General features: G+C 71.5%; 46 protein-coding genes, 1 pseudogene and 1 riboswitch (1 of these 48 cut by a window edge). Of the genes and pseudogenes, 17 read left to right on the top strand and 30 right to left on the bottom strand.

Annotation, left to right across the window (positions count from 1 at the left end; translation table 11 throughout):
- Positions 1-962, bottom strand: a pseudogene (locus tag IO33_RS44275) (non-reducing end alpha-L-arabinofuranosidase family hydrolase); the annotation flags it as partial.
- A gap of 883 nt (positions 963-1,845) precedes the next feature.
- Here IO33_RS44275 and IO33_RS0117670 point away from each other — a divergent pair.
- Positions 1,846-3,279: an endo-1,4-beta-xylanase gene (locus IO33_RS0117670; RefSeq protein WP_031165839.1), complete on the top strand. Its 1,434-nt coding sequence runs from the start codon at positions 1,846-1,848 to the stop codon at positions 3,277-3,279.
- A 713-nt stretch (positions 3,280-3,992) separates the two neighbouring features.
- Here the strand turns inward: IO33_RS0117670 and IO33_RS0117665 are convergent.
- A complete protein-coding gene (locus tag IO33_RS0117665) occupies positions 3,993-5,132 on the bottom strand; it encodes a PucR family transcriptional regulator (RefSeq protein ID WP_031165837.1) in 1,140 nt (379 codons plus the stop codon).
- A gap of 132 nt (positions 5,133-5,264) precedes the next feature.
- On the opposite strand from IO33_RS0117665, the gene IO33_RS0117660 reads away from it, so the two are divergent.
- Entirely contained in the window at positions 5,265-6,275 is a 1,011-nt protein-coding gene (locus tag IO33_RS0117660) for a ferredoxin reductase (protein WP_037685616.1), read from the top strand.
- A 7-nt stretch (positions 6,276-6,282) separates the two neighbouring features.
- On the top strand, positions 6,283-7,401 hold the full coding sequence (locus IO33_RS0117655) for a fatty acid desaturase family protein (RefSeq protein WP_031165833.1): 1,119 nt from the start codon (positions 6,283-6,285) through the stop codon (positions 7,399-7,401).
- 314 nt (positions 7,402-7,715) lie between these two features.
- Here IO33_RS0117655 and IO33_RS0117650 read toward each other — a convergent pair whose 3' ends face one another.
- Both IO33_RS0117650 and IO33_RS0117645 read right to left on the bottom strand, forming a co-directional pair.
- Complete coding sequence (locus tag IO33_RS0117650; protein WP_031165832.1) at positions 7,716-9,044, bottom strand: class I SAM-dependent RNA methyltransferase; 1,329 nt, start codon at positions 9,042-9,044, stop codon at positions 7,716-7,718.
- 100 nt (positions 9,045-9,144) lie between these two features.
- Positions 9,145-11,196 (bottom strand): APC family permease, encoded by a 2,052-nt coding sequence (locus tag IO33_RS0117645; RefSeq protein WP_031165830.1) that lies wholly within the window; start codon positions 11,194-11,196, stop codon positions 9,145-9,147.
- A 161-nt stretch (positions 11,197-11,357) separates the two neighbouring features.
- Here IO33_RS0117645 and IO33_RS50455 point away from each other — a divergent pair, with 161 nt between their 5' ends.
- The 3 genes from IO33_RS50455 (at position 11,358) to IO33_RS0117630 (ending at position 13,027) form a co-directional block, all read left to right on the top strand.
- Positions 11,358-11,522, top strand: a complete 165-nt coding sequence (locus IO33_RS50455; RefSeq protein WP_157857871.1) for a hypothetical protein — start codon at positions 11,358-11,360, stop codon at positions 11,520-11,522.
- A 162-nt stretch (positions 11,523-11,684) separates the two neighbouring features.
- The gene (locus IO33_RS0117635) at positions 11,685-12,356 is read left to right on the top strand and encodes a potassium channel family protein (protein ID WP_031165829.1); all 672 of its coding nucleotides are present in this window, start codon (positions 11,685-11,687) and stop codon (positions 12,354-12,356) included.
- Positions 12,356-13,027, top strand: coding sequence for a potassium channel family protein (locus IO33_RS0117630; protein ID WP_031165828.1), 672 nt, complete (start codon positions 12,356-12,358; stop codon positions 13,025-13,027). The genes IO33_RS0117635 and IO33_RS0117630 overlap by 1 nt, the downstream gene beginning before the upstream one ends.
- 60 nt (positions 13,028-13,087) lie before the next feature.
- Here the strand turns inward: IO33_RS0117630 and IO33_RS0117625 are convergent, their stop codons facing one another.
- The 7 genes from IO33_RS0117625 to IO33_RS0117595 form a co-directional block, all read right to left on the bottom strand.
- Entirely contained in the window at positions 13,088-13,864 is a 777-nt protein-coding gene (locus IO33_RS0117625) for a DUF3159 domain-containing protein (protein ID WP_031165827.1), read from the bottom strand.
- 3 nt (positions 13,865-13,867) lie between these two features.
- The gene (locus IO33_RS0117620; protein WP_076095565.1) at positions 13,868-14,266 is read right to left on the bottom strand and encodes an OB-fold nucleic acid binding domain-containing protein; all 399 of its coding nucleotides are present in this window, start codon (positions 14,264-14,266) and stop codon (positions 13,868-13,870) included.
- 60 nt (positions 14,267-14,326) lie between these two features.
- Positions 14,327-15,016 carry a response regulator gene (locus IO33_RS0117615; RefSeq protein WP_031165825.1) on the bottom strand — a complete coding sequence of 230 codons (690 nt, stop codon included), beginning with the start codon at positions 15,014-15,016 and terminating at the stop codon, positions 14,327-14,329.
- On the bottom strand, positions 15,013-17,568 hold the full coding sequence (locus tag IO33_RS0117610) for a sensor histidine kinase (protein ID WP_031165822.1): 2,556 nt from the start codon (positions 17,566-17,568) through the stop codon (positions 15,013-15,015). The genes IO33_RS0117615 and IO33_RS0117610 overlap by 4 nt, the downstream gene beginning before the upstream one ends.
- Before the next feature lie 278 nt (positions 17,569-17,846).
- Positions 17,847-18,611: a DUF3710 domain-containing protein gene (locus IO33_RS0117605; RefSeq protein ID WP_031165821.1), complete on the bottom strand. Its 765-nt coding sequence runs from the start codon at positions 18,609-18,611 to the stop codon at positions 17,847-17,849.
- Position 18,612: 1 nt separating this feature from the next.
- Entirely contained in the window at positions 18,613-19,164 is a 552-nt protein-coding gene (gene dut / locus IO33_RS0117600; protein WP_031165820.1) for a dUTP diphosphatase, read from the bottom strand.
- Entirely contained in the window at positions 19,161-19,745 is a 585-nt protein-coding gene (locus tag IO33_RS0117595; RefSeq protein ID WP_031165818.1) for a PaaI family thioesterase, read from the bottom strand. Before IO33_RS0117595 ends, dut begins: the two co-directional genes overlap by 4 nt.
- A gap of 111 nt (positions 19,746-19,856) precedes the next feature.
- Between IO33_RS0117595 and IO33_RS0117590 the strand changes: the two genes are divergently transcribed.
- Positions 19,857-20,321, top strand: a complete 465-nt coding sequence (locus tag IO33_RS0117590) for a DUF3093 domain-containing protein (RefSeq protein ID WP_031165816.1) — start codon at positions 19,857-19,859, stop codon at positions 20,319-20,321.
- Here the strand turns inward: IO33_RS0117590 and IO33_RS0117585 are convergent.
- From IO33_RS0117585 to IO33_RS0117570, 4 genes are all read right to left on the bottom strand, one after another.
- Positions 20,318-21,232 (bottom strand): hypothetical protein, encoded by a 915-nt coding sequence (locus IO33_RS0117585; protein WP_031165809.1) that lies wholly within the window; start codon positions 21,230-21,232, stop codon positions 20,318-20,320. The genes IO33_RS0117590 and IO33_RS0117585 overlap by 4 nt on opposite strands.
- 13 nt (positions 21,233-21,245) lie before the next feature.
- Complete coding sequence (locus IO33_RS0117580; RefSeq protein WP_005481602.1) at positions 21,246-21,542, bottom strand: DUF4193 domain-containing protein; 297 nt, start codon at positions 21,540-21,542, stop codon at positions 21,246-21,248.
- Positions 21,543-21,934: 392 nt separating this feature from the next.
- On the bottom strand, positions 21,935-23,191 hold the full coding sequence (locus IO33_RS0117575; RefSeq protein WP_031165804.1) for a sensor histidine kinase: 1,257 nt from the start codon (positions 23,189-23,191) through the stop codon (positions 21,935-21,937).
- A 6-nt stretch (positions 23,192-23,197) separates the two neighbouring features.
- Positions 23,198-23,851, bottom strand: a complete 654-nt coding sequence (locus tag IO33_RS0117570) for a response regulator transcription factor (protein ID WP_031165802.1) — start codon at positions 23,849-23,851, stop codon at positions 23,198-23,200.
- Positions 23,852-24,267: 416 nt separating this feature from the next.
- Here IO33_RS0117570 and IO33_RS51220 point away from each other — a divergent pair, with 416 nt between their 5' ends.
- Entirely contained in the window at positions 24,268-24,441 is a 174-nt protein-coding gene (locus IO33_RS51220) for a hypothetical protein (protein ID WP_023546087.1), read from the top strand.
- 86 nt (positions 24,442-24,527) lie between these two features.
- On the opposite strand, the gene IO33_RS0117560 is transcribed toward IO33_RS51220, so the two are convergent.
- Both IO33_RS0117560 and IO33_RS0117555 read right to left on the bottom strand, forming a co-directional pair.
- The gene (locus IO33_RS0117560) at positions 24,528-25,343 is read right to left on the bottom strand and encodes an inositol monophosphatase family protein (protein ID WP_031165800.1); all 816 of its coding nucleotides are present in this window, start codon (positions 25,341-25,343) and stop codon (positions 24,528-24,530) included.
- An 8-nt stretch (positions 25,344-25,351) separates the two neighbouring features.
- On the bottom strand, positions 25,352-26,479 hold the full coding sequence (locus tag IO33_RS0117555; RefSeq protein ID WP_031165797.1) for a ferrochelatase: 1,128 nt from the start codon (positions 26,477-26,479) through the stop codon (positions 25,352-25,354).
- Between the two features lie 172 nt (positions 26,480-26,651).
- Here IO33_RS0117555 and IO33_RS0117550 point away from each other — a divergent pair, with 172 nt between their 5' ends.
- Both IO33_RS0117550 and IO33_RS0117545 read left to right on the top strand, forming a co-directional pair.
- Positions 26,652-27,890: an MFS transporter gene (locus tag IO33_RS0117550; RefSeq protein WP_031165795.1), complete on the top strand. Its 1,239-nt coding sequence runs from the start codon at positions 26,652-26,654 to the stop codon at positions 27,888-27,890.
- Entirely contained in the window at positions 27,850-29,169 is a 1,320-nt protein-coding gene (locus tag IO33_RS0117545; RefSeq protein ID WP_031165793.1) for a D-arabinono-1,4-lactone oxidase, read from the top strand. The genes IO33_RS0117550 and IO33_RS0117545 overlap by 41 nt, the downstream gene beginning before the upstream one ends.
- Here the strand turns inward: IO33_RS0117545 and IO33_RS49400 are convergent.
- Positions 29,093-29,836, bottom strand: coding sequence for a hypothetical protein (locus IO33_RS49400; protein WP_107069332.1), 744 nt, complete (start codon positions 29,834-29,836; stop codon positions 29,093-29,095). The two genes, IO33_RS0117545 and IO33_RS49400, sit on opposite strands and share 77 nt — an antisense overlap.
- Positions 29,837-30,328: 492 nt before the next feature.
- Here IO33_RS49400 and sepH point away from each other — a divergent pair, with 492 nt between their 5' ends.
- Complete coding sequence (sepH, locus tag IO33_RS0117535) at positions 30,329-31,369, top strand: septation protein SepH (protein ID WP_031165789.1); 1,041 nt, start codon at positions 30,329-30,331, stop codon at positions 31,367-31,369.
- A 58-nt stretch (positions 31,370-31,427) separates the two neighbouring features.
- Here the strand turns inward: sepH and IO33_RS0117530 are convergent, their stop codons facing one another.
- Positions 31,428-32,279, bottom strand: coding sequence for a sulfurtransferase (locus IO33_RS0117530; RefSeq protein ID WP_031165787.1), 852 nt, complete (start codon positions 32,277-32,279; stop codon positions 31,428-31,430).
- A gap of 321 nt (positions 32,280-32,600) precedes the next feature.
- On the opposite strand from IO33_RS0117530, the gene IO33_RS0117525 reads away from it, so the two are divergent.
- The gene (locus IO33_RS0117525; RefSeq protein ID WP_031165785.1) at positions 32,601-33,392 is read left to right on the top strand and encodes a VOC family protein; all 792 of its coding nucleotides are present in this window, start codon (positions 32,601-32,603) and stop codon (positions 33,390-33,392) included.
- A 594-nt stretch (positions 33,393-33,986) separates the two neighbouring features.
- Here the strand turns inward: IO33_RS0117525 and IO33_RS0117520 are convergent.
- From IO33_RS0117520 to IO33_RS0117500, 5 genes are all read right to left on the bottom strand, one after another.
- Positions 33,987-34,637, bottom strand: a complete 651-nt coding sequence (locus tag IO33_RS0117520; RefSeq protein ID WP_031165783.1) for a thymidine kinase — start codon at positions 34,635-34,637, stop codon at positions 33,987-33,989.
- Between the two features lie 43 nt (positions 34,638-34,680).
- Positions 34,681-35,871, bottom strand: a complete 1,191-nt coding sequence (locus IO33_RS0117515; protein WP_031165782.1) for an alkaline phosphatase family protein — start codon at positions 35,869-35,871, stop codon at positions 34,681-34,683.
- On the bottom strand, positions 35,871-36,467 hold the full coding sequence (locus tag IO33_RS0117510; RefSeq protein ID WP_031165779.1) for a DUF5998 family protein: 597 nt from the start codon (positions 36,465-36,467) through the stop codon (positions 35,871-35,873). Before IO33_RS0117510 ends, IO33_RS0117515 begins: the two co-directional genes overlap by 1 nt.
- 183 nt (positions 36,468-36,650) lie before the next feature.
- Positions 36,651-36,884 carry a hypothetical protein gene (locus IO33_RS52540; protein ID WP_245235830.1) on the bottom strand — a complete coding sequence of 78 codons (234 nt, stop codon included), beginning with the start codon at positions 36,882-36,884 and terminating at the stop codon, positions 36,651-36,653.
- Positions 36,885-36,908: 24 nt separating this feature from the next.
- Positions 36,909-39,776, bottom strand: a complete 2,868-nt coding sequence (locus tag IO33_RS0117500) for a bifunctional acetate--CoA ligase family protein/GNAT family N-acetyltransferase (protein ID WP_031165777.1) — start codon at positions 39,774-39,776, stop codon at positions 36,909-36,911.
- 177 nt (positions 39,777-39,953) lie between these two features.
- On the opposite strand from IO33_RS0117500, the gene IO33_RS0117495 reads away from it, so the two are divergent.
- Entirely contained in the window at positions 39,954-40,235 is a 282-nt protein-coding gene (locus IO33_RS0117495) for an HPr family phosphocarrier protein (protein ID WP_003993478.1), read from the top strand.
- 139 nt (positions 40,236-40,374) lie between these two features.
- Here IO33_RS0117495 and IO33_RS0117490 read toward each other — a convergent pair whose 3' ends face one another.
- From IO33_RS0117490 to IO33_RS0117475, 4 genes are all read right to left on the bottom strand, one after another.
- Positions 40,375-41,061, bottom strand: a complete 687-nt coding sequence (locus IO33_RS0117490) for a GntR family transcriptional regulator (protein WP_031165775.1) — start codon at positions 41,059-41,061, stop codon at positions 40,375-40,377.
- A 195-nt stretch (positions 41,062-41,256) separates the two neighbouring features.
- Entirely contained in the window at positions 41,257-42,000 is a 744-nt protein-coding gene (locus tag IO33_RS0117485; protein ID WP_031165774.1) for a M23 family metallopeptidase, read from the bottom strand.
- A 12-nt stretch (positions 42,001-42,012) separates the two neighbouring features.
- Positions 42,013-42,176: riboswitch (cyclic di-AMP (ydaO/yuaA leader) on the bottom strand.
- Between the two features lie 245 nt (positions 42,177-42,421).
- Complete coding sequence (locus IO33_RS0117480; RefSeq protein ID WP_031165773.1) at positions 42,422-43,810, bottom strand: M16 family metallopeptidase; 1,389 nt, start codon at positions 43,808-43,810, stop codon at positions 42,422-42,424.
- Positions 43,807-45,201, bottom strand: a complete 1,395-nt coding sequence (locus IO33_RS0117475) for a M16 family metallopeptidase (RefSeq protein WP_031165768.1) — start codon at positions 45,199-45,201, stop codon at positions 43,807-43,809. Before IO33_RS0117475 ends, IO33_RS0117480 begins: the two co-directional genes overlap by 4 nt.
- Positions 45,202-45,462: 261 nt before the next feature.
- Here IO33_RS0117475 and IO33_RS0117470 point away from each other — a divergent pair, with 261 nt between their 5' ends.
- Positions 45,463-47,922, top strand: coding sequence for a DNA gyrase/topoisomerase IV subunit A (locus tag IO33_RS0117470; RefSeq protein WP_031165766.1), 2,460 nt, complete (start codon positions 45,463-45,465; stop codon positions 47,920-47,922).
- A gap of 48 nt (positions 47,923-47,970) precedes the next feature.
- Here the strand turns inward: IO33_RS0117470 and IO33_RS0117465 are convergent, their stop codons facing one another.
- Both IO33_RS0117465 and IO33_RS0117460 read right to left on the bottom strand, forming a co-directional pair.
- Positions 47,971-49,035 carry a CobW family GTP-binding protein gene (locus tag IO33_RS0117465; RefSeq protein ID WP_031165764.1) on the bottom strand — a complete coding sequence of 355 codons (1,065 nt, stop codon included), beginning with the start codon at positions 49,033-49,035 and terminating at the stop codon, positions 47,971-47,973.
- 610 nt (positions 49,036-49,645) lie between these two features.
- Positions 49,646-50,812 carry a citrate synthase/methylcitrate synthase gene (locus IO33_RS0117460; protein WP_031165762.1) on the bottom strand — a complete coding sequence of 389 codons (1,167 nt, stop codon included), beginning with the start codon at positions 50,810-50,812 and terminating at the stop codon, positions 49,646-49,648.
- Positions 50,813-50,925: 113 nt separating this feature from the next.
- On the opposite strand from IO33_RS0117460, the gene IO33_RS0117455 reads away from it, so the two are divergent.
- The 3 genes from IO33_RS0117455 to IO33_RS0117445 form a co-directional block, all read left to right on the top strand.
- Positions 50,926-52,185 carry a citrate synthase gene (locus IO33_RS0117455; RefSeq protein WP_031165760.1) on the top strand — a complete coding sequence of 420 codons (1,260 nt, stop codon included), beginning with the start codon at positions 50,926-50,928 and terminating at the stop codon, positions 52,183-52,185.
- Positions 52,186-52,283: 98 nt separating this feature from the next.
- Complete coding sequence (locus IO33_RS0117450; RefSeq protein WP_031165757.1) at positions 52,284-53,225, top strand: ferredoxin family protein; 942 nt, start codon at positions 52,284-52,286, stop codon at positions 53,223-53,225.
- Positions 53,226-53,320: 95 nt separating this feature from the next.
- Positions 53,321-53,379 carry the beginning of an ATP-binding protein gene (locus IO33_RS0117445; RefSeq protein WP_031165755.1) on the top strand. The gene runs 1,618 nt beyond the window's last position, so 59 of the gene's 1,677 nt are visible here — the first part of the coding sequence; the start codon lies at positions 53,321-53,323; its stop codon lies beyond the right edge, outside the window.

Genomic DNA, 53,379 nt, shown 5'->3' with positions numbered 1-53,379 from the left:
TTCCCGATCGGCATGCTCGCCCGGTAGATCTTGCCGTTGTCACCGGCGAAGAACAGGTAGATGTTCTGGTCGTCGGCGATCAGGGTCTGGTCGATCGGGGCGGCGCCCGGGATGCTGCCGGTGAACAGCGGCTAGACGAAGGGCGACGCGCCCCACTGGGACGCCAGCACCCAGATCTTCTTGGGCGCGAAGTAGAACAGCGTGGGCGCCACCGCGGACTGGCTCATCCCGGTCTGGCCGGCCGACGCCATGTCCGACCAGTTCGTGAAGGGCTTGAACATCATCGAGCCGTACGACGACCCCGACACGTTCGACGCGTAGACCAGGTGCTTGCCGTTGTACGTCACGGTGGTGGAGTCCTTCAGCGAGACCCACCCGTTCGCCGGCTTCGCCAGCGCACCTGTCGACGTCCACCGGTACGTCGACGGCAGAGAACACGTGCCGTCCCCCGGCGGGGTCGTCCCGGACAGGCCGGTCCACTTCTGGTTGCTGCCCCCGTTGCACGTCCAGATCTGCGCCGCTGTGCCGTTGGCCGTACCGGAGCCCGTAACCTCCAGGCACAGCCCGGACTCCACGCCGACGACAGTGCCGTCGGGGTTCACCCGCCACTGCTGGTTCGCACCGCCGGAGCAGGTCCAGATCTGCACCCGGGTACCGGCCGTGGTGGCGTGGCCCGGAACATCCAGGCACTTGTTGCCGTACACGGTGAGCTGGTTGCTGTCCGTCAACGTCCACTGCTGGTTGGTCCCGCCCCAGCAGTCATAGATCTGCAGATATGTGCCGTCGGTCTGGCTGGCGCCCGGCACATCGAGACACCGGCCGGAACCGACACCGCGCAAGGCGCCGCTGGAAGCCGCCTGAGCCGGGGCGGCGACGAGCATCGCCGCCAACGCGGCCAGGGCAGCAACCACGGCGGCGAGCACCACTGACGGATGCCTGCGGCTGAAACTTCCTCGGTGCATGGATACTTCCTCAACCTTGGGTAGGCGGTTCCGGTTGGCCTCGTCAGAGGCTGGCCGGACTGTCGGTGTGGTGCGGTGCGCAGTCCGCGGGCACCACGGCGGACCGCAATATTTGGCGGGGTCATGACATACGCACCCCTGACATACGCATGCGGCATGGCCCTTGCGATTCCGACTTCAGACGGTGCTGGCCGACATGGCCCTACTGCGCGATGGAGCGGCCCGGGATGTTCGCCATATCGAACAAAGGTCGAAGCATCGAGCAACCCGATGATAGAGAACCGGTGAACGCCGTCAATACCTCTCGCATGCATCGGCTCAAACGCCGAAACATTCGCACCACCACGCGCCGACCAGCGCACGCCACACCGTCAAATGGCTGGCTCGCAAGCGACTTGACCCCGGAACGGAGCGAGGTGCGGACGGTGCAGACACTCGGTCGCCCCTGCCTCCAACGTCCGTGACACACCGAAATTTCCGCACGCCGCCGACGGGCAGCACCGGGGCCGCCGTCCGCTTAGCCGGTGACCGAAAGTTTCGTACGCCAATCGGAAATTTCTTCGGCGGAGAGTATTGACGATCTACGGTCACGCCTCAATCATCTCTGTCTGAGAAACCGGCCCTGGTTCGAGATTCCGGGCTGTCTCGGCCTGGACAATCCATGCTCCACGGCAGATCAGCGACCAGCTGCACGGCAGACCCGCGCACCACATCACCTGCGCCACCCCGACCGGTCCCAATGACTGCGCGGGGTCCGGTGATTCCGTCCCGCCCGGGCTCCGGCCTGCCCTGTCCGTCTGCCGGACGGGGCCGGACGACGCAATCCCCTGCGCTTCAGTCGATCAGCGATTTCTACCGCGATTTCTACCTCGGAGGCACAGTCATGGGCTCGTACGCCCTTCCCAGATCCGTTATCCGCCGGAAGATCCGCGGCCTGCTGCTGGCGCTGGTCGTCGGCGTCCTGGGTGCGGTCACCGCACTGGCCGCACCGCCGACCGCACACGCCGCCGAGAACACGCTCGGCGCCGCGGCGGCACAGAGCGGCCGCTACTTCGGCACCGCCATCGCCTCCGGCAGGCTGGGCGACTCGGCGTACACGACGATCGCAAGCCGTGAGTTCAACATGGTGACGGCCGAGAACGAGATGAAGATCGACGCCACCGAACCACAGCGGGGCCAGTTCAACTTCAGCGCCGGCGACCGCGTCTACAACTGGGCGGTGCAGAACGGCAAGCGGGTGCGTGGCCACACACTGGCCTGGTACGCCCAGCAGCCCGGCTGGATGCAGAGCCTCAGCGGCAGCTCACTGCGCCAGGCGATGATCGACCACATCAACGGCGTCATGGGCCACTACAAGGGCAAGATCGCCCAGTGGGACGTCGTGAACGAGGCCTTCGCCGACGGCAATTCGGGAGGTCGGCGGGACTCCAACCTGCAACGCACGGGCAACGACTGGATCGAGGTCGCCTTCCGCACCGCGCGCGCCGCCGACCCGGCGGCCAAGCTCTGCTACAACGACTACAACATCGAGAACTGGACCTGGGCCAAGACCCAGGCCGTGTACGCCATGGTCCGGGACTTCAAGCAGCGCGGCGTGCCGATCGACTGCGTCGGGTTCCAGTCGCACTTCAACAGCGGCAGCCCCTACACCAGCAACTTCCGCACCACCCTGCAGAATTTCGCCGCCCTCGGCGTCGATGTGGCCATCACCGAACTCGACATACAGGGCGCCTCGGCCTCGACCTACGCCAACGTGACCAACGACTGCCTGGCCGTCCCGCGCTGCCTCGGCATCACCGTCTGGGGTGTGCGCGACACCGACTCCTGGCGATCGGGGGACACGCCGCTGCTGTTCAACGGCGACGGCAGCAAGAAGCCTGCCTACACCGCCGTCCTCAACGCACTCAACGGCGGCGGCTCCACGACGCCCCCTGCGGATGGCGGACAGATCAAGGGCGTCGGTTCGGGCCGTTGCCTGGACGTGCCCGGAGCCGGCACCACCGACGGCACACAGCTCCAGCTGTGGGACTGCCACAGCGGCACCAACCAGCAGTGGACGTACACCGACGCCGGCGAGCTCAGGGTCTACGGCAACAAATGCCTTGACGCCGCCGGCACAGGCAACGGTTCCAAAGTCCAGATCTACAGCTGCTGGGGCGGCGACAACCAGAAATGGCGCCTCAACTCCGACGGGTCCATCGTCGGCGTCCAGTCCGGCCTCTGCCTCGACGCCGTCTCGGGCGGCACCGCCAATGGCACCCTCATCCAGCTCTACTCCTGCTCGAACGGCAACAACCAACGCTGGACCCGTGCCTGAGGGGGCCTGCCACAAACGAAGGAGGGAAGCCGTGACAGCCCACGGTGCGGCTTCCCCGCTCCTCCGCAAGGACATCGCTGACGGTCCCGGGTCGCCGCCGTGGTGGCGGCGACCACGCGATCGGGATGCTCGCCGCAGTGCGTCCGGCGCCCGCCGCGGCGGAGTTGGAGAAAAGCACAGGTGGAGCGGCATTTTCCTGCATCAGGAACGGGCTCTGACGCGACCGGAGCGTCAAACGAGCGTCGCGGCCTTGGCCGTTCCTCCACCGCGACGCGCTGCGGAACAGCCGGAGCAATGCGCCTCGGTCGTCGTTCTTCTCGACAGTGCGGATGCGCTCCGGCCGACGAAAGCGGACGGTCCGTGTGCCACGAGGTGATCGACTGCCGTGCGGGGTCCGAAGTACTTCCGGCTCGCGCGTCCGGCAGACGCCGGCGGCGAGCGGACTCCCAAGGCTGAGAAGAGAGCGTCGGATTGCCGCTGGAGCGGGTCCACGGTCGGGCGCGGCCCCGCGGACGCTTCTCGTCTGCGGTCTGCTGATGCCTCCGGGTCTCACCGTGGTCGAGTCGCTGACGTACTCGGCGCCGACCGCGCTCGCCCCCTGACACCGAGGCACGAGAGCCGCCCCAGGCCGAACACGGGGACGCGGTGCTCGCGGTTGACCCCGCGCATGGTGCCGGCATCCGCCGGGAGTTCGTGGACGGTCGAAGTACGCGTCAGCTGACCCGAAGACCGACCGCCAGCGTCAGTTCAAGGACCCGGTGTGGCGATGCGAGGTCCGGAAACAGCTCCCGCAGCTGCGACATCCGGTACCGGACTGTCTGGGGATGGACGAACAACGCTGCCGCCACCTCGTCCCGCCTGCCCTGGTGCAGCAGCCACGCCCGCAACGTCTCCTCCAGCCGCCGTGCGGTCGCGACAGGCAAGGTGTGCAACGGTGCGAGGGCTCGGGCACGCAGGTCTGCCAACGCGTCCACGTCGGCGCTCAGCACCAGCTCGGGCAGGTGATCCTCGGTGTCGCGAATATCAGAGGAGAGGGAGCGCGCGCGTACGGCTCGTGCGTACGAGGCGGACGCACGAGTCCATGGCCGGGTCGGGCCGACCACTGCGGTGCGGTCGGTCATCTGCCGCAAGAGATGTGATCGGTCGGCATCGGGGACGAGCAGCACACCGGTGGCGTCCGGCAGATCGTCGAGCACGAGGGTGCCCGGGTCGAGCGCCCGGTAGGCAGGCCGGGCCTGGGCGGCGGGCAGCAGGACCGCGGTCACCGAAACCGGAGGCTGCCACCCGGCCCGTTGAGCAGAGGCCAGCAACACGTCCGGGCTCGCGCCGGCGAGGAGGTCGCGGGCCAGGTGTTCCAGGTGGCGCTCGTGGGCCCTGCCCCGGGCGGCCAGTTCGTCGGCGTGGCCCGCGGCGCTCGCGGCGGAGAGCTCGTCGATGTAGGCGAAGGTCAGCTCGGCGAACTTGGCCACCTCGGCGGCGGGCAAACCTGCGGGTACGGCACCCGCTGCCAGGCATCGCCAGGCCACGCGGGCGCCGACGCGGTAGGCGCTGAGCAGGGCGTCCATCGAACGGCCGTCGCGCACCTCGCCGCGGCCCAGCTCGTAGGCTGCGTCACCGGCGTCGCCGCCCGTGGCGTTCCCGCTCGCGAGGTCCAGGTAGTGCCCCAGGGCGGTGCGGACGGCTCGGCGGATGGTGGCGCCCATGTGGCCCGACAGAGCGTTGGCGTAGGAGGGGACCTCGTCGATGATCGCCTGGACGACCTCGTCGGCGGTGGTCTTCAGCGCGGCCCTCAGTGCGGTGACCGTCGTCTCATCCAGGGCCAGTTCGCTGGCCCTCCGGATTGCATGGCTCACGTCTTTGTTCCCTGCGAACAATTCAGCCGACCAGATTTACGTCCTGCGGTCAGGACTTTACGCCTTGAGACGCAGCAAGCTGGAGTCATGACGAGTGCAGCCCTCCGCAGCAGGGCGTGGAAACTGCTGGAGATGGTCACGACGCCGCTGCTGCCGTCGGACTACCTCGACCTGGTCAGCCCACTGCGTGCGGGCGCTGACCTGCGTGGGCGCATCGAGGCCGTGCACCCCGAGACGGGTGCCGCCGCGACCATCGTGATCAGGCCGGGGCGGGGCTGGCGCGGCCACACAGCCGGTCAGTACGTGCGGATCGGGGTCGACGTCGACGGCGTGCGCCTGTGGCGTGCCTACTCCCTCACCTCGCCGACGAACCGCCAGGACGGCCGCGTCACGATCACCGTGAAGGCGATCCCGAACGGCAAGGTCAGCAACCACCTGGTCCGCAGGGCGAAACCGGGCACGCTGATCCAGCTCGACCAGCCGACCGGAGACTTCGTGCTGCCGCAGGCCAAGCCCGCCAAGGTGCTCTACCTGACGGCCGGAAGCGGCATCACGCCCGTGATGGCCATGCTGCGCGACACCGAGTTCGACGACGTCGCCATGGTCCACTGCGCACCACAGCCGCAAGACGTGATCTTCCGCAACGAACTGCACGACCTGGTCGCGGCCAAGAAGCTTCGGCTCACCGAGGTGCACACCGCCACGGACGGCAAGCTCGACGTCGCCCGTCTCGGCGAACTCGTGCCCGACTGGGCCGAGCGCGAGACCTGGGCTTGCGGACCCGCGGGCCTGCTCGACGCCGCCGAACACCACTGGACCGAGCACGGCGTACAAGAACGCCTGCACACCGAACGCTTCCGCCCCGGCATCCTCGTCGCCGGCGACGGCGGCGAGGTCACGTTCAGCGCCACCGACAGGACCGTCGACGCGGACGGCGCCACGCCGTTGCTGGACATCGGCGAGGAGGCCGGCGTGCTCATGCCCTCCGGGTGCCGCATGGGCATCTGCTTCGGCTGCGTCACGCCGCTCAAGGCGGGCGCCGTGCGCGACCTGCGCACCGGCGAGATCACCGAGGCCGAACCGGGCGTCCTCATCCAGACATGCGTGTCCGCCGCGGCGGGACCCTGCGACATCGAACGGTAGGAGCACTTTGACCGCCATCGACCCCACCGCCCACCTGACCGCAGAGCAGATCGAGGAACTCGGCCGCGAGCTGGACGCGATCCGCGACGAGGTGATCGCCGGCCGCGGCGAGAAGGACGCCGCCTACATCCGTAAGGTCATCTCGGCGCAGCGCAAGCTCGAGCTGGTCAGCAGGGGCGTGCTGCTGTTCTCGATCTTCCCGCCCGTATGGCTGCTCGGCACCGCCGGTCTGTCCGTGGCGAAGATCATGGACAACATGGAGATCGGCCACAACGTCCTGCACGGCCAGTGGGACTGGATGCGGGACCCGAAGATCCACTCCACCACCTGGGAGTGGGATCACGTCTCACCGGCCGACCAGTGGAAGCACTCGCACAACGAGCTGCACCACACGTACACCAACGTGATCGGCAAGGACAACGATCTCGGCTACGGCATCATGCGCGTCGACGAGGACCAGAAGTGGCACCCCTTCCACCTCGGACAGCCGCTGTGGAACTTCATCAACGCCTGCTTCTTCGAGTACGGCATCGCAGCGTACGACCTGGAGCTCGGCAAGAACCTGCACAAGCGCCGCCGCAAGAACCCGGAGTTCCGCGCGCGGGCCAAGGCCGTGGGCCGCAAGATCCGCAAGCAGGTGCTCAAGGACTACGTGCTCCACCCGCTGCTGTCGGGTCCGTCGTTCCTCCCCACGCTCGCCGCCACGTTCACCGCGAACCTGGTCCGCAACATCTGGTCCCACTCGGTGATCATGTGCGGGCACTTCCCCGAGGGCGTACAGGTCTTCGAGCGCCGGTCGATCAAGGACGAGACGCGCGGCCAGTGGTACCTGCGCCAGATGATGGGTTCGGCGAACATCAGCGGCAGCAGGGCCATGCACTTCATGACCGGCAACCTGTCGCACCAGATCGAGCACCACCTGTTCCCGGACCTGCCGAGCAACCGGTACGCCGAGGTCGCGGTGAAGGTGCGCGCGCTGTTCGAGAAGTACGAGCTGGAGTACGTCACCGGACCGCTGCCCAAGCAGGTGTTCTCCGCGTGGCGCAAGGTCTTCCGGCTCTCGCTGCCGAACACGAAGCCCGAGGTCAGAACGCCGGACCGCGAGCAGGAACTCGTCGCGGCCTGATTCCCGGCGCTTCGTCGTCCCACGGCTCCGCACAGATGTCCCGTCAGACGTTCCCCGGCGGCCTTGGTCAATAAGCAAGAAAGACACATAAGGCTTGCGGACGGGCGGCACCGATGCCGGTGGCGCCGCCCGAGCCGCACCACGTCCTTGCCCGGCAACCCGTCTTGAAGGCAGGCAGGAGCCCGTCTTCCCGGCGATGACCGGAACAGCAGGTCAGAGGCGGTCGTACGGCATGCGGCGTGCTCCACCCCCTGCACCCACGCAAACAGGTCGGCCCAACCCGCCAAGACCGAGCTGATCCGTAAAAGAGCAGGTCAGGAGCCCTTGTGGGCGGGCTCGAGAATAGCCACGCACTCCACGTGATGCGTCATCGGAAACAGATCGAACGCCCGCAGCGTCCGCACCCGGTACCCGCCCTCGCGGAAGTACGCCAGGTCTCGGGCCAGCGCGGCGGGGTCGCAGGCGACGTAGGCGATGCGGCGGGCGGCCAGGGAGGCGAGGTGGGCGACCGTCGTGCGGCCGGCTCCGGCGCGGGGCGGGTCCAGGACGATCAGGTCGACCTCCGTGATGCCCGTGCGCGGCAGGACCGACTCGACCTTGCCCTGTTCGATGCGGACCCGCGGGAAGCCGGCGAGGTTGTGCCGTGCGTCCTCCACCGCCCGCTTGCCGGACTCGATACCGAGGACCGCGCCCTTCTCGCCGAGGCGGTCGGCCAGGGCGCCGGCGAACAGGCCGACGCCGCAGTAGAGGTCCAGGGCCGTTTCGCCCTTGCGGGGCAGCAGGCCCTGCATGACGGCCGTCACGAGGGTGTCGGCCGCCTTCGGGTGGACCTGCCAGAAGCCGCCGCCCGCGACGCGGTGGGTGCGGCCGTCCGCGCGCTCACGGACGAAGGGGCGTCCGTGGACCCGGTGGATTCCGCCGGACTTCTCGTCGACGCGGAGGACGGAGACCGGCTTGTCCAGTTCCACCAGCGGGAGGCGGCCGCCGGGGCGCGGGGTCAGGATCACCTGGCGGTCCTGCGAGCCGGTCGCGGCGATCGCCTCGACCGACTCCATGCCGGTCCAGTCCCGCCGCTCGATGCCCAGCTCGCTGACGCCCTCCGCCGCGATCATGCAGTGGTCGATGCGTTCGACCTCGTGCGAGCGGTGGCGGCGCAGGCCTGCGTGGCCCTCGGCGTTCACGGCGTACTGGACGCGCGTGCGCCACTGCGGGACCTGGCCCGCGGGCAGCTTGTCGCCCTCGGCCGGCATCACCGTGCCGTCCCAGCCGGCCTCCTCGGGCGTGAGGCCCGCGAGCCGCTTGAGCTGTTCGGCGATCACCTCGCCCTTGAGGCGGCGCTGGGCGCCGGGCTTGGCGTGCTGCCAGTCGCAGCCGCCGCAGCGGCCGGGGCCGGCGAAGGGGCAGGGGGCCTCGACGCGGTCCTTGGAGGCGTCCAGGATCCGTACGGCGTCCGCGCGCAGGAAGCGGGCTCCCTCCTCGCCCTCGGTCACCCGCGCCACCACCCGCTCGCCCGGCAGCGCGTGCCGCACGAACAGCACCTGGCCCTCGGCCGTGCGGGCGATGCAGTGGCCGCCATGGGCGACGGGGCCGATCTCGACCTCGTACTCCTCCCCGACCAGCGACTTCTTCGGTTCTGCCTGCATGGCGGGGTGACTCCAGATCGGAAACGGGAAACGGCCGGACAACAGCCCACCAGTCTACGTGGCTGTCGTCCGGCCGTTCACCACAGGCCGTGCGCCGGGATCAGTCCTTGGCCGCCGACGGCTCCTTGGGCCGCTCCCCCGCCGGACCCCGTCGTACGGCACCCGGTGCGCTCCACTCCTGGCGCCTGCGGGCGCGCACCTTGGCCGCCTCGGAGGACGCCAGCTGGTAGGGCACGGAGGTGACCATCACGCCGGGCGTGAAGAGCAGGCGGCCCTTCAGGCGCAGGGCGCTCTGGTTGTGCAGCAGGTGCTCGTACCAGTGGCCGACCACGTACTCGGGGATGATCACGGAGACCGCGTCGCGCGGGGACTCCTTGCGCAGGCCCTTGACGTACTCGATGACCGGCCGGGTGACCTCGCGGTACGGCGAGTCCAGGACCTTCAGCGGTACGTCGATGCCGCGCCGCTCCCACTCCTCGCGCAGCGCCTTGGTCTCGGCCGGGTCGACGTTGACGGTCAGCGCCTCCAGGGTGTCCGAGCGCATCAGCTTGGCGTAGGCCAGGGCGCGCAGGGTGGGGCGGTGGATCTTCGAGATCAGCACGACCGAGTGGACGCGGGACGGGCGGACCATGTCGTCGTCCGGCTCCTCGGGGGCGGAGATCTCCTCGGCGACGCGGTCGTAGTGCTTCCGGATCGCGGTCATCGTCGCGTAGAAGATGCACATGCCCAGCAGGGCGACCCAGGCGCCGTGCGTGAACTTGGTGACCAGGACGACGACGAGCACCAGGCCGGTGAAGAAGGCGCCGAACGCGTTGATCGCGCGGGAGCGCACCATGTGGCGGCGCTTGGCCTGGTCCTGCTCGGCCGCCAGATGGCGGTTCCAGTGCCGGACCATGCCGGTCTGGCTGAGCGTGAAGGATACGAACACGCCGACGATGTAGAGCTGGATCAGCCGCGTGGAGTCGGCGCCGTAGATGACGGTCAGCAGCATCGCGGCGCCCGCGAGCAGCACGATGCCGTTGGAGAAGGCGAGGCGGTCGCCGCGGGTGTGCAGCTGGCGCGGCAGGTAGCGGTCCTGGGCGAGGATCGAGCCGAGCAGCGGGAAGCCGTTGTACGCCGTGTTCGCCGCCAGGAAGAGGACCAGCGCGGTGGCGGCCGCCAGGACGATGAACAGGAAGCTGCCCTTGCCGAACACCGCCTCGGCGACCTGGGAGATCACCGGGTTCTGGACGTAGCCGGAGCCGAGCGGGTGGCCGTTGTGGAGCAGGTCGGTGGCGGGGTTCTCGGCCATGCGGACCTTGGTCGACATGGCGAGGGCGATGATGCCGCAGAACATGGTGACGGCCAGCAGGCCCATCATCGCGAGCGTGGTCGCCGCGTTCTTCGACTTGGGCTTGCGGAAGGCCGGGACGCCGTTGGAGATCGCCTCCACGCCGGTGAGCGCGGCACAGCCGGAGGAGAAGGCGCGCAGCAGGAGGAAGACGAGCGCGAAGCCCGCGAGGCCCTGGTGCTCGGCCTTGATGTGGTAGTCGGCCGTCGGCGCGTGCATGGTGTCGCCGAGGATCAGGCCGCGGAACGCGCCCCACGCGATCATGATGAAGACGCCGCCGACGAACACGTACGTCGGGATCGCGAAGAGCTTGCCGGACTCCTTCACGCCGCGCAGGTTCATCAGCGTCAGCAGGACGATCACGGCGACCGCGCACAGCACCTTGTGCTGGACCACGAAGGGGATCGCGGAGCCGAGGTTCTCGATGCCGGAGGCGATGGAGACGGCGACGGTCAGGACGTAGTCGACGAGCAGCGCGCTGGCCACGGTGAGGCCGGCTCGGGGACCGAGGTTGGTGGTGGCCACCTCGTAGTCACCGCCGCCGCTCGGGTAGGCGTGCACGTTCTGGCGGTAGGAGGCGACGACCGTGAACATCAGCACGACGACCGCGACGGCGATCCACGGGCTGAAGTGGTACGCCGACACACCCGCGATGGACAGGACCAGCAGGACCTCCCCCGGCGCGTAGGCGACGGAGGACAGCGGGTCGGAGGCGAAGACGGGGAGTGCGATGCGCTTCGGCAGGAGCGTTTCGCCCAGCCGGTCACTGCGCAGTGCGCGCCCGATCAGAATCCGTTTGGGCACGTCGGTCAGTTTGGACACGACAGAGGATGGTAGGCCTTCGAACAGGCAACCGCCCACCCGGCATCCTGGTTCTGCCTCACGAGTGAAATCAGGGGCGCGCTGAACTGCGGATTCCGCGGTCCGTGCGCTCCCCGTGCCTAGATGGCAAACCCCGCCTGTCATCGCACTTCGGAGGTCCTATGCCCGCCACCGCGGAGCTCGTCGGGGCGACCCTCACGATCCTCGGCCTCGGAATCCTGACCCTGTGCAGCGTGCGCAGCATCACTCGCCGGCGCCCGCCCCCGGTGATCGCGGACGCCGAGCGCTGGCGCTGCTCGGGCGTGATCGCCGACGCGGACCGCTGACGCCGCGACGTGAGGCGCGTGATCGCGGACCTTGATCACGGACCGTGATCACGGCGAACCGGCGCACGGGGGTGCCCACCCCCTGGCGCCCGTGTGTAGCTTTGGGCGTCGGTCTGAGACCCTGATGCTGAGCAGTAACTTTTGGACACGGGAAGGACGGTCGTGCACATCGTCATCATGGGCTGCGGAAGAGTGGGTTCCGCTCTTGCCCAGACCCTGGAGCAACAGGGCCACACGGTCGCCGTGATCGACCAGGACCCCACCGCCTTCCGCCGGCTGGGCCCCGGATTCGGCGGTCGCCGGGTCACCGGGGTCGGCTTCGACCAGGACACGCTGCGCGAGGCGGGCATCGAGGAGGCCGGCGCCTTCGCGGCCGTCTCCAGCGGTGACAACTCCAACATCATCTCGGCGCGCGTGGCCCGCGAGATGTTCGGCGTGGAGAACGTGGCCGCCCGTATCTACGACCCCCGCCGCGCGGAGGTCTACCAGCGCCTGGGCATCCCCACCGTGGCCACGGTCCGCTGGACCGCCGACCAGATGCTGCGCCGGCTGCTGCCCTCCGGCGCCGAGCCGCTGTGGCGCGACCCCACCGGCGGCGTCCAGCTCGCCGAGGTGCACGCCTCCGCTCACTGGGTCGGCCACAAGATCAGCAAGCTGCAGGAGGAGACGGGCGTCCGCGTGGCGTTCCTGACCCGCCTGGGCGAGGCGATCCTGCCGACCTCGCAGACGGTGCTGCAGGAGGGCGACCTCGTGCACGTGATGATGCGGGCGGACGACGTCGAGAAGGTCGAGGCGGCGTTCGCCCAGGGCCCGGAAGAGGAGAGCGGTCACTGATGAGGGTCGCCATTGCCGGAGCCGGTGCCGTCGGCCGCTCGATCGCGGGCGAGCTGCTGGAGAACGGCCACGAGGTCCTGCTGATCGACAAGGCCCCGACCGCCATCTCGGTGGAGCGGGTGCCCCAGGCGGAGTGGCTGCTGGCCGACGCCTGCGAGATCACGTCCCTGGACGAGGCGGCGCTGCAGCGCTGCAACGTCGTCATCGCCGCGACCGGCGACGACAAGGTCAACCTGGTCGTGTCGCTGCTCGCCAAGACGGAGTACGGCGTCCCGCGCGTCGTCGCCCGCGTCAACAACCCGAAGAACGAGTGGCTCTTCAACGAGGCCTGGGGCGTGGACGTGGCCGTCTCCACCCCGCGCCTGATGTCCGCCCTGGTCGAGGAGGCGGTGAGCGTCGGTGACCTGGTCCGCCTGCTGCGTTTCAGCCACGGTGACGCCAACCTCGTCGAGCTGACCCTGCCCGAGGAGTCGGCCCTGTCCGGCACCCAGGTCGGCGATGTGGAGTGGCCCGAGGACACCTCCCTGGTCACGATCATCCGCGGCACCCGCGTCCTGACCCCGACCAAGGAGGACTCCCTGGAACCGGGCGACGAACTCCTCTTCGTGGCCGCCCAGGCCCGCGAGGAGCAGTTGGAGGAGCTGCTGTCGGTGCGGCGGGAAGAAGGCTGACCGGCACGAAGAAGGGCGCCCTCGACCGCGAGGGCGCCCTTTTCGTCGTACGGGGGCTGTCTACGCCTCCCGGCGGTGCCGCCCGCCCGAGGGTTCGCCCCCCTCGGCGGTCAGCGCGGCCTCGCGTTCCTTCTCGGCCTTCTCCTCGGCCTCCATCTCGGCGAAGACGTCGATCGGCGCGGGCGCCTTGGCCAGGAAGACCCAGGTCAGCCAGACCGCCAGCAGGAACGGCGGGATCTTCAGGGCGACCAGGACCCAGCCGAGCCTGGTCGTGTCCGACCACCAGTACAGCGGGAAGAGGATCGCGCACTTGGCGAGCAGGATCAGGCCCCAGGCCCAACTGGCCTTCGCGTAGGCCTTCTTGCGGCCGGGGTTGCGGGTGCGCCAGGAGAGGTTCTCCTTGAAGACCGGGCCGAGGATGAGGCCGATCAGGGGCACCCCAGCGAGGGTCGTGAAGATGTACGCCAGCGCCAGGCCCAGCGTGTAGAGCATGCCGGGGAGGTAGAAGTCCTTGGCGTTGCCGGTGAACATCGCGAAGACCACGCCGAAGGCCACGCCGAACACACCGCTGAAGGCGTGCTTGACGGTGTCCTTCATGGCGAGCCGGACCACGACCAGGACCAGGGAGACGATCAGCGCCGCGATCGCCGACACGTGCAGGTCCTTGTCGATCGTGAAGATCGCCACGAAGAGCAGGCCCGGCACGACCGTCTCGACCATGCCGCGGACACCGCCGAACGCCTCGAACAGCGCGGCCTCGGTCACCGCGCGGGCGTCGCCGGCCGGGTCTGGCGGAGTCTGGTCGGTGCTTTCGGTCGGCTTGTCGAGGGACGTCACCGGCTACTCCCGTCCGAGGGGTCGCAGTTCGTACTTCGGGTTGAACAGCACCCGGCGGCCCCGGCTCATCGAGATCCGGCCCGATGCGATCAGCTTGCGCCCCGGTTCTATGCCCACGATGGAACGCCTGCCGAGCCACACCACGTCCAGCGCGGCGGAGCCGTCGAACAGCTCGGCCTCCAGGGCCGGGACCCCGGCGCGAGGTCGCAAGGTGACCGTGCGCAAGGTACCAGTTACGGTGACGATCTGCCGGTCATGGCAGTCACCGATCTTCGTACAGCCCGCCGTCTCGGCGTCTTCGCGCAGCTCCTCGGACTCCAGGTCCTCCTGCGACGAGGAGAGCCGGTCGAGCATGCGCCGGAACCGGCCGGCCGGCTTTTCGGAACGAGGAACAGCACTCATACCTGAAGCGTACCGGGGCCCACCGACGCCGCCGTAGCCCAGCTCACTTCGCGGCCCGGCTCACTTCTCGAACCGGTATCCCATCCCCGGCTCCGTGATGAAGTGCCGGGGGTGCGAGGGGTCGGTCTCCAGCTTGCGGCGCAGTTGGGCCATGTAGACGCGCAGGTAGTTGGTCTCGGTCCCGTACGACGGCCCCCACACCTCCTGCAGCAGCTGCTTCTGGCTGACCAGGCGCCCGGTGTTGCGGACCAGCACCTCCAGCAGGTGCCACTCGGTCGGGGTGAGCCGGACGTCCTTTCCGGCGCGGTTGACCTTCTTGGCGGCCAGGTCGACGGTGAAGCCCTCGGTCTCCACCGTCGTCAGGTCGTCCTCGCCGGGCCCAACCGGCTCGGCCCGGCGCACGGCGGCCCGCAGCCGGGCCAGCAGCTCGTCCATGCCGAAGGGCTTGGTGACGTAGTCGTCGGCGCCCGCGTCCAGCGCCTCGACCTTCTCGTCGGAGGAGTGCCGGGCGGACAGGACCAGGATCGGCACGCGGGTCCAGCCGCGCAGGCCCTTGATCACCTCGACGCCGTCCATGTCCGGCAGGCCCAGGTCCAGCACGACCACGTCGGGGTGCCGGGACGCGGCGAGTTCGAGGGCGGTACGGCCGTCGGGGGCCGCGTCGACCTCGTACTTGCGTGCCTTGAGGTTGATCACGAGGGCGCGCACGATCTGCGGCTCGTCGTCGACCACGAGCACCCGGGTCGTCATAGGGTCTGCCTTTCTGGTTCCGCAATGTCCCAGCCCGCATCGGGGGCCTCGGGAGCCGATCCTGCCGCCCGCAGGCTCAGGACCATGGTGAGTCCCCCGCCCGGCGTGTCCTCGGCGTTGAGGGTGCCGCCCATGGCCTCCGCGAAGCCCCGGGCGACCGCGAGACCGAGGCCGACGCCGGCGCCGCGCGGGGCGTCACCGTAGCGCTGGAAGGGTTCGAAGATCCGGTCCTTGGCCTCGTCCGGCACGCCCGGCCCGCGGTCCACCACCCGCACCTCGACCCGGTCGGCGATGGCGCTCGCGGAGACCAGCACGGGCCGCCCGCGGGGGCTGTACTTGACGGCGTTCTCGACCAGGTTGGCCACGGACCGCTCCAGCAGTCCGGGGTCGACCTCGACCATCGGCAGGGTCTCGGGCACGTCCAGCTCGACGCTGTCCTCCGGTACGCCGCCCAGGGCCATCGGGACGACCTCGTCCACGTCGATCTCGCGGATCAGCGGGGTGACCGTACCGGTCTGCAGGCGGGACATGTCGAGCAGGTTGCCGACGAGGTGGTCGAGCCGGTCGGCGCCCTCCTCGATGCCCTGCAGCAGCTCCGCCTGGTCCTCCTCGGACCAGGCCACGTCGTCCGAACGCAGCGAGGAGACGGCGGCCTTGATGCCGGCCAGCGGGGTGCGCAGGTCGTGGCTGACGGCGGCCAGCAGGGCGGTGCGGATGCGGTTGCCCTCGGCGAGCGTGCGGGCCTGGTCGGCCTCCTCCTGCAGGCGCCGGCGGTCCAGCGCGACGGCGGCCTGCGCGGCGAAGGCGGCCAGCACCCGGCGGTCCTCGGCGGGCAGCACGCGGCCGGTGAGCGCGAGCGCCATGTGGTCGCCGACGGGCATGTCGACGTCGGCGTCCTCGGGCCGCTCCAGCGAGCGCCCGAATCCGGCGCGCCCTGCGCACGTCCACGGTTCGACGTCGCTCGCCCGTTCCAGCAGCGCGGCCGACTCCATCGCGAAGGTCTCCCGGACCCGCTCCAGCAGTTCCTCCAGCCTCGTCTCGCCGCGCAGCACGTTCCCGGCGAGGAAGGAGAGGATCTCCGACTCGGCGCGCAGCCGGGCGGCCTGGTGGGTGCGCCGGGCGGCGAGGTCGACCACCGAGGCGACCGACATGCCGACGCCGAAGAAGATCGCGATGGCGACCATGTTCTTGGGGTCGGCGATGGTCAGCCGGTGCAGCGGCGGGGTGTAGAAGTAGTTCAGCAGCAGCGAGCCGAAGGCCGCCGAGGCCAGGGCGGGCAGCAGGCCGCCGAGCAGCGCCGCCGCGACGGTGACCGCGAGGAACAGCAGCATGTCGTTGGCGAGGCCGAGGTCGACGGTGTTCAGCAGCACCGCGAGGACCGCGGGGCCCACCAGGCCCACCGCCCAGCCCCAGATGATCCGGGCCCGCCCGAGCCGTCCGCCCCGGGCCACGGGCAGTCCGCGGCCCTTGGCGGCCTCCTCGTGGGTGACGATGTGGACGTCGAGGTCGGGGCCGGAGTCCCGGGCGACCGTCGCACCGACGCCGGGCCCGAAGACGTACTGCCAGGCCTTGCGGCGCGAGGAACCCAGCACGATCTGGGTGGCGTTGACACCGCGCGCGAAGGCCAGCAGGGCGGCCGGTATGTCGTCTCCGACCACGTGGTGGAAGGTGCCGCCCAGGTCCTCCACGAGGGTGCGCTGGACGGCCAGCTCCTTGGGGGAGGCCGAGGTCAGCCCGTCGCTGCGGGCTATGTAGACGGCGAGCACCTCACCGCCGGCGCCCTTCTCGGCGAGCCGCGCGGCCCGGCGGATCAGGGTGCGTCCCTCGGGGCCGCCGGTCAGGCCGACCACGATCCGCTCCCGCGAACCCCAGATCTTGGAGACCCGGTGTTCGCTGCGGTAGGCGTTCAGGTACTCGTCGACCCGGTCGGCCACCCACAGCAGCGCCAGCTCGCGCAGGGCGGTGAGGTTGCCGGGACGGAAGTAGTTCGAGAGCGCCGCGTCGACCTTGTCGGGCTGGTAGATGTTGCCGTGGGCCATCCGGCGGCGCAGGGCCTGCGGGGACATGTCGACCAGCTCGATCTGGTCGGCGCGCCGTACCACCTCGTCCGGGACGGTCTCGCGCTGGCGCACCCCGGTGATCGACTCCACGACGTCGCCGAGTGATTCCAGGTGCTGGATGTTGACGGTGGAGATCACGTCGATCCCGGCGGCGAGCAGTGCCTCGACGTCCTGCCAGCGCTTGGCGTTGCGGGATCCGGGGATGTTGGTGTGGGCGAGTTCGTCGACCAGGGCCACGGCGGGCGCCCGGCGCAGCACGGCGTCGACGTCCATCTCGCCGAAGGTGGTGTCCCGGTACTCCAGCCGCTTGCGCGGCACCTGCTCCAGGCCGTGCAGCATCACCTCGGTGCGCGGCCGCTCGTGGTGCTCGACGAAGGCCACGACACAGTCGGTGCCCCGCTCCACTCGGCGGTGCGCCTCGGCGAGCATGGCGTACGTCTTGCCCACGCCCGGTGCCGCGCCGAGGTAGATCCGAAGCTTGCCGCGTGCCATGGCCCCATTGTCTTCCCGTGACTGCTGCCTACGCAGCGTCGACCTTACGGCCAACAATCACGGCAAACGGGACGCGGGGGCGGGCGCCGGACAACTTTGACGCAACCCTGATGAGCAGGCCGGGCACCGGGACGGCTCAGTGCTCGGCGACTTCGCCGTCACGCAGTTCCAGCACCCGGTCGGCCCAAGGAGAACCGCCCCACGGCGCGAGTCCGCACAAACGGGCCGCACCTCTCAGAGGCACGGCCCGTACATCCCTGCTGAACCCGGCGGAGCGCCTAGCGGACTTCCGTGATCTCCGGCCCGCGCTGCAGCTGGCCCATCCCACCGGAGAAACGCGAGGACTCCTCCTGCTGGACGCCCTCGGGCACCATCTGCGCGTCGTTGGGGAGCTTGAGGACGATCGGGTCGCGGGGCGCCATCGGCCCCTCACCGCGCACCACGACCGCGTCCCGGAAGATCTGCTCCAGCAGGCCGGCGGCCTGCGGCTGCACGGCCCCCTGCCCGGAGATCACACCGCGCAGGAACCACCGCGGACCGTCCACACCGACGAACCGCACGACCTGGAAACCACCCGTGCCGTCCGGCAGCTGCACCGGCACCTGCGCCCGCAGCTCCCACCCCAGCGGGCCCTCGACCTCGTCGACGATGCCACCCTGCTGGGTGATGCCGCCCGCGATCTCCTCGCGGACCTCGCCCCAGATGCCCTCGCGCTTGGGGGCGGCGAAGGCCTGGAGCTGGATGGCGCTGTCGCGCAGCACGACGGTCGCGGCGACGATCGCGTCACCGGCGACCTCGACCCGCAGCTCCATGCCCTCGACGCCCGGGATGAACAGCCCGCCGAGGTCCACGCGGCCCTCGCCCGGGTCGCGTACCTCGCTGCTGTCCCACGGCCCGTCGGGCCGCGGTCCCGGTTCCAGCCGGACGCGCTCGCGCTCGGCCTCCGCTTCCTCGTCCGCCTCGGTGTCGACGCTGTCGACGACCTGCTCGGCCTCGCCGGCCGCATCCTCGGCGGCACCCTTCTTGTTGCGACGTCCGAACACGTCACTGTCCTTCCCGGTCGGATACGACCGAAGCGTATCGATTCCCACCCGTCGGACCGCCATCGGCGGCCTGACCGCTTGTGCCGCTCTCGTCGCCCACCGCGGCATGGCCACCGGTGGACCCGAAGCCCCCTTCGGCCCGCGCCGAGCCGGGAAGTTCCGCGACCTCCTGGAAGCGGACCCTCTCGACCTGCTGGACGACCAGTTGGGCAATCCGGTCGAAGCGCTCGAACCGCACGCTGTCGCGCGGATCGAGATTCACCACGATCACCTTGATCTCCCCACGGTACCCGGCATCAACCGTCCCCGGGGCATTCACGAGGGCGACACCGCAGCGTGCGGCGAGGCCGGAGCGGGGATGCACGAAGGCCGCGTACCCCTCGGGCAGGGCGATCGACACCCCTGTGGGCAGCACCGCCCGCTCCCCCGGGGCCAGCTCGCACGGCTCGGTGGTGCGCAGATCGGCTCCGGCGTCCCCGGGGTGCTCGTACGCCGGAAGCGGTACGTCGGGGTCGATGCGCCGGAGCAGCACATCCAGGGGGCCACGGCTCACGGGTTCACCTCGAAGGCGCGGGCGCGCCGGACCTGGTCCGGGTCGCTCATGGCGGCCTGGATCTCCTCCTCGCGGCCGTGGTCGATGAAGTGGTCGACCTTGACCTCGATGAAGAGGGCGTCCGCGCGGACGGCGACGGGCCCGTCGGGGCCGCCGAGGCGTCCGGTGGCGGTGGAGTAGATCTTCCGCCCGGCGACGGCCGTGACCTCGGCCTCCAGGTACAGCGTGGTGCCCACCGGGACGGGCCGTGCGAAGTCGGTCTCCAGCCGCCCGGTGACGGCGATGGTCCGCAGCAGCCAGTTCAGCGAGCCGAGGGTCTCGTCCAGGGCCGTGGCCAGCACTCCGCCATGGGCGAGGCCGGGGGCGCCCTGGTGGGCGGGCTGGACGGTGAACTCGGCGGTCAGCGAGACACCCTCGCCCGCGCGGGCCTCCAGGTGCAGGCCGTGCGGCTGCCCGGGACCACAACCGAAACAGTGTTCGTAGTGGGCGCCGAGGAGTTCCCCGGGCGCGGGCGCGTCGGGGTGCCGTACCGGTTTCACCGCGTCGGCGGGAGGCTGAAGGCTTACGGAACTACCACTCACAGCCGCAGACCTTACCCGCCGTCCGTCACCCCCCACCGCCCCGCCTGACAGCGCTTCGCGCCGGCCGCCCTGATTCCGGGCCGGTGCGGATCCCGTGCCAAGCTTGGCTCCATGCAGCCCTCCGCCACCCCGTACGAAGAACGTCTCACCACCCCCCGCTCGTGGTGGCTGATCAGCTTCCTCGTGGGCGTCTCGTTCGCCCTGATCCTGCTCCCCTTCGGCACCCTGCCGCTGCTCGGCGGCCTGGTCGGCGGTACGGCGGCGGCGGCCGTGGTCGCCAGCGCGTACGGCTCCCCGCGCATCCGCGTGGTGGGCGACTCGCTGATCGCGGGCGAGGCGAAGATCCCGGTGTCGGCGCTGGGTGAGTCGGAGGTGCTGGACGCGGAGGAGGCCCGGGCCTGGCGGACGTACAAGGCCGACACACGTGCCTTCCTGCTGCTGCGCGCCTACGTCCCGACGGCTCTGCGCGTGGAGGTCACGGACCCGGAGGACCCGACGCCGTACCTGTACCTGTCGACGCGGGAGCCGGAGAAGCTGGCGGCGGCGATCGAGGCGGCCCGTACGGCGAACGCCTAGAGCTCTTCCGGGAGGTCGCCGAGTCTCAGCGGCTGCTCCGGCTCCTCCAGCGGGGGAAGCTCCGGCAGTTCCTCCCACGGGACCTGGACCGTGCGCAGGTCGGCCCGGATACGGGCGGCGAGCCTCCTGGTGTCCCTGCGGTTCATGACCGCGCCGACCGCGGCACCGACCATGAACGGCATGAGGTTGGGCAGGTCGCGGACCATCCGCTTCATGATCTGCTGGCGCAGTTCGCGCTTCATGCGGCCGCCGAGGGCCGCGTCGTAGCTCGACGGCTTCATCACGTCGATCCCGCGCTCCCCCGACCAGGAGGACAGATACGCGGTGCTGCGGGTCTTGAGGTTCCCCGGCGGGCGTACGCCGTAGACCTCGTGCAGTTCGGCGATGAGCTTCAGTTCGATCGCGGCGACCCCGGTGATCTCCGCGGCCAGTTCGGTCGGCATGGCAGGGGGCACCGGCAGCATGGCCGCCGCTCCGATCCCTGCCCCGATCGTCGAGGTGCCGGCCGCCGCGCCCGCCACGAGCTTGTCGGCGAGTTCTTCGGGCCCGGCACCCGGGAACTGCCGGCGCAGGGTCGCGAGGTCGCGTACGGGGACACGCGGGGCGATCTCGATGATCCGGTCCGCGAGGTAGGCCAGGCCCGCGCGAGCGCGGCTGCCGCCCCTGCGGGCCCCTTCCCGGGCCATGTCCCGGGCCTTGTCACGCATCGCCGCGGCCCGTCGCCTGGCGACGGGCGCGGGATGCCGCACCGGCGCCGGGTGGTCCGCCCGGTCGGTCGCCGGTTCGAGCGGGGCCACCACTCCTGGTGAGCCCCGCTCGTCGTCACGCGCGCCGTGCGGGCCGTCGGACGGCCCTTCGTCCGCCTTTCCCAGGGAGAAGCGGCGCTTCCGTGGAGGGGTCGAGCCGGTCACGGCCGACCCGCCCTCAGTCGCAGTCGCGGCAGATCGGCTGACCGTTCTTCTCGCGGGCCAGCTGGCTGCGGTGATGCACCAGGAAGCAGCTCATGCAGGTGAACTCGTCCTGCTGCTTGGGCAGCACCCGGACGGCCAGCTCCTCGTTCGAGAGATCGGCGCCGGGCAGTTCGAGGCCCTCGGCGGCCTCGAACTCGTCGACGTCCACCGCGGAAGTGGACTTGTCGTTCCGCCGGGCCTTCAGCTCTTCAAGGCTGTCCGAGTCGACGTCGTCGTCGGTCTTGCGTGGAGTGTCGTAATCGGTTGCCATATCGCTCTCCCCCTCTGGGTGTCTGCGGTGTCTCCAGCGCACGTAACGCGTGAGAGGCCGGACTTGTGCCCGACCTGAGGCGGAGATTTTGCCTCACATCAAGGTCTGTTACTCAATCGACACCCAACCCGACCCCTCAAGAGTGATCGGCTTGGCTGGCGGTGAGGACCGTACACGGTTCGAATGTCACACCTCAAAGGCGCCTCACCGTGTACTTCCCGTGATCAAGAGCCCTGAAAACCCGGACTTTCCCGGCTTTCTGCCATCCTTCATGATCACGGAACGTACATGGCTGGAAATCCGCCCATGTGACTGATCGCACAATGTGAACCCCGTCGGGCGCCCTGAAAATTCCGCGCAAAGCGAACATCGTCCGCGTGTGTCGGTTCTGGTCACAGCGGCAGGGTGACTCGCATCACCAGACCACCGCCCTCACGCGGCTGCGCCACGATGTGGCCGCCGTGCGCCCGGGCCACGGACCGCACGATGGACAGGCCGAGGCCGACGCCCTTGTCGCTGCCCGTGCGCTCCGTACGGAGCCGCCTGAAGGGTTCGAAGAGGTTGTCGATCTCGTACGCCGGCACCACCGGCCCGGTGTTCGCGACCGTCAGCACCGCCTGTCCGTGCTCCACCTCGGTGGTCACCTCCACCCAGCCGCCCTCGGCAATGTTGTACCGCACAGCGTTCTGCACGAGGTTCAGCGCGATCCGCTCCAGCAGCACGCCGTTGCCCTGCACCACGGCGGGCTTGCGCTCACCGCGGATCTTCACGCCCTTGGCGTCGGCCTCGGCGTGCACCTGGTCCAGTGCCTGGGAGGCTACCTCGGCCAGGTCGACGGGCTTGCGCTCGACGATCTGGTTGTCGCTGCGGGCGAGCAGCAACAGGCCCTCGACCAGCTGTTCGCTGCGCTCGTTGGTCGCCAGCAGCGTCTTGCCGAGCTGCTGCAGCTCCACCGGGGCGTTCGGGTCCGACAGATGGACCTCCAGCAGCGTTCTGTTGATCGCGAGCGGGGTGCGCAGCTCATGGGAGGCGTTGCCGACGAAGCGCTGCTGGGCGGTGAAGGCCCGCTGCAGCCGCTCCAGCATGTCGTCGAAGGTGTCCGCCAGCTCCTTCAGCTCGTCGTCCGGGCCGTCCAGCTCGATCCGGCGGGACAGATCGGATCCGGCCACCTGACGGGCGGTACGGGTGATCCGGCCGAGCGGGGACAGCACGCGGCCGGCCATCGCGTAGCCGAACGCGAAGGCGATCACGGCGAGGCCCAGCAGGGCCAGCAGGGAGCGGCTGAGCAGGTTGTCCAGGGCCCCCTGGCGCTGGCGGTCCACGCAGTGGGCGATCGCGTCGTTGAAGTCCGGCAGCGGCACCGAGCTGGAGTTGATCGCGGTGATCGCCGGGCAGTTGTCGCTGGAGACCTTGATGTCCGTACCGCTCACGATCTTGAACAGCGGCTGATTGCCCGTGCTGATCGCCTGCGCGGCCAGCAGGTAGATGATCGACAGCAGCAGGATGCCGGCGATCAGGAACATGCCGCCGTACAGCAGCGTGAGCCGTATGCGGATGGTCGGGCGCAGCCACGGGAACGGGGGCTCCGGCCTCCTGGGGTCCCAGGTGGGCTTCGGCGGCGCCTGGGGCGGTGCGGGTGTCGCGGCCATGGCGGATCAGATCCGGTAGCCGGAGCCGGGGACGGTGACGATCACCGGGGGCTCGCCGAGCTTGCGCCGCAGGGTCATCACGGTGACGCGGACGACGTTGGTGAACGGGTCGGTGTTCTCGTCCCAGGCCTTCTCCAGCAGCTGCTCGGCCGAGACGACCGCGCCCTCGCTGCGCATGAGCACCTCCAGCACCGCGAACTCCTTGGGCGCGAGCTGGATCTCCTTGCCGTCGCGGAAGACCTCGCGGCGGTTGGGGTCGAGCTTGATGCCGGCGCGCTCCAGGACCGGCGGCAGCGGCACGCTCGTACGGCGGCCGAGGGCGCGCACGCGCGCGATCAGCTCGCTGAACGCGAACGGCTTGGGCAGATAGTCGTCGGCGCCGATCTCCAGGCCCTCGACCCGGTCGCTGACGTCGCCGGAGGCGGTGAGCATGAGCACGCGCGTGGGCATGCCCAGCTCCACGATCTTGCGGCAGACGTCGTCGCCGTGCACGAGCGGGAGGTCGCGGTCGAGGACGACCACGTCGTAGTCGTTGACGCCGATGCGCTCCAGGGCGGCCGCACCGTCGTACACGACGTCGACGGCCATGGCCTCCCGGCGCAGTCCGGTGGCCACCGCATCGGCGAGCAGCTGCTCGTCCTCGACGACGAGTACGCGCACGTCGCAAGTCCTTCCTCTGTCCGCCCGCACAGCGCACCGTGGGCACGTGCGGGCAGGGGTGTTCGTGGGGTGTGACCTCCATCCTGCCCTTTTCGGCCGTAAGTCGGCTGTAAGGCGGGTTGCGGACCGCACGGACCGGCGTGCGGGGGCGGGAATACGAGATTTTCTCCTCCGGTTGAGGTTTCCGGGCAGGGGAGCGGGGGGAGGACGGCTTTACACCCCGCGATCACGCTCTGCATGTGCCGCAGCACCATGCGGTACACCGCGACCCGCTTGCCGCAGAGTGGGCGCGGGTGTCCGGCACCGTCGCCGCCCGGCAGGGCAGTGCTGGGCACCCGTGGGAGACGTGATCGCCTCTTTCCCAACCGGCACACCCCCGTGCCACCGACCCACGACCCAGGACGAGGGGGCGCAGCATGGACGCTTTCACCGCAGGACTTCTGCAGCGCATAAGGGCGACCGAGTCCGACCTGTCGCGGGCTCGTGACGAGGGTGACGACTTCCTCGTCGAAGTGGAGCAGGCAGAGCTCGACGACCTGCGACGCCTCGCCGCCGAACACGGTGTGGAGGTCGGCGCGTCACGCGTCTGATCGGCCCGAAAGCGCAAGAAGGGACCCCGGCGAATCCAGCGCCGGGGTCCCTTTGCGTCATGCGGTGCGCCGGGCGCGGCCCCCGCTCAGTCGTGCCACGCGCCGAACTCCTCCAGCAGCACCTGCAGCGGCTCGAAGACCCCCGGCGATCCGGCGACCGTCAGATCGCGCGACGGCCGCTCCCCGGGCCGCCCTCCGACCAGCGCCCCCGCCTCCTGGGCGATCAGGTCACCCGCCGCGAAGTCCCAGGCGTTGAGCCCCCGCTCGTAGTACCCGTCGAGCCGGCCGCAGGCCACGTCGCACAGGTCGACCGCCGCCGAGCCGCTGCGCCGGATGTCCCGCAGCAGCGGGATCAGCCGGCCGGCCACCTCGGCCTGGTGGGTGCGGACCTCGGCGACGTAGTTGAAGCCGGTGGAAACCAGCGCCTGGTCCAACGGGGGCGCGGGGCGGCAGGCGAGCGCCCGCTCGCCCTTCCACGCGCCCGTGGCCCACGCACCGCCGCCGCGCACGGCGTGGTACGTCTCACCGCGCATCGGAGCCGCGACGACCCCGGCGACCGTCTCGCCGTCCCGCTCCGCCGCGATGGACACCGCCCAGGTCGGCAGGCCGTACAGGTAGTTCACCGTGCCGTCGAGCGGGTCGATCACCCAACGGATGCCGCTGGTGCCCTCGCTGGAGGCGCCCTCCTCGCCGAGGAAGCCGTCGTCGGGACGCCGGCCGGAGATCAGATCGGTGATCAGCTTCTCCGCCGCGATGTCCATCTCGGTGACGACGTCGATCGGGCTGGACTTGGTCCTCGCCACGGCCAGGCCGGCCGGGCGGCCGTCCCGCAGCAGCTCTCCGGCCCGGCGGGCGGCCTCCTGGGCCAGCTGAAGCAGTTCGCGGTGCAGGGCGTCGGTCACGGGGCTCCTCACGCGTAGGGACTGTCGGCGCCGGCGGCGGCCGGGTGCGGGACGCGGGCCGGGCAGCAGCCGACGGGGCAGACGTCGTGGCTCGGGCCCAGGGCGCCCAGGGCGCAGGGGGTGACCTGGCGGCCGCGCTCCACGGCGGCGCGTTCGGTGATCAGCTCGCGGACGGCCGCGGCGAACCGGGGGTCGGCGCCCACCGTGGCCGAGCGGCGCACGGGCAGGCCCAGTTCCCCGGCCTTGGCCGTGGCCTCGGTGTCGAGGTCGTAGAGGACCTCCATGTGGTCGGAGACGAAGCCGATGGGGGCCATGACGACGGCCGGGGCGCCCGCCGCGTGCCGCTCCTCGAGGTGGTCGCAGATGTCCGGCTCCAGCCACGGGATGTGCGGGGCGCCGGAACGGGACTGGTAGACCAGCCGCCAGGGGTGGTCGATCCCGGTGCGCTCGCGGACGGCGTCGGCGATCAGCTGGGCCACGTCCAGGTGCTGTTCGACGTACGCCCCGCCCTCGCCGTGGGCCTCGACGGGGCCGGAGCTGTCGGCGGCGGAGGTGGGGATGGAGTGCGTGGTGAAGGCGATGTGGGCGCCGGCGCGGACGTCCTCGGGGAGGTCGGCGAGGGCGCGCAGCACGCCGTCGACCATGGGCTCGACGAAGCCGGGGTGGTTGAAGTAGTGCCGCAGCTTGTCGATCTCCGGGAGCTCCACGCCCTCGGCCTGCAGCGTGGCCAGCGCGTCGGCGAGGTTCTCGCGGTACTGGCGGCAGCCCGAGTAGGAGGCGTAGGCGCTGGTGGCGAGGACCAGGATGCGGCGGCGTCCGTCGGCGGCCATCTCCCGCAGGGTGTCCGTGAGGTACGGCGCCCAGTTGCGGTTGCCCCAGTAGACCGGCAGGTCCAGGCCGTGGTCGGCGAAGTCCTTGCGCAGGGCGTCCAGCAGGGCGCGGTTCTGGTCATTGATGGGGCTGACCCCGCCGAACTGGAAGTAGTGCTGCCCGACTTCCTTCAGGCGTTCCTTCGGGATGCCCCGCCCGCGCGTGACGTTCTCCAGGAACGGGACCACGTCGTCCGGGCCTTCGGGACCGCCGAAGGAGAGCAGGAGCAGGGCGTCGTACGGGGTGGCATCGAGCGCGTCTGGCATGTCTCGATCCTGCCACCCGGTGCTGACAGCCGGGAAACAGCGGGATGACGAGTCGGGTTCCAGGGGGTTTATACCGGTTTTTTCCCCGGTCGAGCGGGGTGCAATTAGGGTGACCTAACTCGTAAGCTGTACCAGCCGCATTCGCGACTTACCGAGCCGCTTCGGAGACCACGTGCCCAGCCCCTACAGAGCCTTGTTCGCCGCGCCCGGCACCAAGGCGTTCTCCGCCGCGGGATTCCTCGGCCGGATGCCGCTGTCGATGATGGGCATCGGCGTGGTCACGATGATCTCCCAGCTGACCGGGCGGTACGGGCTCGCGGGCGCGCTGTCGGCCACCATCGCGCTGTCCGCAGCGGTGATCGGGCCGCAGATCTCCCGGCTGGTCGACCAGCACGGCCAGCGCCGGGTGCTGCGTCCCGCGACCCTGGTGACGCTCGCGGCGGCGGCCGGGCTGCTGCTCGCCGCGCACTTCCGGTGGGCGGACTGGGTGCTGTTCGTGTGCGCGGCGGGGATCGGCTCGGTGCCGAGTCTCGGCGCGATGATCCGGGCCCGCTGGGCGGCCCTGTACCGGGGCACGCCGCAGCTGCACACCGCCTACTCGTTCGAGTCGGTCGTCGACGAGGTCTGCTTCATCTTCGGCCCGATCATCTCCATCGGGCTGTCCACGGCCTGGTTCCCGGAGGCCGGGCCGCTGCTGGCCGCCTGCTTCCTGGCCGCCGGGGTCTTCTGGCTGACCGCCCAGCGGTCCACCGAGCCGGAGCCGCACCCGCGCGAGAGACAAGGCGGCGGTACGGCCCTGCGCTCGGCCGGGCTGCAGGTGCTGGTGGCGACCTTCGCGGCCACGGGAGCGATCTTCGGCTCCGTGGACGTGGTCACCGTCGCCTTCGCCGACGAGCGCGGCCACAAGGGCGCCGCGAGCCTGGTCCTCGCGCTGTACGCGGCCGGTTCCTGCGCGGCCGGCGTGGTCTTCGGGCTGCTGCGGTTCGCGGGGGCGCCGGAACGTCGCTGGTTGCTGGGCGTGACGGGGATGGCCGTGAGTATGATCCCCCTCCTACTGGTCGGAAACCTGCCGCTTCTGGCCGTGGCGCTGTTCGTTGCGGGGCTGTCCATCGCACCGACGATGATCACGACGATGTCCCTCATCGAAGAGCACGTACCTCGCGCGCAGCTCACCGAGGGCATGACCTGGGTGAGCACCGGCCTCGCGGTCGGGGTCGCGCTCGGCTCCTCCGTGGCCGGCTGGGTGATCGACGCAGCCGGGGCGCGGGCCGGGTACGGGGTTCCGGCCGTGTCCGGGGCCGTCGCGGTCGCGGTCGGTTTCCTGGGGTACCGCCGGCTGCGCAGGCCGGCCGCGGGTCGGGGAGGCACCGTTGAGCAGCACAGCGAGCGGGAAGAACGGCACCTGGCGTAACTGGGGCGGCAACGTCTCCGCCCGGCCTGCCCGGCAGGTCGCGCCGGCCTCGGTGGAGGAGCTGGCCGCGGCGGTGCGCCGGGCGGCCGAGGACGGCCTGAAGGTGAAGGCGGTCGGGACCGGCCATTCCTTCACCTCGATCGCGGCCACCGACGGAGTGTTGATCCGCCCTCAACTGTTGACCGGGATCCGCACCATCGACCGGTCGTCCATGACGGTCACGGTGGAGGCCGGCACCCCGCTCAAGAGACTCAACGCGGCCCTGGCGCGCGAGGGCCTGTCGCTGGCCAACATGGGCGACATCATGGAGCAGACCGTCTCCGGGGCCACCAGCACCGGCACGCACGGCACGGGCCGTGAGTCCGGTTCCATCTCCGCGCAGATCAAGGGGCTCGAACTCGTCACGGCGGACGGGTCGGTGCTCACCTGCTCCGAGAAGGAGAACCCGGAGGTCTTCGCGGCCGCCCGGACGGGCCTCGGCGCCCTCGGCGTCATCACCGCGATCACCTTCGCCGTGGAGCCGCTGTTCCTGCTCACCGCGCGCGAGGAACCGATGCCGTTCGAGCGGGTCCTCGCAGAATTCGATCAACTGTGGGCGGAGAACGAGCACTTCGAGTTCTACTGGTTCCCGCACACCGACAGCACCAACACCAAGCGGAACAACCGCAGCGCCGGCCCCGAACAGCCCGTGGGGCAGCTGGCCGGCTGGTTCGAGGACGAGTTCCTCTCCAACGGGGTCTTCCAGGTGGCCCAGTGGGTCGGCCGCGCCGCCCCCGCCACCGTCCCGGCCATCGCGCGGATCTCCAGCAAGGCCCTGTCCGCGCGGACGTACACGGACATCCCCTACAAGGTCTTCACCTCGCCGCGCCGGGTGCGCTTCGTGGAGATGGAGTACGCCGTCCCGCGCGCGGCCCTGGTGGAGACGCTGCGCGAGCTGAAGGCCATGGTCGAGCGTTCGGGGCTGCGCGTCAGCTTCCCCGTCGAGGTGCGCACCGCCCCGGCCGACGACATCACCCTGTCCACCGCGTCCGGCCGGGACAGCGCCTACGTCGCCGTCCACATGTTCCGGGGGACGCCGTACCAGGCGTACTTCACCGCGGCCGAGCGGATCTTCACCGCGCACGAGGGCCGGCCGCACTGGGGCAAGGTGCACACGCGGGACGCCGAGTACTTCGCGCGCGTCTACCCGCGCTTCGGTGAGTTCACCGCGCTGAGGGACCGCCTTGACCCGGAACGGCTGTTCCAGAACGACTACTTGCGGAGGGTTCTGGGGTCGTAGGCGTCGCGGTGGACCCACTGGGCGTGGGGGTCGCAGACGGGCTCGGACCGTCACTCGGCTCACCGCCCGGGGAGCCGCCGGGCGTCGGGGTCGCGCTGGGGGCCGTACCACCGCCGGCATCGGGCGCGTGCGGTCGGGACGGCGCACCGGATGGGGCCGGCGCCTCGTCGGTCGCGGAGGGGGAATCGGAGGTGGCGGGGGAGTCGGTCGTGGCGGAGGACGAGCCCCGGCCGGTGACGGCGTCGCTCACCGTCGTCCCCCCGCCACCACTGAAACTGGTGCCCGAGACCAGTTCGTACGTCGTGATGCCGGCCATGGTCACACCGAACACGACGGCGGCCGCGACCACCGGCCGCCGCCGGCCCCGCACCCGCGCGCGGTGGAGAGTGCCCTCGGTGAACCCGTCCGGAGCCGGTGGCGCCTGCTCACCGGGGCGGGCCACGGCCGTCGCCTCGCGCAGCTGCTCCCCGGTCCGCTTGAAGAAGTGCTGGAACAGCGTGCCTCCACAGGTGGCGACCACGCTGACGACTCCCGCGCCGAGGATCGTGCCGTACACCCCGGCGTACGACGCCAGTTTGGCCGCCACCACCGCCGCCAGGGCACTGCCCGCGACCTGGGGGACGCTCAGGTCGATCCGTTTGCGACCCGCATCGGGCGTTTCACGCATACCCGGAACTTGCCTGCCCTTCTCGTACTTGACGGCGTACTTGATGACATTGACCGACCGACTGCACGAGTGAGGGACGTACAGACGAAACCAATAGTTCCGTTTCTGGTGATTGCGTGAAGTTCGCCACGTTCATGATCGGTAAAACCGGTTGCCAAGGGCCAAGTCGCAAGCCTTGCGAGAAGTTGGGCGGCGCGCCCATCCACGCACATGGTCCAAATGGAGTACTGTTGCGAGCCCTGGGCCCGGTCTCCCACCAGGGTGTCCGCGGCCTTGCAGGACCGCCGGGAGGGGGGCTAGTTGCACAGGGTGACGAGCTTGGTCACTTAGCGTTGCGAACAGGTAACCGTGCCATAACGGCGCCCCAGGGTCCGTGCCCGACACGCCGGGCAACTCGGCAAGGTTGTGGCAGGCTGCACCCGGGCAGGCCACACTCGACTAGCGGAAGCAGCGACGCACGTGACGTCGGCAGGCACCACCCGGGAGGTCCCCATGCCCGAACTGCGTGTCGTGGCCGTCTCGAATGACGGCACACGGCTGGTGCTCAAAGCTGCCGACTCCACGGAGTACACGCTTCCGATCGACGAACGGCTCCGCGCCGCCGTGCGCGGCGACCGGCCGCGTCTCGGCCAGATCGAGATCGAGGTCGAGAGCCATCTGCGCCCGCGTGACATCCAGGCGCGTATACGCGCCGGGGCCACCGCGGAAGAAGTCGCCCAGCTCGCCGGCATCCCCGTCGACCGCGTACGGCGGTTCGAGGGACCCGTGCTGGCCGAGCGCGCCTTCATGGCGGAGCGTGCCCGCAAGACCCCGGTCCGCCGGCCCGGCGAGAACTCCGGACCGCTGCTCGGCGAGGCCGTGCAGGAGCGGCTGCTGCTGCGCGGCGCCGAGAAGGACAGCGTGCAGTGGGACTCCTGGCGCCGCGACGACGGCACCTGGGAGGTCCTCCTGGTCTACCTGGTCGCCGGCGAACCGCACTCGGCGAGCTGGACCTACGACCCGCCCCGGCGGCTCGTACAGGCCGTGGACGACGAGGCCCGCTCGCTCATCGGCGAGTCCGACGACCTCGCCGTGCCCGAGCCGAGCTTCCCGTTCGTCCCGCGCATCGCCCGGCTGCCGCGCGAGCGTTCGATGGACCGCGCGCTCGACCGGAGCGAGCGGGAGCGGCCCGGCCTGCCCGCGCAGCCGTCCGAGGCCGCCGAGGAGAACACGGGCGAACGCGACTCGCTGACCAGCCTGCTGGAGGCCGTACCGAGCTTCCGGGGCGACCTGGTGGTCCCGGAGCGCCCGGCGGAGACGCCGGAGGAGCCCACCGACGAACCGGACGCGGAGGAGCCGCCGGCCCCCGCCGCCTCGGCCGGCTCGGCCTACGCGGACGTTCTCATGCCGCGCTCCGTCGGCAGCCATCGCGACCGCCTCACCGGCGCGACCGACCGGCAGGCCGAGGCCGACGGCGTTCGCCCCGGCCGCCGTGCCGCCGTGCCGAGCTGGGACGAGATCGTGTTCGGCACGCGCCGCAAGAAGCAGGAGTAGGCAGGCCGTTCGGGAAGGGCGGTGGCACGCGCGCGTGCCACCGCCCTTCCGGCTGCCGCTACTGCGGATCCGCGCCCACGGCCACCGGCCGGGACGGGTCCGAGGACCACTCGGACCACGAACCGACGTACAGGGCCGCCGGAATACCGGCCACCGCGAGGGCGAGCACCTCGTGGGCGCCGGAGACGCCCGAACCGCAGTACACGCCCACCTCGGCGTCCGCGGAGACACCCAGGGCCTTGAAGCGGTCCCTCAGCTCCACCGCGGGCAGGAAACGGCCGTCAGGGCCCACGTTCTCCGTCGTCGGCGCCGACACCGCGCCCGGGATGTGCCCGCCGACCCGGTCGACCGGCTCCACCTCCCCGCGGTACCGCTCCCCCGCGCGCGCGTCCAGCAGCACGCCCGCGCGGGCCAGGGCCGCGGCCCCGTCCGCGTCCAGCAGCCCCGCGGCGGCCGGAGCCGGCCGGAAGTCGCCCTCGGCCGGCTCCGGCGCCCGCGTGGACAACTCGCCCTGCCAGGCCGCCAAGCCGCCGTCCAGGACCCGCACGTCCGGGTGACCCGTCCAGCGCAGCAGCCACCAGGCGCGCGCCGCCGCCCAGCCCTGCCCGCCGTCGTAGACGACGACCGGGCGGGTGGCCGACACACCCGCACGGCGCATCGCGGCACCGAACTCCGTGAGGTCCGGCAGCGGATGCCGGCCCTGTTCCCCGGGCGCTGCGGCCAGTTCGCGGTCCAGGTCGACGAAGACCGCGCCGGGGATGTGACCGGCGGCGTACTCGGCCCGCCCGTCGAAGGCAGGCGCGCCCGCCGCCTTGGCCAGGCTCAGCTGCCAGCGCACGTCCAGCAGCAGCGGCGGGCGGTCCCCGGCCAGCTCGTGTGCGAGATCGGTTGCGGTGATGATGGCTGTCATGGCGTCCATCCTTACGCCAGGGGTGGCCGCGGCGTCCAGGTCCGGCTACTCTGCTCGGCCGGACACGCTCGATCACGAGGCGTACGGGATCGAGCACGTGCTGTACAGCCGACGGACACCCGCCGGCCATCGTCAGGAAGCGGCGGAAGACGGCAGATCGGGCATCCTCCCGGAGGTATCGCCGGGCGGCTGCGCGGTAACGCAGGCGGCGCCGTGGAGGATGCGGGCACCGGCACGGGCGTACCCGCCGCCGGCGTGGACACCCCTTCCGGGGAGCGGAAGCGACACGGCCACCGCGAGGGGCCGGGGAGAGAGTGATCGATGACCGAGGCACGGGAGCCGGCCGGCCCGCACGCGCGGCGCGCGCCCGGCACACCCTGCTGGGTGAGCCTGATGGCGCACGGGCTGACCGCCACCGAGGAGTTCTACGGTGAGCTGTTCGGCTGGGAGTTCGAGCCGGGTCCGCAGCAGCTCGGCCCGTATGTGCGGGCGCTGCTGGACGGGCACGAGGTGGCGGGCATGGGCCAGCTGCCCCCGGACCGCCGGCTGCCGATCGCCTGGACGCCGTACCTCGCCTCGGACGACGTGGACCAGACGGCCGACACGGTACGGGAGTGCGGCGGCACGGTGGGGGTGGGCCCGCTGGACGCCGCCGAGGCCGGACGGATGGCCATCGCCGCGGATCCCTCCGGGGCGGTGTTCGGCATCTGGCAGGGGTCGGCGCACCTGGGCACCACGCTCACCGGCGTGCCCGGGACGCCCGCGTGGAACGAGCTGGTGACCTTCGAGACCGAGAGCGTCGCCAAGTTCTACGCGACCGTGTTCGGGTACGAGCAGGAGGCGGTGGTGTCGGCCGACTTCGACTACGTCACCCTGCACCTCGCCGGCCGTCCGGTGGCCGGTCTGCACGGCGTGGGACACGCCCTGCCCCGCGATCGCGGACCGCACTGGCAGACGTACTTCGAGGTCGCCGACACCGACGCGACGACGCGTCAGGTCGCGGACCTCGGCGGCCGGGTCATCAGGCCGCCGCACGACAGCCCGCACGGCCGGGTGGCCACGGTGGCGGACCCTGAGGGCGCGGAGTTCTCGGTGGTCCAGAACCCGCACTGAGCCGAGCGCACGCACGGGGCCGCGCGCGCGGCAGCTCCCTCGGGGGCAGGGCGCTGCAGGGCGCCCCGTGCCCCCGCAGCCGGATCCGGCCCGGTCAGGGAGAGCGCAGGACCGGCTCAGGGGTGCACCGGACGGCACCTGAGCCGGCTCGGGACGTACGAGGGCGGCGCCTGGGCCGGCTCGGGACGTGGAGGTGCCGGGCCGGCTCCGGACGTGCCGGTAGTGGGCGGCTCAGGACGTGCCGCTGCCCAGCCTGGCCACGGGCGTGAGCGGATGGCGCCCGGGCCGGCTAGGGACGTGCGGGTGCTGGGCCGGCTCAGACAGTGGCGGCGACGGGTGGGAAAGGGATCAGGACGTTCCCGGTGCCCGGCCCGGCTACGACGTACGGGGGACGGTGCCGCGCCTGGCTCGGGACGTGCCGGTGCCCGGGCCGGCTCAGACAGTGGCGGCAACGGGCCGGGGAGGGCTCAGGGCGCTGCCGGCGCCCGGCCTGGCCACTGGCGTGCGGGACGATGCCAGCCGGGCTCGGGGCGTTGCCGGCGCCCGACCGGGCCACCGGCGGGCCGGGGACGGCCCGGAGGGGCTCGGGAGGGGTCAGACCGGGGAGACCGGGAGGACGTCCGGGGACAGGGCCGCCGCGCGAGCCGAGGCGGCTGTCATCCGGCGCCGGTGGTGGCGGCGGCACAGCACCTCGTAGCCGACCTCGCCCGCCGCCTGGTTGACGTCGCCGACGACCACCTGGGCGCCCTCGACCACCATCTCGCCGCCTATCGTGCGGGCGTTGTGCGTGGCCCGGGCGCCGCACCAGCACAGCGCCTCCACCTGGAGCACCTCGATGCGGTCCGCCAGCTCCACCAGCCGCTGCGAGCCGGGGAAGAGCTTGGAGCGGAAGTCGGTGGTGATACCGAAGGCGTACACATCGAGGCCGAGGTCGTCCACCACGCGCGCGAGCTGGTCGATCTGCCCGGGCGCGAGGAACTGCGCCTCGTCCGCGATCACGTAGTCGGCGCGGCGGCCCTGCGAGAGGTGGTCCACGAGATAGGCGTACAGATCCTGGTCGTCGGCGACCTCCACCGCGTCGGTGACCAGGCCGAGCCGGGAGGACAGCTTGCCCTCGCCCGCGCGGTCGTTCCGGGTGAAGATCATGCCGACGAGGCCGCGCGCGGAGCGGTTGTGCTCGATCTGCAGAGCCAGCGTCGACTTCCCGCAGTCCATCGTTCCGGAGAAGAACACCAGCTCGGGCATGAGGAGTTGCACACCTTTCGGCGAGTAGTCACAGGGGGAGGCGTCAGGAGCGTACTTCGAGCAGCGGCACCAGCTGCTCGGCGGGCGTCATCGAACCGTGGTTGCCGACCAGCGCCGACTCCTTCGGCTCCCGTTCGGACGCGATGATCAGGACGTCGTCGTGCGCGGCCGCGATCACGTCCCCGAGCCGCGGGTACACCCGCTCGTCGATGTGCGGCCCGAACCAGCCCGCCGCGATCGCCTCGTCCCGCGAGGCCACCCAGAACTGCTCGCCGAGCACCTCGCGCCAGACGGTCAGTACGTCGTTCTGGGCGCCCGGCACCGCGTACACGTGCCGTGCCCGGCCCTCGCCGCCCAGCAGGGCGACCCCGGCGCGCAGCTCCCAGTCCGTGTCGAAGTCGAGGCGGTGCTCGTCGTCGAACGGGACGTCGACCATGCCGTGGTCGGCGGTGACGTAGAGCGCGGTGCGCGGCGGCAGTTGCTCGGCGAGGCGCTGGGCGAGCCGGTCGACGTACATCAGCTGGCCGCGCCAGGTGTCGGAGGCGACGCCGTAGCGGTGACCGGCGCCGTCCAGCTCGGAGTAGTACGTGTAGACCAACGAGCGGTCTCCGGCGGCCAGTTGCTCGGCCGCGAGGTCCATGCGCTCCTCGCCGCTCAGCCGGCCGTGGAACCTGCCGCCGCTGAGCGCGACCTTGGTGAGCGGGGTGTGCTCGAAGGCGGGCGAGGTGACCTGCGCGGCGTGCACACCGGCCTCGTGGGCCAGCTGGAAGACGGTCGGGTACGGCTGCCACGGACGCGGGTCGGTGTACGGCTGCCAGCGGAGCTGGTTCATCAGCTCACCGGTGGCCGGGTTGCGGACCGTGTAGCCGGGCAGGCCGTGGGCGCCGGGCGGCAGGCCCGTGCCGACGGAGGCGAGGGAGGTGGCGGTGGTCGCCGGGTAGCCGGCGGTGAGCGGGCGGCCGGTGCCGCCGCGCGAGGTGCCGAGCAGCGAGGTCAGGAAGGGCGCCTCGGCGGAGTGCGCCCGCAGCTGCTCCCAGCCGAGACCGTCGATCAGCAGGACGCAGACCCGGTCGGCGGCGGTCAGCTCCTCGATCGTCGCGGTCAGACCGGGGACGCCCATTCCCGCGGCGAGGGTGGGCAGCAGATCGGCGAGGGAGCCGGTGCCGTACTCGGGCAGTGGCGCGGTGTCCAGGGCGAGGGGTTCCGGGTGGTCCCATGCGGAGAGCTGGGACATCAGCGCGCGGTGTCCGCGGTCGCCTCCGAGATGGCCTGCGCGAAGACGAGCGCCTGGCGCACCGTCTCCGGGCCGTCCCCGGCCTCGCTGACGCGCAGGCTGAGGTCGTCCGCCGTGGAGCTGCCCGTGTAGCCGTGGTCGGCGTCGCAGTTGGGGTCGCCGCAGGCGGCGGGCTCCAGGTCGATGCGGCTGACCGCACCCCAGCCGATGGTCAGTACGACCTCGCGGGGCAGCGTGCCCGGTGTGTACTGCTCCGGGTTCGCGACCACCCGGCTGACCACGACGGAGGAGATCCGGCCGATCTTCACGGACTCGGTGGAGGTGGTGGCGTAGGGCGTCGGGGAGGTGCTGTCGGCGGCCTGCTCGTCGGTGTGACTCACGATGAAGCGGTGATCCGTGAGGACCAGCACCGTGACATGCCGGCGGACCTCGTTCTGGTCGAACGTCGTCTCCTGGTGGACCAGGTACGACCGGATGGGCTCGCCGCCCACAGCGGCCTCCACCGCCTCGGCCACGAGGGCCGGGTAGTAGCCGCTGCGCTCGATCGCCGCGCGCAGCCCCTGGGTCGTCGTACTGGTCTTGGCCATGGCGTCCATCTTAATCCGTGGGCAAGGGCGGTCCGGGCCAGTCGCGCAGAGCCGGGGAGGCCTGCGCACGCGCGCGCGTGGGCCTCGGGACGGGTCCCGGGCGGATGTCCAGCGGCTCGGCGGCGGCCAGGCGGGAGGACGGGTTCCGGGCCGCCGGCGTCCGCCTCGAAGGCGACGACGAGCCGCGGTGTCTCACCGAGGGTCCGTGCCAGGCAAGCGGCCTCCTTCGCCGTGGGCGCGCGGAAGACGGGATCCTGGAAGGCGGGCGGGCAGGAGACCCAGGCGGGGGGCGACGAAATCGGCCTCCAGGCCGTGGTCGTACGCGAGGTCGTACCCGGCGGCCGGCCACGGCCGCCCGGCGTCCCGGCCGAGCACCTCCCGGCCCCACCGGTTGCCCTCGGGCAGCCGCCGGCCGGCGATCTCCATCTGTCCCCCCTCCCGCTCTCCTGCTCAGTAGGCGGGCATCGTGCGCGGGCCGAGGTCGTCGCGGGCGGGCGGGGGCGCGAGCCGTACCGTGGCGCCGAGGGCGCTCACGCCGTGCGGCGCGACGACGACGGGCTCCAGGGTGACGGCGACCACCTCCGGGTGGTCGTCGACGAGCCGGGACACCCGCAGCAGCAGTTCCTCCAGCGCCGGGGTGTCGACGGGCGTGGAGCCGCGCCAGCCGAACAGCAGCGGCGCCGTACGGATCGACCGCACCAGCGAGGTCGCCTCGCGGTCGGTGACCGGGACCAGCCGGTGTGCCATGTCCCCGAGCAGCTGCGAGGCGGCCCCGGCGAGCCCGAAGGACAGCACGGCCCCGGCCGCCGGGTCGATCACGGCCCGTACGACGGTGTCCACGCCGCGCGGCGCCATGCCCTGCACGACCGGCCGCAGCTCCTCCGGCTTGCCGAACAGCCCGGTCAACTCGGCGTACGCCCGGCGCAGTTGCTCCTCGTCCGCGAGGTCGAGGCGGACGCCGCCCAGGTCAGCGCGGTGCCTGAGGTGCGGGGCGGTGGCCTTGAGGGCCACCGGGTAGCCGAGGGTGCGGGCGGCTTCGGCGGCGGCGTCGGGGGTGGGGGCGGGCAGCGCGCGCCGCACGTGGATGCCGTACCTGCCGAGCAGTTCGCAGGTCGCCGCGTCCGAGAGCGTGAGCCCCTCCCCGCGGGCGAGCAGCTCACCGATCAGCCGTGCGGCACCCTTCTCGTCGATGTCGTCGTACTCGGGCACCTTCCCCGGGTCCAAGGCCTCCCGCCGCCACTGCCCGTACCTGACGGCCTCGGCCAGGGCCCGCACGGCGCGTTCGGCGGCGGGGTAGGCCGGGATGAGGTGGGTGCCTTCGGGAGGGGCGGCAGGCAGCGAGGGCGGCCCTTCCGCGCCGGCGGCGGGCAGGCGCTCCGCAGGGTGGTGGGGGTCCCCCCGGTGGGCGCCGCCCTCAGCACCGGATGTCCTGTCGACGGCCTGGGGTGCGGTACTGGCCGCGGCCGACAACGCCTCCGCGAGCCCCCCGAGCTCCACGTGCACCACCAGCACCGGCTTCCCCGGCAGGGCAGCCGCGGCCGACCGCAACGCCTCCGCCAGCTCCGCGTCCCCCGGTGACGCCTCCCCGATGGCGGGGATCGCCGTCACGACAACGGCGTCGTCGGTGTCGTCGGCCAGCGCCCGCGTCAGCGCCCGGTGGAAGTCCTCCGCCGTCGCCCCCGTCGTCAGATCCACCGGACGCGACGGCCGCAGCCCCTCGGCGAGACAGCGGTCGTACGTCAGCGCCCCCAGCGACTCGGAGTTCCCCAGGATCGCCACCCTGGGCCCCATGGGCAGCGGCTGGCGGGCGAGGAGCAGCCCCGCGTCGACCAGCTCGGTGATGGTGTCGACCCGGAGCACCCCGGCCTGCCGCAGCAGCGCGGAGACCGTGGCCTGCGGCAGCCGGGTGGCCCGCACCGCGTGCCCCTGCGGCGCGGAGCCGACGCCCTGCACCACGACCAGCGGCTTCGCCGCCGCGGTGCGCCGCGCGAGGCGTGTGAACTTGCGCGGGTTGCCGATGGACTCCAGGTACATGAGGGCGACGTCGGTCTCGGGGTCGTCGTACCAGTACTGGAGGACGTCGTTGCCGGAGACGTCCGCGCGGTTGCCGGCGGACACGAAGGTGGACACGCCCGTGACCCCGGTGACTCCTCCCCCGCGCCGGTGCAGCCGGGACAGCAGGGCGATGCCGATGGCGCCGGACTGGGCGAACATGCCGATGCGGCCGGTCCGGGGCATCTCCGGGGCCAGGGAGGCGTTCAGCCGGACGTCCGCTGCGGTGTTGATGATCCCGAAGGCGTTCGGGCCGATGATCCGCATGCCGTACGCGCGCGCCTGCCGCACGAGTGCCCGCTGCCGCTCACGCCCCTCGGGCCCGCTCTCGGCGTACCCGGCGGAGAGCACGACGAGCCCCTGCACCCCGTGTTCCCCGCACTCGGCGACCACCGCGGGCACGTGCTCGGCCGGTACGGCGACGACGGCGAGGTCCACCGGCCCGTCGATGTCCCGCACGGAGTGGTGCGCCGGCACCCCCTCGACCTCCTTGAGGTCCTGCGGGAAGGCCTTGTTCACTGCGTGCAGCCGGCCGCCGTAGCCGGCGTCGCGGATGTTGCCGAGGACGCTGCGGCCGACTCCGCCGGGGGCGCGGCCGACGCCGACGACGGCCACGGAGCCGGGCGCCAGCAGCCGCCGTACCGAGCGGGCCTCGGCGCGCTGCTCCCGCGCGCGCTGGACGGCGACGGAACGGTCGGTGGGTTCGAGGTCGAACTCCATGCGGACGACGCCGTCCTCGAAGCTGCGCTTCTGTGTGTAGCCGGCGTCCGTGAACACCTTGATCATCTTGGTGTTGGCGGGGAGCACCTCGGCGGCGAAGCGGCGGATGTCGCGCTCACGGGCGACGGCCGCGATGTGCTCCAGCAGGGCGGAGGCGACCCCGCGGCCCTGGTGGGCGTCCTGCACGAGGAAGGCGACCTCGGCCTCGTCGGCAGGCGCGGAGGCGGGCATACCGTCGGCGCCGATGCGGTCGTAGCGTACGGTGGCGATGAACTCGCCGCCGATGGTGGCCGCGAGTCCCACCCGGTCCACAAAGTCGTGGTGCGTGAAGCGGTGGACGTCCTTGGCGGAGAGTCGGGGGTACGGCGCGAAGAAGCGGTAGTACTTCGACTCGTCCGAGACCTGCTCGTAGAAGCTGACCAGGCGGTCGGCGTCATCAACGGTGATGGGCCGGATGCGCGCGGTACCCCCGTCGCGCAGCACCACGTCCGCCTCCCAGTGGGCGGGGTACTGGTGCCGGTCCTGCCGGTCCGCCGAGGTCTGCATGGGCCCCAGAGTACGGCTCGCGTACGACAGCGGCGCGGGGCAGTCTGTGGAGGACGACACGTCGGATCGAGGCCGCGGTCCGACGACACACCGGGCAGGACGAAGGTCCGCTCCGGGCACGCTTCACGATATGGGAAACTGGTCTAGACAACCCTGAAGACTGAAGGGCAGCAACACATGGCTGAGCGCCGCGTCAACGTCGGCTGGGCCGAGGGCCTCCACGCCCGCCCCGCTTCCATCTTCGTCCGAGCCGCCACGGCCGCAGGCGTCCCGGTGACGATCGCCAAGGCTGACGGCAACCCCGTCAACGCGGCCTCCATGCTGGCCGTCCTGGGCCTGGGCGCCCAGGGCGGCGAGGAGATCGTCCTCGCCTCCGACGCCGAGGGCGCGGACGCCGCCCTGGACCGTCTGGCCAAGCTGGTCTCCGAGGGTCTTGAGGAGCTGCCCGAGACCGTCTGAGTGAGACGAGGGAGCCGCGCCGCCCTTTCCGGGTGGCGCGGCTTCCGCCTTTTACGGACATGAATTCACGGCACACAGGAAAAGGGCAGCGGAAATACGCGCCCCACGAATACGCTCTTCTTTGTATACGGCGCCCGTGTTAATGCCGAGGGATCGACATGTTTACGGCGTGTTGCGAGGTCCTCACACGCCCGGCGTCCCCGGGAAAACGGAGTCGGTGCGCCGCCGCCGCGCGCTCGGCGTGCAGCGCCGTGACCGCCCGCGCGCGCTCGCCGTCGCCGCGCGCGACCGCGTCCACGATGGCGCCGTGCTCCGCCCAGGACTCCGTCGGGCTCGGCGACGCTTCCACCGCGTACATCCAGGCGATCTTGTGCCGCAGCTGGGTGAGCATCGTGGTCAGCGAGGGGCTGCCGGAGGCCTGGGCGAGCGTCTCGTGGAACCAGCCGCCCAGTGAGCGCAGATCGTCGCTGTGGCCCCGCCTGGCGCGCTCCTGGCCGATCCTGACCAGGCCGCGCAGCACCTTCAGATGGGCCTCCGTACGACGCTGGGCGGCCCGGGCGGCCCCGAGCGGCTCCAGGAGCAGGCGCATCTCCAGCAGGTCGGCGGCCTCCTGCTCGGTCGGCTCGGCCACGCACGCGCCCGCGTGCCGGCGGGTCACCACGAAGCCCTCGGCCTCCAGGGTGCGCAGGGCCTCGCGGACGGGGACGCGGGAGACGCCGTAACGGCGGGCCAGGACTTCCTCGGTGAGGCGGCCGCCGCGCTTGTAGACACCGGCGACGATGTCGTCCCGGATCGCCGTGCACACCGAGTGCGCCGGAATACGCATGACCGACCTCCGCCTTAATCCCCGTGAAACGTCGACGATGGACGCGTTGTTCCGTGACTCTATTCCAATGGGCCGGAAATTCCGACGGCGGGCCGGAATCCATGGATATTTTTTGGTCAGCGGGCCGGTGGACGCACCGGAAAAGGCGAAAGCCCCGGCCGGTGCGGGCCGGGGCTGCACGGAGGGAGAAGAGCGTCAGACGTTCACGCCGTGCTTGCGGAGATAGGCGACGGGGTCGACGTCCGAGCCGTAGTCGGGGCTCGTACGGGCCTCGAAGTGCAGGTGCGGGCCGGTGACGTTGCCGGTCGCGCCGGACAGGGCGATCTGCTGGCCCGGGGTGACCTGCTGGCCCACCGCGACGCCGATCGACGACAGGTGGCCGTACTGGGTGTACGTGCCGTCGGCCATCCTGATCACGATCTGGTTGCCGTACGCGCCGCCCCAGCCGGTGGAGACGACGGTGCCGATGCCGACCGCGTGGACGGGCGTGCCGCTGGCCGCGTGGAAGTCGATGCCGGTGTGGTGGCCGGAGGACCACAGGGAGCTGCTGGCCTCGTAGCCGGTGGAGACGTAGGAGTTCGCAATCGGGGGCACGAAGGCGTTCAGGCGCTTGCGCTCGGCCGCCCGCGCGGCGCGGACCCTGGCCTCGCGGATCTCCTGGGCCCGCTCGGCCGCGGCCTGCTCGGCCGCCTTCTGCTCGGCGGCCTCCTTCTGGGCGGCGGCCTGCGCGTCGATCTGCTCGGCGATGTCGTCGCCGACGGTGACCACCGGGGTGAGGCCGGTCTGCTCGGCGGGGCTCTCGGCGGCGAGCGCCGGGGACGCCGCGAGGGTGCCGACGACACCGGTGGTGGTGAGGGCGGCGATGCCCGCCGCCTGCGCGGTGGTGCGCTTGACTCGGCCGGGCTTGCGGTGCTTCCCGGTGGCGCACATGAACGCCATGAAGTGGCTGGTCCTTTCCTTCCCTCTCGCCTACCGGGTTAGCTGACGGGTTCGGAGCAGGAAGGTCTCCTACGGACCCCCTCGCTCAGGCGCGGGCGTCCGATTCACCCCAGGGACTGCGGTGGGTCCCCGGCTCCCCTGGCTCGCGCCGTACGGGGACTCGGCGATGGCTGTCCGGTGCCGCGGGTGCGGCGTACTGCCTGACGAACAGCCCGCACGACGCTACGGAAGCCCGCTTCCAACCCCAAACGGATCCGGGCTTTTGTAGCGCATCCCACAGGCCAGACAGGCAACCTCCGCCGCAAATCGGGCATCTGGGGAAGGGAGTGGAACAGCGGGGGCCCTGACGGCCTGTCGGTCGTCAGGGCCCCCCACGCGCGTGCGGCCGGCTCGGTCGTCCTCGCCGCTGCGACGGTGCCGTCTACTCGGCCGCCACCACGCTCACTTCGCCGATGCCGAGGGCCTCGACCGGCGCCTTGATCTGGGCGGCGTCACCGACGAGGACGGTGACCAGGCGGTCCACCGGGAAGGCGTTCACGACGGCCGCCGTGGCCTCCACCGTGCCCGTCGCGGCCAGCTGCTGATAGAGCGTCGCCTGGAAGTCGTCGGGCAGGTGCTGCTCGACCTGGTCGGCCAGCGTGGCCGCGACGGCCGCCGCGGTCTCGTACTTCAGCGGCGCCACTCCCACGAGGTTCTGCACCGCCACGTCCCGCTCGGCGTCGGTCAGGCCGTCCGCCGCCAGGGTGCGCAGCACCTTCCACAGGTCCTCCAGCGCGGGACCGGTGTTGGGGGTGTCGACGGAGCCGCTGATGGCGAGCAGCGAGACGCCCGTGCCGTCCGGTGCGGACCGGAGGACCTGCCCGAAGGCGCGCACGCCGTAGGTGTAGCCCTTCTCCTCGCGCAGGACGCGGTCCAGGCGGGAGGTGAGGGTGCCGCCGAGGCAGTAGGTGCCGAGCACCTGGGCGGGCCACACACGGTCGTGCCGGTCCGAGCCGACGCGGCCGATGAGGAGCTGTGTCTGGACGGCGCCGGGCCGGTCCACGATGACCACCCGGCCGGTGTCGTCGGCGGTCACCGGCGGCACGGGCCGCGGCTCGCCCGGCGTGCCGGCCCAGGCGCCCAGGGTGTCGCCGAGCAGCTCGTCCAGGTCGACCCCGGTGAGGTCGCCGACCACGACGGCCGTGGCCGTGGCGGGGCGTACGTACCGGTCGTAGAAGGCGCGTACGGCGGCGGCGTCGATCTTCTCGACGGTCTCCTCGGTGCCCTGGCGCGGACGTGACATGCGCGAGGTCGCCGGGAACAGCTCCTTGGAGAGTTCCTTCGCGGCCCGGCGGGAGGGGTTGGCCAGCTCGTGCGGGATCTCGTCCAGGCGGTTGCGGACCAGCCGCTCGACCTCGCTCTCGGCGAAGGCGGGCGCGCGCAGGGCGTCGGCGAGCAGGCCGAGGCCCTTGGCCAGGCGGGAGGCCGGGACCTCCAGGCTGAGCCGGACGCCGGGGTGGTCGGCGTGCGCGTCGAGCGTGGCGCCCGCGCGCTCCAGCTCGGCGGCGAACTCCTCGGCGGAGTGCTTGTCCGTGCCCTCGGAGAAGGCCCGCGCCATGATCGTGGCGACGCCGTCCAGGCCCGCCGGCTCGGCGTCCAGGGGCGCGTCCAGCAGCACCTCGACGGCGACGACCTGCTGGCCGGGGCGGTGGCAGCGCAGCACGGTCAGGCCGTTGTCGAGCGCAGTGCGCCCGGGCGCCGGGAACGCCCACGGCTTGGCCTCGCCGGGCTGCGGCTGGGGGTGGAAGTCCATGGTGGCGAGCTCGGTCACTTGGCCGTCTCCTCGTTCTCGTTACCGGCCTCTACGGTCGCTTCCTGCTCGGGGTCCTCGGGGACGTCGGCGTCGGGGGCCTCCTCCGGGGACTTCGGTTCGTAGACCAGGACCGCACGGTTGTCGGGGCGCAGACGGGCCTTGGCGACCTCCTGGACCTCCTCGGGGGTCACCTCCAGGACCCGCTGGACGGCGGTGAGGGCCAGCTGCGGGTCGCCGAACAGGACGGCGTACCGGCACAGTTCGTCGGCGCGGCCGGCGACCGTGCCGAGCCGGTCCAGCCACTCGCGCTCCAACTGGGCCTGGGCGCGCTCCATCTCCTCGGGCGTGGGGCCCTCCGCGGCGAACCGGGCCAGCTCCTCGTCGATGGCGGCCTCGATGACCGGCACCTCGACGTCACCGGACGTCTTCACGTCCAGCCAGCCCATGGAGGGCGCGCCGGCCAGCCGCAGCAGGCCGAAGCCGGCCGCGACGGCCGTACGGTCGCGGCGCACCAGCCGGTTGTACAGGCGGGAGGACTCGCCGCCGCCGAGGACCGTCAGGGCGAGGTCGGCCGCGTCGCACGCGCGCGTGCCGTCGTGCGGCAGCCGGTAGGCGGCCATCAGGGCACGCGCGGGGACCTCCTCGACGAGGACCTCGCGCTTCTGCTCGCCGATGACCTCCGGCAGGGAGCCGTCGCGGGGCGCGGGCTTGCCGTCGTGGGACGAGATGGACCCGAAGTACCGCTCGATCCAGGCCAGGGTCTGCTGGGGGTCGATGTCGCCGACCACGGAGAGCACCGCGTTGTTCGGCGCGTAGTAGGTGCGGAAGAACTGGCGGGCGTCCTCCAGGGTGGCCGCGTCCAGGTCCGCCATCGAGCCGATCGGCGTGTGGTGGTAGGGGTGGCCCTGCGGGTACGACAGGGCGGTCAGCTTCTCGAAGGCCGTGCCGTAGGGGACGTTGTCGTAGCGCTGGCGGCGTTCGTTCTTGACGACGTCCCGCTGGTTCTCCATGGACTCGTCGTCCAGGGCGGCCAGCAGCGAGCCCATGCGGTCGGCCTCCAGCCAGAGGGCGAGCTCCAGCTGGTGCGCGGGCATGGTCTCGAAGTAGTTGGTGCGCTCGAAGCTGGTGGTGCCGTTGAGCGAGCCGCCGGCGCCCTGCACCAGCTCGAAGTGACCGTTGCCCTTGACCTGCGCCGAGCCCTGGAACATCAAGTGCTCGAAAAGGTGAGCCAGACCGGTACGCCCCTTGACTTCGTGGCGGGAGCCGACGTCGTACCAGAGGCAGACCGCCGCCACCGGGGTCAGGTGGTCCTCGGAAAGCACCACGCGCAGACCGTTGGCCAGGCGGTGCTCGGTCGCTGTCAGGCCCCCGGAGCCTGCCTCGGCTGTGGTCGTGTGACCCATGGGCATGTACATCCCTTCGCGAGCGGATGCGGTTGTGAAAACCGCGGTTTTCCTGCCGTTCCTGCCACTGTATGCAAAGCGTGCGGGGCCCCGGCGAAGTTCCCGCGGGACGTACGCCCACAGCGGATCGCGTAGCCTGCGTCGGACCCGGCCCAGCCGGTCCGGGGAGCCGCCTGAACCCGGGTCGTGGCACGGCTTGTCAGTGCCTCGGTCCACAATGGTCGGCGTCAGATCCGTCCAACGCTTCACGCAAGGAGCCAGGCAGCGATGGCCCGCCGCAGCACGAAGACCCCGCCGCCCGACGATTCGTACGAGGAGAAGATCCTCGACATCGACGTCGTGGACGAGATGCGTGGCTCCTACCTCGAGTACGCGTACTCGGTCATCTACTCGCGCGCCCTGCCGGACGCCCGCGACGGCCTCAAGCCGGTGCACCGCCGGATCGTGTACCAGATGAACGAGATGGGCCTGCGCCCCGACCGCGGCTATGTGAAGTGCGCGCGCGTCGTCGGCGAGGTCATGGGCAAGCTGCACCCGCACGGCGACGCGTCGATCTACGACGCCCTGGTGCGTATGGCCCAGCCCTTCTCCATGCGCGTGCCGCTCGTCGACGGCCACGGCAACTTCGGCTCGCTGGGCAACGACGACCCGCCGGCCGCCATGCGGTACACCGAGTGCCGCCAGGCCGAGGCGACGAGCCTGATGACCGAGTCGATCGACGAGGACACGGTCGACTTCGCGCCCAACTACGACGGCCAGGAGCGCGAGCCGGTGGCGCTGCCCGCCGCGTTCCCGAACCTGCTGGTCAACGGCTCCTCCGGCATCGCGGTCGGCATGGCGACGAACATGCCGCCGCACAACCTCGCCGAGGTCATCGCGGCCGCCCGCCACCTGATCCGGTACCCGAACGCGGACCTGGACGCGCTGATGAGGCACGTCCCGGGCCCGGACCTGCCCACCGGCGGCCGCATCGTCGGTCTGGACGGCATCCGGGACGCGTACGCGACGGGCCGTGGCACCTTCAAGATCCGTGCCACGGTCTCGATCGAGACGGTGACGGCCCGCCGCAAGGGCCTGGTGATCACCGAACTGCCCTTCACGGTCGGTCCCGAGAAGGTCATCGCGAAGATCAAGGACCTGGTCAACGCGAAGAAGGTCCAGGGCATCGCCGACGTCAAGGACCTCACCGACCGCGAGCACGGCCTGCGCCTGGTCATCGAGATCAAGAACGGCTTCGTGCCGGAGGCGATCCTGGAGCAGCTGTACAAGCTGACGCCGATGGAGGAGTCCTTCGGCATCAACAACGTCGCCCTGGTCGACGGCCAGCCGCTCACGCTCGGCCTGAAGGAGCTGCTGGAGGTCTACCTCGACCACCGCTTCGACGTGGTCCGGCGGCGCAGCGAGTTCCGCCGCGGCAAGAGGCGGGACCGGCTGCACCTGGTCGACGGTCTGCTGACCGCGCTGGTCGACATCGACGAGGTCATCCGGCTGATCCGGTCCAGCGAGAACTCCGCGCAGGCCAAGGAGCGCCTGATGGAGCGGTTCTCGCTGAGCGACGTGCAGACGCAGTACATCCTCGACACGCCGCTGCGCCGGCTCACCAAGTACGACCGCATCGAGCTGGAGGCGGAGAAGGACAGGCTCACCGCGGAGATCGCGGAGCTGACCCGGATCCTTGACTCCGACGCGGAGCTGCGCAAGCTGGTCTCCAACGAACTGGCCGCCGTGTCCAAGAAGTTCGGCACCGACCGGCGCACGGTCCTGCTGGAGTCCGCCGGTGCCCCGGTGGCCGCCGTGCCGCTGCAGGTGGCCGACGACCCGTGCCGGGTGCTGCTGTCCTCGACGGGTCTGCTGGCGCGTACGGCGAGCGCCGAGCCGTTCGCGGAGCAGGCGGGCGCCCGGCGCGTCAAGCACGACGTGATCGTCTCGGCTGTCGCGGCGACCCAGCGCGGCGAGATCGGCGCGGTGACCTCGGCGGGCCGGCTGCTGCGGATCAACGTGGTCGACCTGCCCCAGCTGCCGGAGACGGCGGCGGCCCCGAACCTCTCCGGAGGCGCGCCGCTGGCGGAGTTCGTCTCCCTGGAGGACGACGAGACGGTGGTCTGCCTGACCACGCTCGACGAGTCGTCGCCGGGCCTCGCGCTCGGCACCGAGCAGGGTGTCGTCAAGCGAGTGGTGGCCGACTACCCGGCCAACAAGGACGAGTTGGAGGTCATCACGCTCAAGGAGGGCGACCGGATCGTCGGCGCGGTGGAGCTGCGCACCGGTGAGGAGGACCTGGTCTTCATCACCGACGACGCGCAGCTGCTGCGCTTCCAGGCGTCCATCGTGCGCCCGCAGGGCCGCCCGGCGGGCGGTATGGCGGGCATCAAGCTCGCCGAGGGCGCGAAGGTCATCTCCTTCACGGCGGTCGACCCGGCTGCCGACGCGGTGGTGTTCACGGTGGCGGGCTCGCGTGGCACGCTGGACGACTCGGTGCAGACGACGGCCAAGGTGACGCCGTTCGACCAGTACCCGCGCAAGGGCCGGGCCACGGGTGGCGTGCGCTGCCAGCGGTTCCTGAAGGGCGAGGACTGCCTGTCGCTGGCCTGGGCGGGCCCGGTTCCCGCGCGCGCGGCGCAGAAGACCGGCGCCCCTGTCGAGCTGCCGGAACTGGACCCGCGGCGGGACGGCTCGGGTACGTCGCTGCCGAAGACCGTGTCGGTGGTCGCGGGGCCGGTGCTGTAGGGCCGTGGCTCCAGGCCTCGGCCGGTGTTCCAAGCCTCGGCCGGTGTCCTAAGCCTGGTACGACATTGCGTCGGGCTCCTCCTCGGAACCCTGGACGTACCGCAGGACGCCCCACATGCCGTGTTCGTCGGCGTGTGGGGCGTCGTTCTCGCACCCCTTGAGCTCCTTGCCGAGGGCCTCGGTGCCGATACCGGAGCCGATCAGCACGAGCTGGCTCAGGCGGGCGTCGGCGGCCGCCCAGGGCTCGGGGTAGAAGCGCAGGAAGCGGCCGACGGCGTGCACGGCGTACCGGTTGTGCGGGTCGTACGGCCCGAAGTCGACGTACCCCTTGATCCGGTACAGGCCCTCGGGCCGGCTGTCGAGGAACCGCATGAGCCGGCGCGGTTCCAGGGGCGTCTTGGAGGTGAAGGAGAGGCTGTCGTAGCCGGTGTGCAGATGACCGGCGTGCTCGTCGTCCCCGCGGTGCTCGTGCAGGTCGTCGAAGGACAGCTGCCCGATCCGCTCCTCGCCCGGCCTGCAGTCGAAGAGGAACTCCGGATCGAGGCGGCCGTAGGTGGCGGGGACCACGGCGGCACCGTCCACGAGGGACCGCACCAGAGCGAGCAGCCGGTCACCGTCCGCGGCCCGGTCGAGCTTGTTGACCACCACCAGGTCGGCGAGGGCCAGATGCCGGTCGATCTCGGGGTGCCTGGCCCGGGTGTCGTCGAACTCGGCGGCGTCCACGACCTCGACGAGGCCGCCGTAGACGACCCTCGGGTGCTCGCTGGCCAGCACCATCCGGACGAGTTCCTGAGGTTCGGCGAGCCCGCTGGCCTCGATGACGATCACGTCGATGCCGGCGCCCGGGTCGGCGAGCCGGTCCAGGTAGACGTCGAGTTCGCTCGCGTCGACGGCACAGCAGAGGCAACCGTTGCCCAGCGAGACGGTCGAGTCGCCGAGGGCGCCCGCGACGGCCATCGCGTCGATCTCGATGGCCCCGAAGTCGTTGACGATCGCCCCGATCCGGCTGCCGCCGCTGCGGTGCAGGAGGTGGTTGAGGAGTGTGGTCTTGCCGGAGCCCAGGAATCCGGCGAGCACGACGACCGGGATCTGCGGACCGCTGCTGTTCCCCAACGGGTGACCTCTCTGCTGTGGACGGGGCCCCTCAGGACCGGCTGCCGGACCAGCATAGGAGGGCGCTGCCGCCCGCCCTCCCCCGACGGTGAGCCGTAGGCCGACGAGCGGCCGGGGCGGGGATGGGCGGACTGTCGCACGGCAGCGGCAGACGGGCGGCCGGGGGCGGTCAGCCGACGCCAGGGGGCAACTGGCGAACAGCCAGGCGCGGGGAAGCCGTCACCCGCGGACCCGGCGAGCAGCCCCAGAGCGGTCAGCCGACGCCGACAGGGAGCCAGCCGGCAGCCAGGGGCGGCGAGCCGTCGGCCCGCATCTGCCGACGGGCGGCACGGGGCGGTCAGCCGTCGCCTCGCAGCGGCAGGCGAGCAGCCCGGGGGCGGTCAGCCGACGCCCCGCAGCGGCAGGCGAGTGGCCCGGGGCGGGGAGCTGTCGGGTCGTACACCCGGCGGGCAGCTCAAGGAGGTCAGCCAGCGCCGGCAGGCAGCCGGCCGGCGGCCAGGGGCAGCGAGCCGTCGGCCCACAGCGCCCGGCGGGCGGCCCCGGGCGGGCAGCCGACGCCGGCGGGCAGCCGGCAAGCAGCCCCGGGCGAGCAGTCGGCGTCTGGGGACGCTCAGCGTGCGGCCGGGACCGCGACCGGCGGCTGTGGTCCCACGTAGCGCGCCACCGGCCGGATGATCTTCGAGTCGGCCGCCTGTTCCAGGATGTTGGCGCTCCAGCCCACCACGCGTCCCGCGGCGAAGGTGGGTGTGAACATCTCGCGGGGCAGGCCGCAGAGCTCCATGACCACGCCGGCGTAGAACTCGACGTTGGTGTGCAGCTCGCGGCCGGGCTTCAGTTCGGCGAGGATCGCCTCGACCCGGCGCTCGACCTCCACGGCGAACTCGACGCGCGGACCGCCGAAGCCGAGCGCGATCTCCCGCAGCATCCGTGAACGCGGGTCCTCCGTGCGGTAGACGGCGTGCCCGAAGCCCATGATCCGGTCCCCGGCGAGCACCCGCTCCCGGATCCAGGGGTCGATCCGGTCCGGGGTGCCGATGGCGTCCAGCGTGTCCAGGGCCCGGCTGGGCGCACCTCCGTGCAGCGGCCCGGACAGGGCGCCCACGGCTCCGGTCAGACAGGCCACCACATCGGCGCCGGTGGAGGCGATGACACGGGCCGTGAACGTTGACGCATTGAATCCATGATCAATGGTTGAGATCAAGTATTGCTCGACGGCACGCGCCCGCTGCGGCTCGGGCTCCGCCCCGTTCAGCATGTACAGGTAGTTGGCCGCGTATGGGAGGTCATCGCGCGGCTCGACCGGATCGAGGCCCTGTCCGAGCCGGTAGAGCGCGGTGAGCAGCGTGGGGACGGCCGCACAGACCGCCACGGTGTCGGCGCGGCGCCGGTCCGCGTCGATGTCGTACACCGGTCGCAGCGCCCGCGCCGCACCCAGCAGTGACAAGGCCGTGCGCAGCCCGGCCAGCGGACCCGGGACGCGGCTCGCGGCGGCGATCGCGGGCAGTGCCGCCCGGACCTCCTCGGGCAGCCGCCGCAGCGCCACGGTCTGGGCGGTGAAGGCCGCACGGCGCTCCCCGTCCGGGAGCGAACCGTGCACCAGGAGATGCCAGACGTCCTCGAAGGTGCGGGTCCGCGCGAGTTCGACGGCCGAGTACTGCCGGTAGTGGTAGAAGCCCTCCCGCCCGCGGACGTCGCCGATCTCGGTCTCGGTGACGACGACGCCGGCGAGACCGCGGGGTGCGTCGACGAGTGGGATTGCGGTCCTGTTGATGACCATGGTTCTCCTCCCTGGACTTGATCCGACTGTCCATGCTTGACTAATGGCGTGTCAATATTGATTAAATCAATACATGGCGATCAAGGTATATAGAGGCGGCTACGGTGACCTCCATGCGCGATCCCGAACCCGCTCCCCCCGGCCGTCCCGGGCGAAGACTGACCACCAAGGAGACCGCCGAACTGCTCGGCGTCAAGCCCGAAACCGTGTACGCGTACGTGAGCCGCGGCCTGCTCAGCAGCAGACGCGAGCCCGGCGGCCGCGCCAGCACCTTCGAGGTGAGGGAGGTCGAGGCCCTCGCCCGGCGCCACCGGCGCGAGGCCGCCGCGAGCCCGGGCTCCGGCGGGGACCTGTCCGTCCGGACCCACATCACGCTGATCGAGCGGGACCGGTACTTCTTCCGGGGCGTGGACGCCGTGGAGCTGGCCCTCCAGCACTCCTACGAGGAGGTCGCGGAATGGCTGTGGACGGGCCGGCTGACCCCGGGCGTCACCTTCGCCGCGCCCGGCCCCACCGTCGAGGTCGCCCGCCGCGCGGTGAACGCCCTGAGCGAGCACGCCTCCCCCACCGACCGGCTGCGCGTGGCGGCGATCGCCGCGGCGGCCGAGGACCCGCTGCGCTTCGACCTGTCGGAGGAGGCCGTGCTGAACACCGCGCGGATCCTCATCCCGACGCTCGTCGCCGCGCTGCCGCCGGCCCGGCACGCCCACAAGGACGACGGTCCGCTCGCCCACCGGCTGTGGGGCAGGCTGACCGGCCGCCCCGCCGACGAGGCGTCGCTGCGGGTCCTGGACACCGCGCTCGCCCTGCTCGCCGACCACGACCTGGCCGCCTCCACCCTCGCGGTCCGGGTCGCCGCCTCGGCCCGCGCACACGCCTACGCGGCCGTCTCGTCCGGGTTCGGCGTCCTGGAGGGCCCGCTGCACGGCGCCGCCAGCGGCATGGCCCACCGCATGCTGCTCGACGTGCTCGACCAAGGGACCGCGGTCCCGGTGATCGCCGACGAACTGCGCGCCGGCCGCCGCGTCCCCGGTCTCGGCCACCGGCTGTACACCGGGGAGGACCCCCGCGCGCGTGTCCTGTTCGACCTCCTGGAGGAGGTGCCGCGCGCGGAGTCCGCGCTGCTCGCCGCCCGCGACATCGTCGCCACGACCGCCCGGCACACCCCGCTGCACGCCAACGTCGACCTGGCCCTGGCGGTGTTCACCGCGTCCAGCGGCATGTCCGCCTCGGCGGGCGAGACGATCTTCGCCGTCGCACGGACGGCGGGCTGGATCGCACACGCCCTGGAGGAGTACGGCGAGCGCCCCCTGCGTATGCGCCCGGTCGGCCACTACGTCGGCCCGCGGCCTCCCCAACCCCTCCCGGGGTAGGCCGCGGCCGAAGGCCCCGCTCCGGCGCAACCGCCCCGAAGCAGGACGCAACGGTGGCCGGAAGTCACCCCAGGGAGGGTCAGGTTAGGCTCACCTCTGTGAGTAGGTGTGCGACCGCGTCCCGGAGCCTCGACGAGCCCGTTTCCGGTACGGCGGCCACGGCGACGACGTGGCTGCTGCTGGAACAGCCCGGCCCGTGGGGCGCCAAGGCCCTCACTTCGAGCCACCTGGACCCCGCCCTGGGCCGGGCCCTGGAGTCGGCCGCCGAGGGAACCGGCGTACGCGTCGCGCTCATCCGCCGCCCCGGGCGCCACGCCGACCCCGGCAGGGCCGCCGTACGGCAGCTGTACGTCGCCCACACCGTGCCGGGCCGCGTGTGGCTGCACAGCGCCACGACCCGGGATCCGCGCCGGCTGCTCGGCCTCGACTTCGCCGCGCTCGGAGCGGGCGACCCCCGCTCCTTCGGCACCGCGCTCGGCGGGCGGCCGCACCGCGGCGACCCGCTCGCGCTCGTGTGCACCAACGGCAAGCGCGACCGCTGCTGCGCCCTCCTGGGCCGCCCGCTGGCCACCGAACTGGCCGCTTCGGGAGTGCGCGGCATCTGGGAGGTCACCCATCTGGGTGGACATCGCTTCTCGCCGACGGTGCTCGTGCTGCCGTACGGCTACGCGTACGGCCGCGCCGAGGCGCACACCATCAAAGAGGCGTTGCACGGTGTCCGGGAAGGGCGCGTGGTGGTCGAGGGATGCCGCGGGTGCTCGGCCTGGGAGCGGCCCGGTCAGGCGGCCGAGCTGGCCGTCCGGTCGGCCGCGGGCGAGTACCGGGCGGGGGTGCTGGGCGTCGTACGGACCGACGGCGGGGCGCCACGCTGGGACGTCACCGTCGGGCACACCGACGGGCGGCGCTGGCGGGTGACCGTGGCGCAGCGCGCGTCGCTGCCGCCGCGACCGGAGAGCTGTGCCGCGTCGGTCCTGGGAACGCCCGCGCGGATGGACGTGGTGGACGTGCGCGAGCTGCGGCCGACGGCTCTGGCGAGCTGACCGCACCCGCCGCAACGACTCCTTCAAGAATTGGTCAAGAGATCCACGCCACACCTCCTGGGGACCGGCCCGCGCGTCCACGTACCGTCGTGGGTATGAGCCCCACTGCCCCCGCACGCCGTCTGCGCCTCGGTCTGCCACGGCGGGTGTTCTC

It is taken from the genome of Streptomyces durhamensis (assembly GCF_000725475.1).
GTDB lineage: Bacteria > Actinomycetota > Actinomycetes > Streptomycetales > Streptomycetaceae > Streptomyces > Streptomyces filipinensis.
Note: the sequence above shows the minus strand (reverse complement) of the source record. Positions and strands in the feature narration are given on the sequence as shown.

Coding starts and splice junctions, on each gene's coding strand:
- IO33_RS0117670 (WP_031165839.1), top strand. CDS start 1,846: ATGGGCTCGTACGCCCTTCCCAGATCCGTTATCCGCCGGAAGATCCGC.
- IO33_RS0117660 (WP_037685616.1), top strand. CDS start 5,265: ATGGTCACGACGCCGCTGCTGCCGTCGGACTACCTCGACCTGGTCAGC.
- IO33_RS0117650 (WP_031165832.1), bottom strand. CDS start 9,044: ATGCAGGCAGAACCGAAGAAGTCGCTGGTCGGGGAGGAGTACGAGGTC.
- IO33_RS50455 (WP_157857871.1), top strand. CDS start 11,358: ATGCCCGCCACCGCGGAGCTCGTCGGGGCGACCCTCACGATCCTCGGC.
- IO33_RS0117630 (WP_031165828.1), top strand. CDS start 12,356: ATGAGGGTCGCCATTGCCGGAGCCGGTGCCGTCGGCCGCTCGATCGCG.
- IO33_RS0117620 (WP_076095565.1), bottom strand. CDS start 14,266: ATGAGTGCTGTTCCTCGTTCCGAAAAGCCGGCCGGCCGGTTCCGGCGC.
- IO33_RS0117615 (WP_031165825.1), bottom strand. CDS start 15,016: ATGACGACCCGGGTGCTCGTGGTCGACGACGAGCCGCAGATCGTGCGC.
- IO33_RS0117610 (WP_031165822.1), bottom strand. CDS start 17,568: ATGGCACGCGGCAAGCTTCGGATCTACCTCGGCGCGGCACCGGGCGTG.
- IO33_RS0117590 (WP_031165816.1), top strand. CDS start 19,857: ATGCAGCCCTCCGCCACCCCGTACGAAGAACGTCTCACCACCCCCCGC.
- IO33_RS0117580 (WP_005481602.1), bottom strand. CDS start 21,542: ATGGCAACCGATTACGACACTCCACGCAAGACCGACGACGACGTCGAC.
- IO33_RS0117575 (WP_031165804.1), bottom strand. CDS start 23,191: ATGGCCGCGACACCCGCACCGCCCCAGGCGCCGCCGAAGCCCACCTGG.
- IO33_RS51220 (WP_023546087.1), top strand. CDS start 24,268: ATGGACGCTTTCACCGCAGGACTTCTGCAGCGCATAAGGGCGACCGAG.
- IO33_RS0117555 (WP_031165797.1), bottom strand. CDS start 26,479: ATGCCAGACGCGCTCGATGCCACCCCGTACGACGCCCTGCTCCTGCTC.
- IO33_RS49400 (WP_107069332.1), bottom strand. CDS start 29,836: ATGCGTGAAACGCCCGATGCGGGTCGCAAACGGATCGACCTGAGCGTC.
- sepH (WP_031165789.1), top strand. CDS start 30,329: ATGCCCGAACTGCGTGTCGTGGCCGTCTCGAATGACGGCACACGGCTG.
- IO33_RS0117530 (WP_031165787.1), bottom strand. CDS start 32,279: ATGACAGCCATCATCACCGCAACCGATCTCGCACACGAGCTGGCCGGG.
- IO33_RS0117525 (WP_031165785.1), top strand. CDS start 32,601: ATGACCGAGGCACGGGAGCCGGCCGGCCCGCACGCGCGGCGCGCGCCC.
- IO33_RS0117520 (WP_031165783.1), bottom strand. CDS start 34,637: ATGCCCGAGCTGGTGTTCTTCTCCGGAACGATGGACTGCGGGAAGTCG.
- IO33_RS0117515 (WP_031165782.1), bottom strand. CDS start 35,871: ATGTCCCAGCTCTCCGCATGGGACCACCCGGAACCCCTCGCCCTGGAC.
- IO33_RS0117510 (WP_031165779.1), bottom strand. CDS start 36,467: ATGGACGCCATGGCCAAGACCAGTACGACGACCCAGGGGCTGCGCGCG.
- IO33_RS52540 (WP_245235830.1), bottom strand. CDS start 36,884: ATGGAGATCGCCGGCCGGCGGCTGCCCGAGGGCAACCGGTGGGGCCGG.
- IO33_RS0117500 (WP_031165777.1), bottom strand. CDS start 39,776: ATGCAGACCTCGGCGGACCGGCAGGACCGGCACCAGTACCCCGCCCAC.
- IO33_RS0117495 (WP_003993478.1), top strand. CDS start 39,954: ATGGCTGAGCGCCGCGTCAACGTCGGCTGGGCCGAGGGCCTCCACGCC.
- IO33_RS0117490 (WP_031165775.1), bottom strand. CDS start 41,061: ATGCGTATTCCGGCGCACTCGGTGTGCACGGCGATCCGGGACGACATC.
- IO33_RS0117485 (WP_031165774.1), bottom strand. CDS start 42,000: ATGGCGTTCATGTGCGCCACCGGGAAGCACCGCAAGCCCGGCCGAGTC.
- IO33_RS0117475 (WP_031165768.1), bottom strand. CDS start 45,201: ATGCCCATGGGTCACACGACCACAGCCGAGGCAGGCTCCGGGGGCCTG.
- IO33_RS0117470 (WP_031165766.1), top strand. CDS start 45,463: ATGGCCCGCCGCAGCACGAAGACCCCGCCGCCCGACGATTCGTACGAG.
- IO33_RS0117460 (WP_031165762.1), bottom strand. CDS start 50,812: ATGGTCATCAACAGGACCGCAATCCCACTCGTCGACGCACCCCGCGGT.
- IO33_RS0117455 (WP_031165760.1), top strand. CDS start 50,926: ATGCGCGATCCCGAACCCGCTCCCCCCGGCCGTCCCGGGCGAAGACTG.